The sequence below is a fragment of the Arthrobacter globiformis genome, from assembly GCF_030817195.1.
GTDB classification, from domain to species: domain Bacteria; phylum Actinomycetota; class Actinomycetes; order Actinomycetales; family Micrococcaceae; genus Arthrobacter; species Arthrobacter globiformis_D.
Map to the genome: position 1 here is coordinate 227285 of NZ_JAUSYZ010000001.1, position 57671 is coordinate 284955.

Sequence of the window (57671 nt, forward strand, 5' to 3'; positions counted from 1 at the left end):
GCCCACATGCCTCAGCTTCTGACATTCGCCCACGACGCCTCCCGCATCGGAAATGAGATGGAAGTCGCAGCGTCAGGGGCGAGCCTACAACATCATCGGAACCCCATTTCGTTAGGGACCATACTCCTCTCATCGGCAGTGCAGCGTCAGCGCAGTGCAGCAGGAACCGTGGGCGGACCATAGTACCAACGTCGCAGTACGTGGTCGCCTGGGGCCCGCATCGCAAAAGGGTAATTTCACGCCGGTCTTCAGGACACGGCCAAGCTGCAGGGGGCACTGTGCACGTGAAACATGAGGGCACCGGCCACTGCCCGGATGTCAGGGCACCCGGCGATGGTGCGATGATCTACGCCGACCCCATGAGCAGCGTCGAATTCCACAAGCCACCATTGAGGCTAGCGCACCCAGTGGGTAGCCCCAACGGCTGGGTTCCTGGCAACCGCGCCACGAAATACCACCGGCCTATCCAGCAATGTTCAGCATTGATCGAAAGGGGGCGCCACTACCTGCTTGCGGGGACTTGGATGAATGTGTACTGGGGAGCGCTGACCAGCCGGCGCGGGGCCTGAATGACTGATTCGGAGTCGTACCTTCTCGCTCAAGAAGGCATCAATGGCGAACCGCTTGGCACCGGAGTTCTTCTTCGGGCCGCTCACAAGTTCGGTCATGGACTCCAGTCGGAACCACGGAAAGACAGTCCTCGAGGCCAGTCGGGGACCGTCATGCGCCGATATGGTGAGACTCACCATGACATTATTCACAGTCTTATCCACAGCGGAATCCACAGCGTTATCCACAGCAAGCTGGGCAAGCCTGTGGGTCCGCCGGTACTCTCCGTGAGCAGTATCACAGACCGGAGCGTCATGCGACGCGGGATCGGCCAAGTTGCGTTCCCGGATTCGATGTGGCATTGGGGGATGGTGGCTCGGGTCGATCCGTGGCGGATCACTGAATAAACAACTATTTCCGGTGGGTTGCGGCGCTAAAACGCCGTCAAAAGAGCACACCACATGGGGAGCGTCGGCATTGATGCTGCGTTTCACGTGAAACATACACTACAGATGCCGGCGAGGGCCCACATTAAACAAGCCCGAGCGTACCCACCGGCATGGCCAGTAGGCGCCGGGAAGTGTGTGATATCCCCAGCCTTATCCACAGCGTTATCCACAGCCTTATCCACCGGCTTATCACCAGTGGAATAGTCCGAGAAATCTGGTCTGCGGTATGTGGTTCTGCAGTATTTGGTTCTGCAGCACAGGCACGGGACTCCCCAGTGTCACGCGCACGAGACCGCATGAAGAGCGGAGCCCGCACACTACGGATGGCACCGCGGGTGGGATCAAAAAGCGATTCTGAGGTCGTTGGGGTGCGAGCTGGTGCAGCACTTGGTCGGTTAGAGGCGAGCCCAATACGCCGGATTCTGCCACGAAGATCTACCATATCGGCGCCGGGCTGAACTTCTTTAGCGGCCCGGATGCATGCCTCGGCCTGCCGGCGAGAAGCCTGGATGCGAGAGGTCGGGCGCGCCAGCGCGCTCGGGCCACCATAGCTGGCGGGGATAGCTGATGGCTACAGCGTTGTCGTCGTGGTGCCAGCCGGCGGTCGCGTACCGGGGGATTCGGGTGAGAGCGTGGAGACGTCCCTGCGGAAGGTGCGTCGCTGCGCTTCCGTGTTGCCGGGGATACGGGTTGCCCGTTGCTGGGAACCGCTGGGGCTGAACACAGTTCCTCGCGACTGTCAGCTTAAGTGCATCGCCAGAGGTCCAGACGTTTCACGTGAAACGTGGCATTGGCCGAGCAATGCGTCAGCTGGGAATGGACGCTCATGATAGTCACCATCCCTTCGGCGGCAGTGGCCGGGGAACATGCGGGTAGTCGGTCAAAGGTAGCAACTCCCGAGATGGTTGGACACCGCCCTGCAAGGTTCGCGCAGAGATCGTTGCCGGGGGAGGCTGATGAAGACAGAACCCAGGAAATCCGCGGAGCCCGGCACTCGCCATCCTTGGAGCGCCTGTACGTTACCCAGCCAGCCCGCAGAGGCGACACGCTACCCGACCATCCCGCAGGGACGATACGCATGCCGGGATGGCCGCAAACACGGGGGAGGCGCACGAAAGCAGGACCTTGTGGAGCATCGATGGAACCCATCCTGAAGCGCCCTCGGCCACAGATACCTGCAACTACGAAAGGGGCCAGGTCCGGGAGTTGCTCACGCCTATCGCGGCTCCGTTGGTCCCTCTGGTTCATTGTCAGGCCGGACATCTCGGATGATCGAGTCCGCGTCCCTCTTCAGCCCCACGTTCGCGTCTCCTCTCATGGGGCCCTGGGAGGACGAGAGAATCTACAGGGCTGCGGACCCGTCAGTACCTGGTCCGCTCCACATGGACGTTGGCTTAGTGTCATCCTGGTCAACGCCATAACGGCATCAAGGTCAAGGTGCGGAGTTTCGACGCGGCAGCGGCAGACAGACTCAGACCCCTGTAGCGTGGAGACCACATTCGCCGCTCGGTCGCTGCCACACCGGGCAGCACGAGGTCCTCTTGTTTCACGTGAAACATGCGCCGCCCCAATGACGCATGTACATGCGGCTGGCGCCCACGGCCAGGACTCGATGTTTCACGTGAAACGGATGCCCGGAACACGTGATGCCACACTTTGGCTGTCATGGCTTGGCAGAACCTAGGTCCGCTCGTCGGTAGGCATTAACGAGCTATCGGGCTCCACCAGGCGCGGAATCAGGCCGAGTCAACTGCTCCGCATCCAGCTGGCACAGCTGCGTTTGCACCCACGAGACTTTCAACTCCTGATGTTGCGCTAACCTACGACATGAGTTGTGGCGTCGTTCATCACGACCACATGATGCACCCAAGGCTAAACGCGCACAGTAAACGAGGACGCAGCCCCAAGTATCTGGCAATCCCGCTGTAGGGTGGGACGCGCAAATTAGAAGAACCGCCCCACCCGCGTACACCAGCCCATAATCGCACCAGAAGGAGCGGCCGCTGGGCCGCAGGGATGGATCGCTCAGCGTCTGAAAAGACAGGCTAGGGCTGATAGCGCGGGCCGGAGTTTCACGTGAAACATGACCAAGCCCGTAAAGGCACCCTCGCGCCGAACCAGGCGGCCATACTGCATCACCCAGCACCGCACCGCACCGCACCGCACCGAGAATTGCTGGTTTATGGGGTCGTGACGACAGGGCACGCATGATTCCACCTCGGATTTCCGCAACGTGAGAGCCCAAGGCCGGCAAATCAGGTGGTGGATGACGCAGAAGGTCCTTTCCCATCCAGCACCAGCGCGCTGTTCACGGAACGCGTGCGGCTAGCGGTCGACGTCGGGCTGCCTGGGTACCCGCGTGATTTTGGAAGCTAGGGCGGCGCCAACGGACCCTTGGAACGGCTTTAGGAACGCGGAGTCGAGCGGACGCCGGTGACCGTCCGGCCTTGACGCGGAGGGCACACGAGACGCGCTACGGCCCCACTGTAGGAGCGACCCGCGGAATGCCTGTAAGCCGGGCTAATGGGTGCAGAAAACGATCGAGAGGCCCCACGGAGTCGCCCTGAAACCCCACGAAACCCCGGACTTCCGTCTGAATACACAAACCTGGCACGGCGAATGAGTCATCACACCATGCCTTATCCGAACGGCACCACCGGTAGGTTCCACGGACCCTTTAATGCAGCGGAGCTATCCAGTTGGGGGGAGGGCACAGGCGGCGAGCACGACGCGTACGAGTTGTAGCTGACAACATTGGCCTTTAAACACGAAAAGACACCGCTGCCACACTCCTGGAGCCAGTCTTTCTCGTCTCCACGTGAAACGACGAACGCCTTCCAAGGCAGCCCGTTGAGCGCCACTGTTCGTCCGTCAGCGGCTTCTCCAACAGCACATAAGAAATCGACCCACCAGGGCCGGTCTCCCCGACCAGCAGGTCCAGTAGCCCGCCGGCCGCCTTGCAATCCATCCTGGCTGCGCGGTGCTTCCGGCAGCTTCCAAGACAACCAAAGAGCGCCGACCATCCCCGTCAGGGTCCATGTGCGGGAATAGAAAAGGGCCCGTTCATCTGAACGGACCCCGATCTTCGCCCAATGCCTTAGTTGTCGGCTCCCGGTGCAAGGACATCCATGATGCGGTTAAGGTCTTCAACACTTGCGAACTCGATGCTCACGCGGCCTTTGCGCGCTCCGAGCGAGATCTTCACGTTGGTGTCCAGCCTGTCGGAGAGCGAGGAGGCCAGATAATCCAGCCGCTCGTGGCGTGCACCCGGGCGGGGAATGTTGTTCTTGGCCGGCGTCGCGGGTTCACGGTGCAGCGTGACCGCTTCCTCGGTGGCACGGACCGACATGCCTTCAGCCACAATTTTCTGGGCCAGGCGTTCCATGGAGGCTGCGTCCGGAAGCGAGAGGAGAGCCCGGGCATGGCCGGCAGAGAGCACATTGGCTGCCACACGACGCTGGACCAGCGGGGGGAGCTTCAACAAACGAAGAGTGTTGGAGACCTGCGGGCGGGAGCGTCCGATGCGGTCAGCCAGCTGCTCGTGCGTTGTGCCAAAGTCCTCAAGCAGCTGCTGGTACGCGGCAGCCTCTTCGAGCGGATTCAGCTGGCTGCGGTGGAGGTTCTCCAGAAGCGCGTCACGAAGCAGGTCATCATCCGTCGTGTCACGGACAATCGCAGGGATCGTGGAGAGTCCGGCGGCCTGAACTGCACGCCACCGACGTTCACCCATCACCAGCTCGTACGGTTCTCCACCCTTTTCGGTTGAAGTACGTACCACAATTGGCTGGAGGACGCCTATTTCCCGAACGGAGTGAACAAGCTCCGCCATGTCGTCCTCATCGAAAACGGTACGCGGCTGTTTGCGGTTGGGATGGATGTCAGTAACCGGGATTTCGGCGAAACGGACGCCAGGCACCTCGAGGAGATCAACACCGTTGTCCGGGACAGCAGCGAAGTTTGCCTTCTGCCCGTCCTCGGCAGCCTGGCCTGAAGCAGCATCGTCCTGAGGCCCGTCCACGGCGGACGTGTCCAGACGAACGGGCTCGGACTTCTCAGCGTCCTTGGCGGCTTTGGCCGCATCAGCATTCTTGGCGGCATCCGCGTCAGCCCCCGAAGCGGCAGCACCCGAAGAGCCACCCCGGGAAGCGGCGGGCTTCGCCGTTGAGTTGGCAGGAGAGGCCTTCACCGAATCCGAAGCATCCTTCGCATCCGCTTCTGCCGGCTCCGGAGCCTTCCGGCTGGATCGGCGTCCCGGCGCTTCGTCGAGGACAGACTGGTCCGGCTCTGCGGCGGGAACGGGTTCAGCCGTCTTGCGCGCCTCCGGGAAGAAGAGATCCACGGGGCGCGACGGAGCTGCTCCGTTACCCGAAGCGCCTGCGGAAGCGGAACTTGGAATGAGTGCGCCAAGACCGCGACCGAGCCCGCGTCGCTTATCGCTCATGGATGATTCCCTCCATCGGAAGAGCCCGGCTATGCCGGGCTCCGGCTGTTGCTGTGTTTGGAAAATTCTAACGCTCAGCGATTTCTGCTGCGGCTTCCAGGTAGGACAACGCGCCGCTGGAGGATGGATCGTAGGTCATGACAGTCTGCTGGTAACTCGGCGCTTCGGAGATCCGCACGGAGCGGGGGACAACGGCGTCGAGGACCTGGTCCGGGAAGTGCTGCCGGACTTCGGCTGCAACCTGGGCGGCCAGGTTGGTCCGCCCGTCGTACATGGTCAGCAGAATCGTGGAGACTTCCAGATCCGCATTCAGGTGCTTCTGGATCATCTCGATGTTCTTCAGCAGCTGACTCAGGCCCTCGAGTGCGTAGTACTCGCACTGGATGGGGATGAGCACTTCGCCGGCCGCGCAGAAGGCGTTGACCGTGAGCAGTCCCAGGCTGGGCGGGCAGTCAATGAAGATGTAGTCCAGCCGCTGCTCGCCCTTCTTCTGCCGTGCTTTGGCATAGACGTCGATGGCGCGGCGGAGGCGCTGTTCCCGTGCCACCAGCGAAACCAGCTCGATCTCGGCGCCGGCCAGGTGGATGGTGGCCGGCGCGCAGATGAGGTTGCTGATGTCCGGGCACTGTGCCACTACATCCTCAAGCGCCATATCGTTGATCAGCACATCGTAGATGCTGTCGACGTCGGCATGGTGCTCAATGCCCAGAGCCGTGGATGCGTTGCCCTGGGGGTCGATGTCGATGACCAGCACGTTCAGGCCGGCCGCTGCCAGCGCCGCAGCGATGTTGACAGTGGTTGTGGTTTTACCCACTCCACCCTTTTGGTTTGAAACTGTGAAGATTCGCGTCTTCTCCGGTTTCGGCAGGTTACGGCCGAGGAGCCGCTCCCGACGTCGGTTCTCGTGCGCAAGTTCCCGGGCGATGGGGCTCGAGTCATCCAGCGTGTCCAGGACGTTCCCGCGGGCCGCGGTTTCACGTGAAACCTTGGCAGCGCCCGTGCCTGCAACCGGATTGAATTGATTTGCCGTTGTAGCGACCGGCGATACGCCAAAGGCACGCGCCGACCCCAGGGACACGAACGGGGGGATCCGTTGCGTGGAGGTTTCGCTACTGGTCACTGGGACACACTCACTCTCGTTCGGCTTTCACTGCCGTTCTCTAGCCTAACCGCTACACCCCAAGGACCCGCGGCACCTTGCGGGGCTAGGCGCCCTTTTGGGTCTTCTTAACTACGATCCGCACCACCGTGGTGGGTTCCTCGAGCAGGTCCTCGCCTACGGTGACCACCGAGGTCTCCACTCCGCCAAGCTTGCGGATGGCCTTGGCTGCCTTCTCGATCTCCTCGCCGGCGCTGCGGCCCTTGATGGCCACGACTTCACCCTCACCGCCGAGCAGCGGAATGGTGAGCCCTGCAAGGTTGCTCAGTGCGGACACTGCCCGGGCGGTCACGACGTCGGCCGTCACCATTCCAACGGCAAGCTCGGCACGCGTGCGCATAACCGTGACATTGCCCAACCCCAGATCGTCAACCACTTCCTGCAGCCAGATCACCCGGCGTTCGAGCGGTTCGATGAGGGTCAGCTCGAGGTCAGGACGGGCAATGGCCAGGCAGAGGCCCGGAAGGCCGGCGCCGCTTCCGACGTCGGCCACGTGGCTGCCCTTGGGAATTTCACTTTCGACCACCGCACAGTTCAGGACATGGCGTCCCCAGAGCCTGGGGATTTCCCGCGGACCTATCAGTCCGCGCTCGGTCCCGGACGTCGCCAGGTGTTCGACATACCGTTCAGCCAGGCCCAGGCGGTCGCCGAAGATCTTCTCCGCCGCCTGGCGCTCGGCAGCCGTCATTTCAACCATCAGTACGTCAGCCAACGGTTCAGTCGGCGGAAACGACGATGTGCCGGCCGGCACCCTCGCCCTCGGACTCGCTGACGAATCCAAGGTCGGCAACGGCGTCGTGGACGATCTTCCGTTCGTAGGCGCTCATGGGCTCCAGCGCCACGGCCTCGCCGGTTTCCTTGACGCTGGCGACGGCGTCCTCGGCGATCTTCTGCAGGTGGCCAGCGCGTTCCTTGCGGTAGCCGTTGATGTCGAGCACCAGGCGTGAGCGGTTGTCCGTCGCGGAAAGAACGGAGAGCCGGGTCAGTTCCTGCAGGGCTTCCAGCACCTCGCCGTCGCGTCCCACGAGGCTTTCGAGCCCGGCGGATTCTTCCTCGGTCACGATCGAGATGTAGGTGCGTCCGTTCCGGACCTCAATGTCGATGTCACCGTCGATATCGGCAATGTCGAGCAGTTCCTCAAGGTAGTCGGCGGCCACGTCGCCCTCTTCTTCCAGGCGGCTTGCCGACGTGCCCTTGCCCGCGTTCACGGTACCGGCAACGGAGTCCTGGTCTTCGCTGGCCTCAGCGGAAAGTGCGTGTTCAGAGCTCTCAACAGACATTACTTCTTCTTCCTGTTCTTACGTTGTGGCTGAGTACGCTGCGTCCGGGCCTGCGCAACCGCAGCGGCGGAAGCTGCTTCCGCTTCGGCGTCGACCTTCTTGCCGCCCAGGATGGGGAGGGCCGGAAGGCCCTTGGCGGCACGGCGCTCGGCGAGGGCCTTGGCCGCGGGGGATCCCGGCGTCGGCATGCGGCGGATGACAAAGAACTGCTGGCCCATGGTCCACAGGTTTGTGGTGGTCCAGTAGATCAGGACACCGATGGGGAAGTTGATGCCGCCCACACCGAAAACGATGGGCAGGATGTACAGCATCATCTTCTGCTGCCGCATGAACGGGCTGGCCATGGCCTCTTCGGACATGTTCTTGGCCATGATCTGCTTCTGGGTGATGAACTGGGACGCCGTCATCGCGAGGATCATGATGATCGAGAGGATCCAAACTGCCACCACGTTGCCGCCCGGAGGCGTGCCATGAAGCAGGGTTGCGGACAGCGGAGCACCGAAGATGCTGGACTTGTCGAACTGCTGGACCTGGTTCGCGCTCATGGCACCAATGCCCTGACCGCTGGAGCTGGCATTCGAAACGCCGGAGAGCACCTGGAACAGTGCAAAGAAGAACGGCATCTGGATCAGCATCGGCAGGCAGGCCGAGAACGGGTTGGTCCCGTGCTTCTTGTACATGGCCATCTGCTCCTGCGCCATGGCTTGGCGGGAGAGCTGGTCGGTCTTGCCCTTGTACTTGTCCTGCAGCTTCTTCAGGTCCGGCTGCAGCAGCTGCATGCCACGCTGGGCCTTGATCTGCTTGACGAACACGGGGATCAGGGCGGCCCGGATCACGAGCACCAGCCCGATGATGGACAGGGTCCAGGTCCAGCCGGAGGCCGCAGGCAGCCCGATAGCAGTCAGGCCCTCGTGGAAGCCCACCATGATGATGGACACAAGCCACTTGAACGGAAACATGATTGTTTCAAAGAAGTCCATACGATATCCCTATTCGTCAGGCCGCAGCGCGGCCTTCTCCATCAGTCTGAGCAGCCAGGTACTTGTCCGGGTTATTCAGCACAACAATTCTGGGGGTCCGGTTTTCAGGCCATTCCCGGCGACCGGCGGGGACATGGTCCACGCCGCCGGCGTTCCACGGGTGGCAGCGTGCCAGGCGCCTGGCCGCCAGCCAGCTGCCTTTAACGGCGCCGTGGACTGTGACTGCTTCAAGCGCGTAGGCCGAGCAGGAGGGAAAGAAGCGACAGACCTGGCCGTACAAGGGAGAAACCACCTTGCGGTAGGCCAGAAGCAGAAGAATGAGGATATTGCGGGGCAGGTTCCAGATGAAGCTGCCCGCGGCCGCTGCTGCGGACTTGGGGGAATGGACGACGGCGGCAGTCGGGTCAAGCACGCTGTGTCCCTTCCTGTGTTGTTGCGTCCGTTGGCGTTCCAGCTGGCCGTTTTCCGGTCACCGCCGGAAGGCGGCCAGCCAGCCGCCTCATGGTGTTTTCCAAGGCGGCGTTGTAATCCGCCAGGAGTTCATCCCAGCTGGCTGTTGCGGAGGCGGGCAAAGCACGCACCACAATAGCGAATCCGGTGCCGTACTCGCGCAGCGAGACAGCGCCGGCTTCTCTAAGTCTCCTCTTAACGAGGTTCCTGGCAACAGCGTTCCCGACAGCCTTGGAAACGATGAACCCGATGCGGCTGGGCTCATCGGCTCCAATAGTTGCCGTATATAACACTACGTTCCGGCGTCCATTGCGGACGCCGGAACGTACAGTTGTTGAAAAATCGGTTGAAGTCCTCAGGCGGTTCCTGGTGGCAAGCACCGCTAATCTCGCAGAAGGAAGAAGACCGACAAGTCAGTATTTAGGCCGACAGTTCGGTGCGGCCCTTGCCACGGCGGGCGGCCAGAATGGCACGGCCGGCACGGGTGCGCATACGAAGGCGGAAGCCGTGCTTCTTGGCCCGACGGCGGTTATTCGGCTGAAAAGTCCGCTTGCTCACGTTAGTTACTCCAGTGGATCAAAGGTGCGCCCACCCGATCAGTAAGGGGAAGAACTGGCCGACGCTAAGTTTTGTATGTGTCTGCTTCCCCTGAATTTCCCGGAACACACGGAGCGTCCGGAAGTCCAAAATAGGGTCAGAAAGCAGGCACAAAGGACTCCACAACGTTAGGGCAAAACGCCGCCGGGAGTCAAACCAGCAGGCCGTCCGGCGTGTTTCCCCAGCTGTGGCTAACCGGGTGCAGAACCTGTGGATGAAGCGGCTCACAACCGCTGTTTTCGAACCACAACGGTGTAATTATCCACAAGGCACTTCCCAGCTATCTTCTAGGCTTTTCATCCCCTAGAGTGTCCCAGTAGCCGATTATCCACGGACTGTGCATAACCCTGTGGATTAAGCCGGGCCAGCACCCTGGTTCCGGGCTTGCGGCTGCATGTAATGCAGGCAGCAAGCTTTGAGGAACCAAATTTGACGACAGTAGACGAAGCCAACCACGCCAACACTGTCGGAAGTTCCTGGCGGCGCGTGGTGACCCTTCTCGAACAGGACGACCGCGTTTCGCCCCGGCAACGCGGCTTTGTCATCCTCGCGCAGGCCCAGGGCCTCATCGGTTCCACCCTTCTCGTCGCAGTCCCGAACGAACTGACCCGGGAAGTGCTCCAGACGCAGGTCAAGGACGCTCTCGATGACGCGCTCCGCAACGTCTTCTCGGACGACATCCGCTGCGCGATCGACGTCGACACCGATCTGGTGCCCATCCACGAGGAGCCGGAACCCGCCGTCGAGCTTTCCCTCGCAAACGATCCGTCCATTGAGCAGAAGCCGCAGCCCATGCTGCCGAGCACCTCGCACGAATTCGGCCGCCTCAATCCGAAGTACGTTTTCGACACTTTCGTGATCGGGTCCTCCAACCGGTTTGCCCATGCCGCCGCCGTCGCCGTGGCGGAAGCCCCGGCCAAGGCCTACAACCCGCTGTTCATCTACGGTGACTCGGGCCTGGGCAAGACGCACCTGCTGCACGCCATCGGCCACTACGCCCGCCGCCTGTACAGCGGGATCCGCGTCAGGTACGTCAACTCCGAGGAATTCACCAACGACTTCATCAACTCGATCCGTGACGATGAAGGCGCCAGCTTCAAGACGACATACCGCAACGTCGACGTCCTGCTGATCGACGACATCCAGTTCCTGGCCGGCAAGGACCGGACGCTGGAGGAGTTCTTCCACACGTTCAACTCGCTGCACAACAACAACAAGCAGGTGGTCATCACCTCGGACCAGCCGCCCAAGCTGCTGGCAGGTTTCGAGGACCGGATGAAATCCCGCTTCGAGTGGGGCCTACTGACGGACATCCAGCCGCCTGAACTGGAAACCCGCATCGCCATCCTCCGGAAGAAGGCCCTCAGCGAAGGCCTCTCCGCGCCGGACGACGCGCTGGAGTACATCGCTTCGAAGATCGCCAGCAACATCCGCGAACTCGAAGGCGCCCTCATCCGTGTGACGGCGTTCGCCAGCCTCAACCGCCAGCCGGTGGATGTGGCTCTCGCGGAGATGGTGCTCAAGGACCTCATCACCGACGACGGCGCCCAGGAAATCACGTCGGGCCAGATCCTGCAGCAGACGGCTGACTACTTCAAGCTCAGCATGGAGGAGCTCTGCAGCAAGTCCCGGACCCGGACGCTGGTGACTGCACGGCAGATCGCCATGTACCTGTGCCGCGAGCTGACCGACATGTCGCTGCCCAAGATCGGCCAGGAGCTCGGCGGCCGCGACCACACCACCGTGATCCATGCTGACCGCAAGATCCGTGAGCTCATGGCTGAGCGGCGTGTGATTTACAACCAGGTTACTGAGCTCACCAACCGGATCAAGCAGCAGCAGCGCGACTCCTGATCCGAGGTTCTTAACCTTATTAACAGGTGCGTGTGGATAACCCTGTGGACAGTTAAGGGGACAACCGCGGTTAATGGGCTTAAAACCCTTAAGCCGTCTGTGGATCACCGAAACGGGCCAAAAATGTTGTCCCCATCCACAGCCTGTTTAAAACGTGCCGAACCCACAGTCCATGAACAGGGCTTAACCGCGGATCTGCGCCGTGAAACCGGGTTATCCACAGTTTCCACAGCAGTTATTAACACTACTAATCCCAAAAAATTGAAATCCCTCAAACAACAATCTCCTGCCCCGACCTCCACGCACCGGCCAAAGCACCGGCCACTTGGCCGCCGGCAGAGCCAGCGTCACTGGCGGGGATGGGGAAATCCTTGTAGTTCCGGCTAAGCTGTCTGCAGCGCTCCCATCCCTGGGTTTGTTTGCGGTCGGCCATGCGCGGACCATGCAGGTTCCGGGGCTTGGGGGCAACGGTCTTGTGGGCTCCTTGCGAGTTCCCGTTCAGAAAATGGCAGCAGCAATGAAAGGCGGCACCCTTCCGTGAAGTTCAGAGTCGAACGGGACGTCCTGGCAGAAGCCGTCACATGGACAGCCCGGTCGTTGTCTCCGCGGCCGCCCGTACCCGTGCTCTCCGGCCTCCTCCTCAAGGCCGAATCCGGGACCGTCAGCCTGTCCAGCTTCGATTACGAGACCTCCGCAAGGCTTGAAATTCCTGCCGACATCAGGGAGGAAGGCACCATCCTTGTCTCCGGCCGCCTCCTGGCGGACATCTGCCGCAGCCTGCCCTCGGCACCGGTGGACATCGAAACTGACGGCAACAAGGTGACACTCACCTGCCGCCGAAGCAGCTTCCATCTGGCAACCATGCCCGAGGCCGAATACCCGCCGCTGCCTGCCCTGCCCACCATCACCGGAACCGTCGCCGGCGACGCGTTCGCCCAGGCTGTCTCCCAGGTGATCATCGCCGCGAGCAAGGACGACACCCTTCCCATCCTGACGGGCGTGCGGATGGAGATCGAGGACGACCTCATCACGCTCCTGGCCACGGACCGTTACCGGCTCGCCATGCGGGAAGTTCCCTGGAAGCCCGTCACTCCGGGCATCTCCACGAGTGCCCTCGTCAAGGCCAAGACCCTGAACGAGGTTGCCAAGACTTTGGGCGGCAGCGGTGACATCAACCTGGCCATCGCCGACGACGACAGCCGGCTCATCGGCTTTGAGAGCGGCGGCCGCACCACCACATCGCTGCTGGTCGACGGCGATTACCCCAAGATCCGCTCGCTGTTCCCGGATTCCACGCCGATTCACGCCACCGTGCAGACCCAGGAGCTGGTGGAGGCCGTCCGGCGCGTCTCGCTCGTGGCGGAACGCAACACCCCGGTCCGGCTCGCGTTCACCCAGGGCCAGCTGCACCTGGACGCCGGCACCGGCGAGGACGCCCAGGCCTCCGAAGAGCTTGAAGCACAGCTGTCCGGCGATGACATCACCGTTGCCTTCAACCCGCACTACCTGGTTGAAGGCCTCAGCGTGATTGAAACCAGGTTTGTGCGCTTCTCCTTCACCACGGCACCGAAGCCCGCCATGATCACAGCGCAGAACGACGTCGAGGGCGAAGACCAGGACGACTACCGCTACCTCGTGATGCCGGTGCGCCTGCCCAACTAACCCAGACCCAACTAGGTAGCAGCTGAGGGGCTTCCCAGCCTTCAGAACGCCCTGAGCTGCTACCTAGTTGGGTGGACCGCCCATCCCTAACCATCCGCGCAGAAAAGAGTTCACACGGTGCATATCGGACTGATCGGCCTTGGAAAAATGGGTTTCAACATGCGCGAACGGCTGCGCAAGGGCGGGATCGAGGTCACTGGCTTCGACCGCAATCCCGAGGTCACCGATGTCGCCACGACGGACGAACTCATCGCCGCCCTTCCTGCGCCGCGCCTCATCTGGGTCATGGTTCCGTCCGGTGAAATCACCGACGCTGTCATCACCGAGCTCGGTGCCAAGCTGCAGCCCGGCGACATGGTGATCGACGGCGGCAACTCCCGCTTCACCGAGGACCAGAAGCACGCCGCGGCCTTGGCCGAAAAGGGAATCCGCTTCGCTGACTGCGGCGTCTCCGGCGGAGTCTGGGGCCTTCAGAACGGTTACGGGCTCATGGCCGGCGGCGAGGCCGAGGACATCGAGCGCGCCCTTCCCGTCTTTGATGCGCTCCGACCCGAAGGCGACCGGGCAGACAGTTTCGTGCATGTGGGCGGCGTCGGCGCGGGCCACTACGCCAAGATGGTGCACAACGGGATCGAGTACGGCCTGATGCAGGCTTATGCGGAAGGCTACGAACTCCTCGCCGCCAAGGAAATCGTCACGGACCTCCCGGGAACCTTCCGCGCCTGGCAGAAGGGAACCGTTGTCCGGTCCTGGCTGCTGGACCTCATGGTGAAGGCCCTGGACGAAGATCCCGGACTGGCCTCGATCGACGACTACGTCGAGGACTCCGGCGAAGGCCGCTGGACGGTGGAAGAGGCGATCGCCAATGCGGTGCCGGCCCCCGCCATTACCGCAGCACTTTTTGCCCGTTTCGCCTCCCGCGAGGACAACTCGCCGGCCATGAAGATGGTGTCCGCGCTGCGTCACCAGTTCGGCGGACATGCCACCCGTCCGGCCAAGTAAGTCCGTGTCCGGGTTCCGGCCGTCTTCCGGACCGGCGGTTCCCGAGAATTTGAAGATCGCGTGTACCTAGAACACCTGTCCCTGACCGACTTCCGCAGTTACGCCCAGGTTGATCTCCGGTTTGAGCCGGGCGTCACGGTTCTGGTCGGCTCCAACGGAATCGGCAAGACCAACCTGATGGAAGCTATCGGCTACCTGGCAACCCTCAGTTCACACCGGGTCAGTGCCGACGGCCCGTTGCTCCGTTTCGGAACCGACCGCGCCCTGATCCGGGCAAAGCTGGTCCGGGGCGAACAGTCCACCATCCTGGAGCTGGAGATCAACGGCGGCCGGGCCAACCGGGGACGCATCAACCGCAGCAACCCCGTCCGTGCCCGCGACCTGCTGGGCATCTGCCACACGGTCCTGTTCGCTCCGGAGGACCTGGCGCTGGTCAAAGGCGATCCGTCGAACCGCCGCCGCTTCCTGGACGAGCTCCTGGTGAGCCTGGTTCCCCGGCACGCCGCCACCCGCAGCGACTATGACCGCGTGCTTAAACAGCGCAACGCACTGCTGAAGTCGGCAAGGGCCGGAAAGTTCACCGCCGGCCACGAAGCCACCCTGGATGTCTGGGACCAGCACATGGCACGCGCCGGCGCGGAGCTGATCCATGCCAGGCTGGAACTCGTCGAGCGCCTGCGGCCGCACCTCAACAGTGCCTATGCCCAACTCACCGATGGCTCCAAGGCCGCGGATGCGGTCTACCGCTCAACTCTGCAGAACATGATGGACGACGACGGCGAGCCGGCCGGCGCTTCGACGGCACAGTCCGAGCCGGGAAACCCGGTGGAGGATCTCCGCCTGCTGTCCGTGGATGACCTTGCCGAACGCTACGTGCAGGCCTTCGCGGCATCCCGCCGCAAAGAACTCGAACGTGGCATCTCGCTGGTGGGTCCGCACCGGGACGAATTGGAACTGGTGCTGGGGCAGGCCCCGGCCAAGGGCTACGCCTCGCACGGTGAAACGTGGTCCATGTGCCTGTCCCTGCGGCTGGCCTCCTACTACGTCATGCTCGACGACGCCCGCACCGGAGGCTCGGCGCCGATCCTCATCCTGGACGACGTTTTCGCCGAACTTGATGTCCAGCGGCGGCGTAAACTGGCCGCAATAGTCGCCGGCGCCGAGCAGGTGCTGGTGACCGCCGCCGTCGACGCCGATATTCCGGACGAGCTTGCGGGCCGGCGGGTGAAGGTAATCCCGGGAGGAATCGATGAACAGGGATAAGGACGGCGGCCTGCAGCCAGGCCGCGATCCCGATGAAATCGATGCCGCCCAGGCGGCGCTGAACAGGATGCGTGAGGCAGCGGCCGCCCGTGGAGAGGTCCGCCGGAAAGTGCCGCGGGCAGGCGCCAGCCAAAAACCGCGCACTGCAGCCCAGGGAACGCGGGGCTTCAGCCAGTTCCACTCCACCGGACGCGACCCCTTGGGACTGGGGAAAGTCGTGGGCCGGCTGGTCGCCGAGCGCGGCTGGACCTCCCCGGTGGCCGTCGGCTCGGTCATGGCCGAGTGGCCGGCGCTTGTGGGGCCTGAAATCGCCGCCCACTGCACCCCGGAAAGCTTCACCGACACCACCCTTCATGTCCGGTGCGACTCCACGGCCTGGGCGACGCAGCTGCGGTTGCTCAGCATAAGCCTGCTCGAGAAATTCCGCACCGAACTCGGTGACGGCGTGGTCACCAGCATCCAGGTGCTGGGCCCGGCGGCACCCAACTGGCGCAAGGGCGGACGCACCGTCAACGGACGCGGGCCCAGGGACACCTACGGGTAAAGGCCACAACTAGGGACCGCCGGGACTGAATCCGTCGGGTGCGGCTCCTTCCGATTGTGCCTTCCGGGAACAAAGCCCAAACGGCGTGCAGGGCGCTCAAACCGCCGTCGGCCGTATAGGAGTCCAAAAAGGGGACTGCTGGAGCCTTGCAGGCGGGGCCAATGGCCAGCGAGAGGCACATTGAGCCGCGTCAGGGCCCCGCCAATGCGGGGATCGACCATGTTTCACGGTAGAATTCCTCTAGATAACTGGGCGCCGGTGAAACGTTGACTGAGTCCGTTTTCCCGCGCTTTTTCCGTGCGGGAACGGTTCTGCGTGTCAACCGAGCAGCTGGCGCTGGCAGTGACGTGCCTTTTGGCGGACGCCCTTTCCCCGGCGGACGGCGGAGGCCGGCCATCATCGAACATAGAGGAGTCGAAAGCGCCTGTGGCTAACGACAATGCAGATATCGAGGCAGTGGAGCCTGTAACGGAGGAAGCCCGGACGTCCGGCGCGCCGGCTGAGGCTGCCACACCGCGGGAGTACGGCGCCAGCGACATCACTGTTCTTGAGGGACTCGAGGCCGTACGGAAACGGCCCGGTATGTACATCGGCTCCACAGGTCTGCGCGGCCTGCACCACCTGGTGTACGAAGTGGTGGACAACTCCGTGGATGAGGCCCTCGCAGGTTACTGTACGCACATCGAAGTTGTTCTGCAGGCAGACGGCGGCGTCAAGGTATCCGACGACGGCCGCGGCATCCCGGTGGACATCCACCCCACGGAGGGCAAGCCCACGGTCGAGGTGGTCATGACCATCTTGCACGCCGGCGGCAAGTTCGGCGGCGGCGGCTACGCCGTGTCCGGTGGCCTTCACGGCGTGGGCATTTCCGTGGTCAACGCCCTCTCCACCCGCGTGAACACGGAAGTCCGCAGGCAGGGCCACCTCTGGCGCATGTCCTTTGCCGACGGGGGCAAGCCGCAGGGTGCCCTGGTCCAGGGCGAGGAAACGGCCGAGACCGGAACAACCCAGACCTTCTACCCGGATCCGAGCATCTTCGAATCCACCGAGTTCGACTTTGAGACGCTCCGCGCGCGTTTCCAGCAGATGGCCTTCCTCAACAAGGGGCTGAAAATCACCCTGACGGACGAGCGGCAAACGGCGGCCGGCACGGACGACGCCGGCGACCTGGACCTGGACGGCGTGCTGACCGAGGGCGAGGTTCTCGCCGAGCACCGCACCGTGGTGTACCAGTACAACGACGGCCTCCTCGACTACGTCAAGCACCTGAACTCCAGCAAGAAGGTGGATGTTGTCCACGAGGACGTCATCGCCTTCGAGACCGAGGACACCGAGCGGCATATCGCCGTCGAAATGGCGATGCAGTGGACCACGGCTTACTCCGAAAGCGTCCACACCTACGCCAATACCATCAACACACACGAGGGCGGCACCCACGAAGAGGGCTTCCGCGCCGCGATGACGTCGCTTATCAACCGCTATGCGCGCGAGAAGGCCATCATCAAGGAAAAGGATGAGAACCTTACCGGCGACGACATCCGCGAGGGCCTGACGGCCGTCATCTCCGTGAAGCTATCCGAGCCGCAGTTCGAGGGCCAGACCAAAACCAAGCTGGGCAACTCCGAGGTCAAGGGCTTTGTACAGCGCGTGGTCACTGACCAGCTCGGTGACTGGCTGGAGCGCAACCCCGGCCCCGCCAAGGACGTCATCCGCAAGGCCATTTCAGCGGCCCAGGCCCGCATGGCCGCGCGCAAGGCCCGTGACAACGCGCGTCGGAAGAGCCCGCTGGAGTCCTTCGGCATGCCGGGCAAGCTCTCCGACTGCTCCTCGAAGGATCCCTCCAAGTGCGAGGTCTACCTGGTGGAGGGTGACTCGGCAGGCGGTTCGGCCAAGCGCGGGCGCAACCCCGAAACGCAGGCCATCCTTCCGCTCCGCGGCAAGATCCTAAATGTGGAGCGGGCCCGCCTGGACAAGGCGCTTGGCAACAACGAGGTCCAGTCCATGATCACCGCATTCGGCACCGGCATTGGCGAGGACTTCGACCTCAGCAAGCTGCGCTACCACAAGATCGTGCTGATGGCCGATGCCGACGTCGACGGCCAGCACATCACCACGCTGCTGATGACGCTGCTGTTCCGCTACATGCGCCCCCTGATCGAGAACGGCTACGTCTACCTCGCGCAGCCGCCGCTGTACCGGATCAAGTGGTCCAACGCACCGCACGACTACGTCTTTAGCGACCGTGAGCGCGACGCCGTCCTGGTCTCCGGCCAGGCAGCAGGCCGCCGCATTCCGAAGGAAAACGGCATCCAGCGCTACAAGGGTCTGGGCGAGATGGACTACACCGAACTCTGGGACACCACCATGGACCCGGACCGGCGCACCCTCCTGCAGGTGACCATGGAGGACGCAGCCGCCGCCGACCAGATTTTCGCCGTGCTGATGGGCGAGGACGTCGAGTCACGCCGAAACTTCATTCAGCAGAACGCCAAGGACGTCAGGTTCCTTGATATCTAGCGGTTTTCCGCTTGACATTCCAGAACCGACATATACCTGAAACGGAAAATAGAGACTATGAGTGACGAAACACCCGAGGTCCCGGCCGAGTCTCCGGACGGCACGGAACCGGTGCTGGAGGGCGACGTGCTGGTCGACCGCGTGGAGCAGGTGGACCTGCAGACGGAGATGCAGCGCTCCTACCTCGACTACGCGATGGCCGTTATCGTCGGCCGTGCACTGCCGGATGTACGCGACGGGCTGAAGCCCGTCCACCGCCGCGTGCTGTATGCGATGTTCGACGGCGGCTACCGCCCGGACCGCGCCTTCAACAAGTGTGCCCGTGTGGTGGGCGAGGTCATGGGCCAGTACCACCCGCACGGCGACACGGCGATCTACGATGCGCTGGTGCGCCTGATCCAGGACTGGACCATGCGGTACCCGCTGGCGCTGGGCCAGGGCAACTTCGGCTCACCCGGCAACGACGGCGCTGCGGCCCCGCGGTACACGGAAACCAAGATGGCACCGCTGGCCATGGAAATGGTCCGGGACATCGACGAGGAGACCGTCGACTTCCAGGACAACTACGACGGCAAGAACCAGGAACCCACGATTCTCCCGGCGCGGTTCCCCAACCTGCTGGTCAACGGGTCCTCAGGCATCGCCGTCGGCATGGCCACCAACATCCCGCCGCACAACCTCCGTGAAGTGGCCGACGGCGTCCAGTGGTACCTGGCCAACCCGACCGCCAGCCGCGAGCAGCTCCTCGAGGAACTGCTGAAGCGCATCAAGGGACCCGATTTCCCCACTGGCGCCACCATCCTGGGACACAAGGGCATCGAGGACGCCTACCGCACCGGCCGCGGCTCCATCACGATGCGCGCCGTGGTGAATGTCGAGGAGCTGCAGGGACGGACCTGCCTCGTCGTCACCGAGCTGCCCTACCAGGCGAACCCGGACAACCTGGCCATCAAAATCGCCGAACTGGTCAAGGACGGCAAGGTCCAGGGCATCGCCGACCTCCGCGACGAGACGTCCGGCCGCACCGGCCAGCGACTGGTCATCGTCCTTAAGCGCGACGCTGTCGCCAAGGTGGTGCTGAACAACCTCTACAAGCACACCCAGCTGCAGGAGAACTTCGGCGCGAACATGCTGGCGATCGTGGACGGAGTGCCGCGCACTCTCAGCCTCGACGCCTTCATCCGGCACTGGGTCACTCACCAGTTGGATGTCATCGCCCGACGCACCCGCTACCGCCTGCGGAAGGCCGAGGAAGAAGCGCACATCCTGCGTGCGCTCCTCAAGGCCCTGGACATGCTGGACGAGGTCATCGCCCTGATCCGGGCCTCGAGCACCACTGAGGCAGCCCGGGATGGCCTCATGCAGTTGCTGGACATCGACGAGATCCAGGCCCGCGCCATCCTCGACATGCAGCTGCGCCGGCTCGCTGCCCTGGAACGCCAGAAGATCCAGGACCGCCACGCCGAACTCGAAGCGATGATCGCCGAATACAACGCGATCCTGGCCTCGGAGGAACGCCAGCGCTCGATCATCAGCGAGGAACTCGCCGAGATCGTGGCCAAGCACGGGGACGACCGCCGCACCCAGATCCTGATGGGCTACGACGGCGACATGTCCATGGAAGACCTCATTCCCGAAGAGGAAGTGGTGGTCACCATCACCCGCGGCGGCTACGTCAAGCGCACGCGGAGCGACAACTACCGTTCGCAGCAGCGCGGCGGCAAGGGCATCAAGGGTGCCCAGCTGCGCGGCGATGACGTGGTGGAGCATTTCTTTGTGACCACCACCCACCACTGGCTGCTGTTCTTCACCAACTTCGGGCGCGTGTACCGGGCCAAGGCCTACGAACTTGCCGAGGGCGGCCGCGACACCAAGGGCCAGCATGTGGCAAACCTGCTGGCCTTCCAGCCGGACGAGCACATCGCCCAGGTGCTGGACCTGAAGGACTACCAGCACGCGCCCTACCTGGTGCTGGCCACGAAGCGCGGCCTGGTCAAGAAGACCCGGCTGGAGGACTACGACACCAACCGGTCCGCCGGCGTCATCGCCATCAACCTCCGGGACGAGGATGAACTGGTCTCCGCGCAGCTGGTTTCCGAGACGGATGACCTCATGCTGGTGTCCCGCAAGGGCCAGTCGATCCGGTTCACGGCCACCGACGACGCGCTGCGCCCCATGGGCCGCGCCACGTCTGGCGTAACAGGCATGAAGTTCCGTGAGGACGACGAACTGCTCGCCATGAACGTGGTGGCCGAGGGCTCCTACGTGTTCGTCGTGACGGAAGGCGGCTACGCCAAGCGCACCGCCGTCGAGGAATACCGGCTGCAGGGCCGCGGCGGCCTGGGCATCAAGGTTGCCAAGCTCGCCGAGGAACGCGGGGATCTTGTGGGTGCCCTGGTGGTCCAGGAGGAAGACGAGGTCCTGGTGGTCATGGGCGGCGGCAAGGTGGTCCGGTCATCCGTGGCCGGCGTCCCGGCCAAGGGCCGGGACACCATGGGCGTCATCTTCGCGAAGCCGGACAAGAACGACCGCATCATCGAGGTTGCCCGCAACACCGAACGCGGCCTCGAAGAGGAAGTTGAAGCCAGCGCCGAGCGGGAGTCGGAGGCCGACCACACCGATGAACCCAGTGCGTCAGAAATCTTGGCTATCGCCGCTGATGACGTAACGTTGGCTGAAGATGCCGGACCAGACGAGGAATCCGCCGAGGAGGCTTCAGGACTGGCCGATGAAGCAGAAGGAACGTCCGGCGATGCTGAGGCGAACGAAGACAACACCGGAGGTAACGAGTGAGCAATTCCGACTCATTTCCCAAGCCGAGCAGTAATGGTCCCGGCGGGATGCGTCAGCCGGCATCCGCTCCCCGGGTGAATGCCCCCGTGCGCCCCCAGCAGAGCCCGGCCACGCCGCCGGGCCTTCCGGGACAGCGCCCGGCGCCCGCCGGACAGCGCCCGCAGGGCCAGAGGCCGGCCGCGCCGGCACAGCGCCCCGCAGCCCCCGGACAGCGGCCGCCGGCCGCGCAGGGTGCGCCCGGACTGGTCAAGCCGGCTCCCAAGGCCAAGGCGCGCCGCGCCCGGCTCCTGGTCAGCAAGGTTGACCCCTGGTCCGTCCTGAAAATGGCGTTCCTGCTGTCCGTCGCGCTCGGCATCGTCACGGTGGTGGCCGCCATTGTGCTGTGGACTGTGCTGGACCTGACCGGCATCTTCGACCAGGTGGACAGCCTGCTGGGAACGCTCGCTGGTTCCGAGGGCGGCGGCTTCGAACTGAAGAAGGTCGCGTCGCTCGGCCAGGTGGCGTCGTTCGCTACGATCATCGCCGTCGTGAATGTGGTGCTGCTGACCGCACTGTCCATGCTGTCCGCCGTGCTGTACAACATTTCGGCGACCCTTGTTGGCGGCATCGGCGTGACCCTGACGGACGACTAAAACCCTGTCTTTCCGCGGAAAAGCCCGCTGGAATGCCTCGATTTGAGATCGGGCCGGGATGTGCTGTAGAGTCTTGTCTCGGCCCGATGAGGCATCGGGGCGTATAGCTCAGGCGGTTAGAGCGCTTCGCTGATAACGAAGAGGTCCCAGGTTCAAGTCCTGGTACGCCCACGGAACCTGCACAGGTTCAAGTAGAGGTTTAGGCGGGATTCCATTGGAATCAAGCCGGAACGGGGTGCGTGTGAAGAAGTTGCTGGTTATCGCAGCTGCGGTCGCAGGCGTCCTGTTCTACAAGAAAAAGGTGCAGGAATCCGAAGCCCGGAAAACAGTCTGGAGCGAATCAACCGACAAGGTTGAATAGCCCGGATCCCGGTACGGAGGCTGGTCAGCCAGCATCCGTAACTAGGGTATGATGGACGGGTTGCTTCTTATGGGGGCATGGCGCAATTGGTAGCGCACCTGCTTTGCAAGCAGGGGGTTCGGGGTTCGAGTCCCCGTGCCTCCACCATAAGAAAGGTCCCGGTCGGAAACGGCCGGGACCTTTTGCTTTGCTCCCACGCTGGCCGGCGACCCTGGTTTCGACAGGCTCAACCCGCGGGTCTGCACATTACTGTGGGAGCGTGAATCTCTTCCTTGCAACTCTGGGCGTTCTGGGCGTGGCTTCGTCAGGACCGCTCATCGCCGCCACGCTCGGCGCCACCACTGTCACGGCCCTCGCCATCGCCTTCTGGCGCAATGCCATCGCGGCAGCCGTCATGGCCACCCCCACCCTGATCCGGGAGCCGCGCCTGTTCGGCCGCATCGGGCGTTATGAGTTCCGCTGGTCGCTCGTTGCGGCCGTAGCCCTGGCCCTGCACTTCGCCTGCTTCATCACGTCCCTGCAGCTGACCTCAGTGGCTGCCGCCACGGCCCTCGTCTGCCTGCAGTCCGCCTGGATCGCCATCATTCAACTGTCCCGCGGTGTGCGACACCGCTGGCAGGTCCTGGTGGGCCTGGGGGTCTCCTTCGGTGGCGTAGTGGCCATCACAGGTTTCGACATGGGCACGTCGCCCGACGCCCTGCTGGGTGACCTCCTGGCCATGGCCGGCGGACTCCTTGCGGGAATCTACACTCTGGCCGGAGGCCGGGCCCGCCAGAGCATGACCACCGGAACCTACACGGCCCTCTGCTACAGCATGTGTGCTGTCCTGGTAGCCGTACTGGCAGCCTTCACCCGCCAGCCCCTGACCGGGTTCGACGCCGGCGGCTGGCTGGGGGTTCTGGCCATCACCGTGTGCGCCCAGCTCGTGGGACATACGGCATTCAACCACCTGCTGGCCACCATGAGCCCGCTGCTGGTGTCCATGATCATCCTGCTTGAAATACCGGGTGCGGCCCTGCTGGCCGCCGTGTTCCTGAACGAGACACTGCCGGCAGGCACCTACGCCGGACTGGCGCTCATCCTCGGGGGCCTCGCCGTCGTGGTGGCCGGACAGCGGAACGGCATGGGCGGGCGGGACAAACCGCCCGGGGAACGCCCGGTGGCAGAGCTGGGGGCTGACTGACGACGGCGGCCGCCCGGCGAGGTTACTGTCCGCCGCGGCGGACAGGCTGGCTGGTGTTGACGGTGTGGATGGCGCGCAGCAGCTTGGCTGGGAAATACACCGAGAAGAACACCACCATGGGTGCCTTAAGGGCCATCTTCTTCACGTTGTGGGCCTTGTAGGTACGGTCGAAGCGCGTCACGTAATACCGGTAGTCACGGGGAGAGTCCTCGAGCCGGCGGGCGGACATCCCGGAGACCATCTGCGGCCAGTACTGGACCTTGAGGTCGTGGTCGGCGAGATGCAGGGACAGGTCGATGTCCTCGTGCATCTCGTCCCTTTCGTCCCGGCAGGTTTCGCTGCGGATGGTCTCCCATGCGGAGCGGCGTAGGGCCATGTTGGAGCCGAACAGGAAGTGGTATTGGTGCTTGGCCAGCTTGAGCATCAGCTGGCGCATCTTGTCATCTGCCTTGAGGCCGAAGCGCCGCATCGGCATGTCGTAGTAGACCACCGGTCCGGTAGCGGCCGACGTGGACAGGTCCTCGAAAGCCTTCTGCACCTGCTCCACCCAGTCAGGTTCAAGCACGGAGTCGGCGTCGATCCGGCCCAGGATATCCCCTGTGGCGTTGTCCAGGCCGAAATTGCGGGTAGGGATCAGTCCCTGTTCCCTGTCCTGGCGGAGCAGGATGATGGGGCTCTCCGGATACTCCTGCTGCATCTGCATGACGATCGACGCCGTGCGGTCCTTGGACATGTTGTCCACCACGATGATCTCGTGCGCCGGAACCGACTGGTACACCGCCGCGATCAGGCACTGCCGGATGACACTTTCCTCGTTGTAGGCCGGAATAACAATCGATACGCGCGGCTCAGTGTCAGTCAAGGCATCCTCGTCGGATCTATCGGGTGACATCACCCTCAAACTTAGCATCGATGCTTTCCAACCCGGCGGCACCGTGCCTGTCAGGCGGAGAGGTTGCTGATATTCCCGCAGAGACGGCAGGAGGGGCTCCGCCGAAGCGGAACCCCTCCTGCAGCCAGCCCTGACGGGGGCCCTACTTACGCCTTCTTGTCGGCACCGTTCTCGATGTTGGACGCGATGTCCTTCACCGCGGTCTTTGCATCGGCGGCCACTTCACCGGCGTCGGAATCCGCGTCCTCGGCAACGTGCTTCGCCTTGTCGGAGCCTTCGGCGTTGTCCTCTTCCAGGGAAGCCAGCTCCTCCAGGGAAGTCGACGTGGTTGCCGCCGGAACCGGAGCCGGCGTCGCGGCGGCCGATCCAACACCGGTGGCGGAGGCTGCCGGGGTGGTTTCAGCCGGCGTAGACGGTGCGGGCGTCACGGGTGCGGGGGTCTTCCAAGGATCCTCGACCGGCTTTGAAGCCTTCCACGCGGCAACGCCGGCGGCCACGGCCGCGGCGATCACACCGACGATGAGGAGCCCGCGCTTCTTCGGCTTCTGGGGCTCCACCACCAGCGCCTTGCCCGTCACTGCCCGGCTGGCCTCGTTGGCGGCAGACTTCAGGTGGCCGCCGGCCACATGAGCCTGTTCCTGGATGGCGTGGACGATGCCGACGTCGCCGAGCTTCTGGGCCACGGCGTCAACGCGGGCCGGGGTGCTCTCGAGCGTCCTGTGGACAGCATCGGAAGCAGTTCCGATCTGGTCCGAGAGTCGGGGCAGGTACTCAACCACTACGCGGTCGCGGGCCTGGGCAATAACGGGTGTGGCCCGGTCCAGCGCGTCGTGCAGCCGCGGCGGGGCGCCCTCCACGACGTCGTGGATTTTGGGGGCAAGCTGGGCCAAGCCGTCCTGGAGGCGCGGCGTGACCGTGGCGACGCCGTCGGCAAGGTTGTGGGCCGCCACCTTGAGCCCCTCCTGGATCTTGGGGGAAGCGGTATCAATGCCGTGCTGCAGGCGGGGAACTGCCCAGTCCACTGCTGCTTCCACGCGGTCTTTTGCGTTCTCGACTGCTGAACTGACCGACAACTCCAGTTCGCGGGCAATACGATCCGATTTCTTCACAACTACCTCCCGATTAATGTGACGGTTCTGTTGTTAGCCTACGTGCACGAAGAGCCGGGCTGCTATCGTTCCGGCGGATTCACGGTGGATTTCACCGAGCGCGGAACTGTCTTTTCCGCCCGGGTTCGCGTTGACCCGCCGTGAAAGAATGACCCTATGACTGCCTCAGCAACTGCAAAAGCAACCATCCACACCAGCCTCGGCGACATCGTTGTGAACCTCTTCGGCAACCACGCGCCCAAGACTGTTAAGAACTTCATCGGACTGGCCACGGGCGAACAGGCCTGGACCCACCCGGAGACCGGCGAGGACAAGACCGGCACGCCGCTGTACAACGGCACCATCTTCCACCGCATCATCAAAGACTTCATGATCCAGGCCGGCGACCCGCTGGGACGCGGCACCGGCGGACCGGGCTACCGCTTCGACGACGAGATCCACCCCGAACTGAGCTTCAGCGCTCCGTACAAGCTGGCCATGGCCAACGCCGGCATCCAGATGGGGAAGGGAACCAACGGTTCACAGTTCTTCATCACCACCATCCCCACCGACTGGCTGCAGGGCAAGCACAGCATCTTCGGCGAGGTTGCCGACGAGGAGTCCAAGAAGGTTGTGGACGCCATTGAAGGTGTCCGCACCGGCATGGGCGACCGCCCGGTTGAAGATGTGACCATCAACAGCATCGATATCGAGCAGCTCTAGCCACATGAGCTACGGAACTCCGGCGGCAGAGCCGTCAGCGCGGGTACCGGTGTGCCCCCGGCACCCGAACCGGCCCTCGTATGTCAGCTGCCAGCGTTGCGGGCGGCCGGCATGCCCCGAGTGCCAGCGCGCGGCCGCCGTCGGGTTCCAGTGCGTTGACTGCGTCAACGAAGCAAGACGTACGACGCCGACAGCACGGACCGTTTACGGCGGTGCCGTTGCGTCCGGCAAGCCTGTGGTGACGTACGCAATCATCGCCGCGTGCGCCCTGCTGTTTGTTCTGCAGTGGGTGCTTCCCGGGAAACGCGGTGTTCCGGACCCTCGCCTATGCGTCGGTTTACGCAACGCCCGAGTACGGGGTGTTCCAGCCGTGGCGCATGCTCACCTCGGCTTTTCTGCACTCCCAGGGCTTCCTGCTCCACATTGTCCTGAACATGTACACGCTGTGGATTTTTGGCCAGGCGCTCGAACCGCTGCTGGGCCGGATACGTTTCCTTGCCGTGTACCTGCTGTCCGCCATCGGCGGGTCGGTGGGATACCTGTTGTTGACACCGATCCTGCCCGAGGGCGGCCCCGTGGGCCTGGTCGGTGCTTCCGGCGCGATTTTCGGGCTGTTCGGCGCCATGCTCGTGGTGCAGCGCCACCGTGGCGGTGAGACGAGGCAGCTTTGGGTACTTATCGCAATCAACGGCGTGATCGGCTTCATGGTGCCGCAGATTGCCTGGCAGGCCCATCTGGGCGGTTTCATCACGGGCGCCCTGTGCGCGGCCGCCATTGCCTACGTCCCCCGTGGCCCGCGGCGCACCACCCTGCAGGCCGGAGGGCTGGTGCTCGTTCTGGCCCTGCTGGCGGTTGCTTCCTGGTACCGGGTGCTCGTAGCCGCCTGACGCCGGGACGGGCAACTCGCCGGCACCGGCCCCTCCCCCATAGCCCTCGCCCCCGCTTTCCGAAGCGGGGGCATTTTTGTACGCCCGCGAAGTCCCCCACGAGGCGACGGGGGTCGTTCACAGCCTGCTGAGTTTTCCACAGGGGTTATCCACACTGTTAATAACTTACACAGCTGTAAGTCACAGGTCGCGCCCCGAGTTGGCGGGCCGCTGGGCCACTCCCGATCAATATGCACGCTTTCGTCCACACCTGTGGATAACTTTTGTGCCTGCCGCTGTGGTTAAGTGGACAACTTCACTCAGATTTCACCCTGACGGGGTGTTTCGGGCATAAACAGGTACTTGGGAGTGCGTGAAGGCGTTTTGAGGGCGCCGTTTCAACAGGGTTGTTCACACTGTTAATAACGCACAGAGGTGTCATTCCCACGTTCACATGCCCCACAACGCCTAGATCCTGCCGTTCAGGCCGGCAATGCCCACAAGTTTTCCCCACCTGTGGATAAGTTGTGGGTAGTCGCCTGTTGCTAAGTGGATAACCCTCCACCTGTCCACAGCGTGCCCGTGTAGTCTCTGACTGAAGCCGCGAGGTGAGCCCCGTCCAACCCCCAAGGAGCAATGCCGTGAGTACCCACAGCCACATCTTCCTCGACAAGCACCACCCAGCAGCCTGGCGGGCGCTGAATGGGCTGGGGCTAAAGGCCAAGGAAGCGATGATTGAGGCCGGCCTGGACGAGAAGCTCATCGAACTGCTCAACGTCCGGATATCGCAGATCAACGGCTGCGCCTACTGCCTCGACATGCACGTCGCGGATGCAGTCAAGGCTGGTGAATCCACACAGCGGCTGGCGGTCCTGCCAGCCTGGCGGGACACTGCGGTGTTCGAGGACCACGAGCGGGCCGCGCTGGCCCTGTCCGAGAGCGTCACGGTTCTCCCAGAGGCCCGTACGCGCGATCTGGAAGACGCCTACGCGCGGGAGCACCTCACGGACGAGCAGTACTCAGCGGTGAGCTGGCTGGCCATCGCGATGAACGCGTTCAACCGCGTTTCCATCACCAGCCAGCATCCCGTCCGGCCTGAACAGGGCTGAACACGCTTGACAGGGGCTGAATATGGCTGAACACCGGGGGTTATCCACAGTCATTTCCACAACTGTTAATAACTTCGAAAATGCAAGTTTCAGGCCTCCAAGGGCGCCAGCCGGGCATGCAGGGCCTTTTCCCCGGCCCGCAACCAGCAAAGTTATCAACGCTGTGGATATCTTTACCAACACGTGTGGACCGGTGCGTGCGGGACGGCAGAGTGCCCGGCAGCGGTCAGGACCAGACGCCCGAGGTTCCCCGGCGGTGGCTGTCCACAAGATGTGTGTCCACCATGCCGATGGCTTCCATCAGGGCGAACATGGTGGTCGGCCCCACGAAGGCGAAGCCCTTCTTCCGCAGCGCCTTGGAAAGAGCGATGGACTCGGGGGACGTCGTGGGCACGTCCGCGTAAGTGGTGGGGGCAGGTGTGGAGGTTGGCTGGAACTTCCAGACAAAGTCAACGAGCCCGCCCTCGTCCCGTAGCGCGATGGTGGCGGTGGCATTGGTGATTGCGGCCCGGATCTTGAGGCGGTTGCGCACGATGCCGGGGTCCTGAAGGAGTCGCTCGACGTCGGCCTCGGTAAACGCGGCCACGGTTTCGGGGTGGAAGTTGTGGAAGGCCGCACGGAAGGCGGGGCGTTTGCGCAGGATCGTTGCCCACGACAGCCCCGCCTGGAACGCCTCGAGGCTGATCCGTTCGTAAAGGCCCTGCTCGTCCCTGACGGGCAGGCCCCACTCAGTGTCGTAATACTCGCGCAGAAGGGGATCCGAGGAAGCCCACAGCGGACGGGCCAGGCCATCCTCGCCGATGATGATGCCTTCTGCGGTCATGGGCGTCGGCTCAGGAGCGCCAGCGCGTGGTCATCAGGAAGCCGACGATCGCAATGCCAAACCCGGCCAGGATGTTCCAGGACTCCCACGCCTGAACAGGCAGCTGGCCCTCGCTGATGTAGAACGTAATGATCCAGAGCAGGCCGATGATCATCAGGCCGAACATGACGGGCTTGAACCAGACGGGGTTCGGCTTGTAGGCCTGGGTGGAAACGGGCTCGGCCGGGCGGGCAGGCTTCTTACGTGGCTTTGACTCGGGCACATGTCCTCCTTGGCGGCTGAATCAAGAGGAGGGACCGGGGCTTGATATCCTGCTGTGAGGGGATTGCCGGCGGTCTGCACACTCTTGGTCAGGTCTGAAGTCTTACTAGCAGCCAATTCTAGCTGTAGTTCAGTCCGCGCCGGTGCCCCCCAACCGCCCTGGAGGAGATCGCGTGGTAGTGCAGGAGAAGGTGACGGCCACCGCCAAGCCGGCGACCGGCGTCGTAATCCTGCGCAAAGCCGTCCAGGTGTTCGGCGAGCTGCTCATCACCGCCGGCATAGTGCTGCTCCTGTTTGTCGCGTGGCAGCTCTGGTGGACCAACGTGGAATCCGATGCGAAGCAAAGCGCCGCGGTCAAGGACTTTGCCCGGGATCTGGGCGGACCCGTGACCCCCGGGCCCACGCCCACTGCGACAGGCGGCGGGGCCGTTGCCGGCCCTAAGGATTATGGAGGGCCCGTTGTTGGAGAGGCTCCCGGGCACGGCGGCACCATCGGGATCATGTACATCCCCCGGTTCGGTGAAAACTACACCCGGCCCATCGTCGAAGGCACCAGCGGGGATGTCCTGGACACCTTGGGACTCGGCCACTACGGCAACACCTCCATGCCCGGGGCCGTGGGCAACTTCGCCGTGGCGGGCCACCGGCAGACGCACGGCGCCGTGCTGGACAATATCCACACGCTGGTCCCCGGGGACAAGATCTACGTCCAGACGCGGGACGGCTACTACGTCTACGTCTTCCGCAACAACCGCATCGTTCTGCCGACCGAAGCCGATGTCCTCCTGCCGGTGCCCAACCAGCCCGGAGTGCGTCCCACCGAAAGACTTCTCACCATGACCAGCTGCAATCCCCGCTTCGGCTCCGAGGAACGGATTATCGCGTACTCGGTGCTGGACCACTGGCAGCCGGCCTCGGCGGGGCCACCCGATGAGATCGCGGCCCAGGTGGCACGCGCACGAGGGGAAGGCTAGGCATGTACGGCTGGATATTCCGCCATCTCCCCGGTCCGCTCTGGCTGCGCGTCCTCATGTCGCTGGTGCTGGTTGCCGGTGCCTTGTTCCTGATGGTCGAGTTCCTTTTCCCCTGGATGTCCCAGTTCACCCAATTCACCGACTCAACGATTGGTGCGCCAAAAAACCCATGAGCACAGCAAAGATTCTCGTCGTGGACAACTACGACAGCTTCGTCTACACCCTGGTGGGCTACCTCCAGGAGTTGGGCGCCGAGACAACAGTGGTCCGCAACGATGATGTGACCCTCGCCGAAGCGATCGAAATGGCGGAAACGCGCGACGGCATACTCATCTCGCCCGGCCCGGGCTCGCCGTCCGAAGCGGGGGTCTGCATTGAGCTGATCCGCTGGTGCGGCGAGAAGACGAAGCCGATGTTCGGCGTCTGCCTTGGGCACCAGGCCCTGGCTGAGGCGTACGGCGGAACGGTGACCCACGCCCCGGAGCTCATGCACGGCAAGACCTCCCTGGTCCAGCATGACGGGACCAGCGTTTTTGCCGGCCTGCCCTCCCCCGTGACGGCCACGCGCTACCACTCCCTGGCCGCTGTCCGCGACACGATTCCGGAAATCCTCGAGGTGACGGCGGAAACCGCCAGCGGCGTCATCATGGGGCTGCAGCACCGCACCGCGCCGCTGTGCGGCGTGCAGTTCCACCCCGAGTCCGTGCTGACCGAAGGCGGCTACCAGATGCTGGGCAACTGGCTTGAGTCGCTGGGCATGAAGGGTGCGGCCGAACGGGCAGCCAAGCTCAGCCCCCTGATCCAGCACTAGCCGGGGCCAGCACTAGCCGGGGGGCAGCGGGCTCTATTTGCCCTTGGTGGGGCTCGGCGTCGGCGTCGGGGTGGGTGTGGGCGCCGGAGGAGGGGCCGGGGCCGTGGCCACCGTCACGGTGATGGTCTTGCCCTGTTCCACCAGCGAGTTCAGCGGATCGCTCTGGCCGGTCACCTTTCCGGGCTGGACCTGGGAGTTCTCGACCTCGTGGATGACGGCAACCAGGCCGAGTTCCTTGAGCGCAGCCTCGGCCTCGGCACGGGTCATGCCACGAAGCTCCGGCATGGACACCTTGCCCGTGGACACCAGGATCTCGACGGTGCTGCCCACCGCCACCTGCTGGCCGGGCGCCGGCTTGGTGGTGATCACCAGGCCCGCCGGAACAGTGGCGCTGTTGGCCATGGTGGTGGACGGCGCGCCCACCAGGCCCGCCTGCCGCAGGATGTCGCGGGCTGCCGCCTCCGTCCGTCCCGGCAGCGTCTCCGGGATCTTGACGGCACTGGGGCCCGACGAGATGTTCAGGACCACTTCCGAGTTCGGTTCCAGCGAGGATCCCGCGGGCGGCGCGGTGCCAATGGCGGTGCCCTTGGCGATCGAGTCGTGCTGCACCCGCTTGATCTGTGGCCGCAGCTTGGCGTCGTAGAGCGTCTGCAGCGCCTCGGATTCGGAAAGCTTCTCCACCGAGGGAATGGCGACGCGCGCCGGTTCGGCCGGCGGCTGGTTGAGGAAGTTGTAGAACCACAGGCCGCCGCCGGCCAGCACCAGGAGGGTAAAGATCACAAAGGTCGTGATCCAGGCCCGACGGCGGGACTTCTGTAAGCCAGACCGCTCCCGTTCGCGGGGAAGCCCCAGCGGAAGTTCATCGTGCTCGGCCGTCACGTAGACCGCAGCGGCTTCGGCCGGCAGCACGGATTCATCATCGTCAGTGCCCCACGTGCGGCGTAGGCGGCCAGCGGGAGCGTCGTCGAGGAAGCTGGCCCCGGTCATGGAAAACGCTTCCGTGGGTGGCATGCGGTGCGGCTCAGGAATGTCATTCGGGTCCGTCGGCGCTTCGCTGGGCGACAACGCCGGAACAGCGATCCCGTTCTTCGCCGCCCGCAGCGCACGGCGGAAAGCCGCGGCGTCCTGGAAACGGTCGGCACGGTTCTTCTGCAGCGCCTTTTCCAGCACGCTGTCCAGCGCCTCGGAGATGTCCGGATTGAAACTGCTGGGCGGTTCGGGCTTCTCGCGGACATGCTGGTACGCCACAGATACGGGGCTTTCACCCACGAATGGCGGGCGGCCGGTCAGCGTTTCGTACAGCAGGCAGCCTGCCGAGTACAGGTCGCTGCGGGCATCCACGGCCTCGCCGCGAGCCTGCTCCGGCGAGAGGTACTGGGCGGTGCCCACCACGGCCTGCGTCTGGGTCATCGTCGCGGAGGAATCGGCAACCGCGCGGGCAATGCCGAAGTCCATGACCTTGACCATGTCCGAGTTCTCGCAGTACATCACGTTCGCCGGCTTGATGTCCCGGTGCACGATTCCGGCCTTGTGGCTGTATTCCAGTGCAGACAGGACACCCAACGTGTACTCCACCGCCTGGTCGATGGTGATGTCACTGGCCCTGATCAGGTCCCGGAGGGTCTTGCCGGCCACGAACTCCATGACGATGTAGGGAACACGGACCTGGTCGTGCGCGTCGCCCGGTACTGCGTGCTCGCCCGTGTCGTAGATGGCTACGATCGACGGATGGTTCAGGGCTGCGACAGCCTGGGCCTCGCGCTTGAACCTGGCCTGCAACTGGGGGTCCCGGGCCAGGTCGGGGCGGAGCAGCTTGATCGCGACCGTCCGGCCCAGGCGGGTATCCAGGCCACGGTGGACGTCGGCCATGCCCCCGCGGCCGATGACTTCGCCAAGTTCGTAGCGTCCGCTGAGGACGCGCTGACTTGTCACCGGGATGTTGTCTTCCCGGTGGGACGGAGTTCGTGGCGTGGTCACGGCTTATGGTCCGGTCGGCGAGCCGCTTGGCGTTGGCGTGGCTGACGGCGTGACCGATGGCGTGGGAATCAGCGCCTGGGACAGGTGATAGGTCACGACCGACCCGGCGGCGACCTCTTGGCCGCTTTCGGGCTCGGAGCGGACAAACGTTCCGGCGTCCTGACCGGGTTCGCCGGCCTCGTCGGCGCCCTTTTGCCAGCGCAGACCGGCCTTCTCGATTGCTGACTGGACTTCGGCCTCGCTGCTGCCCGTGCTGATGTCCGGGACTCTGATCTGTTTCGGTCCCTTGGAATAGGTGACCGTGATGGTGCGACCCGCCTGCACCGGGCCTGTCGGGTTCAGGTCCGTAACCGTGCCGGGAGTGGCAGGGTCGAACACTTCCTTGCCGTCCACCTGGAGGCCAAGCGCGATCAGCTCGGCGCGGACCTCGCTGTACTGCTTGCCGAGGTATGCGTCCGGAATCAGGTTGATGGCCTCGGCCGTGGTAGGAGTCGGTGTGGGGGTCGGGGTCGGCGTCGCAGAGGTCGGGGTCGGCGTGGGCGTGGAACTGGTGCTCACGCTGCGGCTCGGTGTGCTTGACGTGGTCGCGGCAGGGCCCTGGCCCGGGAACAGGAAGCCCGCCTGGCTCAGGAGGATACCGGCGACGGCGAACAGCACCAGCAGGATCAGGGCGATCAGCGGCCACGTCCACGGGCTGCGTTTCCGCCGCTCGGGCTCATCCTCGGGTTCGTCGTCGTACTGATCCGGTTCCTGGTCCCAAGTGCGCTCGGCCGCCAGGGCATCGGCACGCGACAGCGTGCTCCCCGCCCGCGTGGGGGCGGCATCCGGGTCTCCGGCGGCGGCTGCTGCCGCCCCGCCGGCAGCAGCACCCGCAGCCGCTGCGCCCAGCACAGGCAAGGCGGAGGTTGCCGTCGTCGAGCTCGTCTCCGAACCGATCACGCCGGTTGGTGCCGTGGCGATATTCACCGGGGCCGTCATGGCGCCGGTGCCGCCTTCGTACAGGAGCATGCCCGGGACGGCGGCGTGGGCTGCGGAGATGTCACCGTTGCGGATCGCCTCCGCGGCCTCGGACAGCTTGATGGCGTTGGCCGGGCGGTTCTTCGGATCCTTGGCCAGCATGGACATCAGGAGCGCACGGACCGGCTTGGGCAGCGACTCCGGCAGGGGCGGCGGCGCGTCGTTGACCTGGGCCAGGGCGATGGCGATCTGGGATTCGCCGGAGAACGGACGGTGCCCGGTGAGGCACTCGTAGCCGATCACGCCGAGCGAGTAGATGTCCGAGGCACCGGTGGCGGTCTGGCCGGTGGCCTGTTCGGGGGCGAGGTACTGGGCGGTGCCCATGACCTGGCCGGTCTGGGTCAGCGGCACCTGGTCCGCCAGGCGCGCGATGCCGAAGTCGGTGACCTTGACCCGCCCGTCAGGCATGATCAGCAGGTTTCCGGGCTTGATGTCACGGTGCACCAGTCCCTGTGCGTGGGCCACGGACAGGGCCCGCGCCGTTTGGGCCATGATGGACAGCGTGCGGTCCGGTGAGAGAACCTGCTCGTGCTCGATAATGCTGCTCAGCGGCTGGCCGGGGACCAGCTCCATCACCAGGTAGGCGGAACCTTCCTCCTCGCCGTAGTCGAAGACGTTGGCGATGCCGACGTGGTTGAGGAGGGCGGTGTGGCGGGCTTCGGCGCGGAACCGCTGGAGGAAGCCGGGGTCGCCCGTGTACTCCTCTTTGAGTACCTTGATGGCCACGATCCGGCCCAGGATTTGGTCCTTGGCCTTCCAGACTTCACCCATGCCGCCGATCGCAATACGCGTGGTCAACTGGAATCTGCCGCCGAGGGTGATTCCCGATGTAGGCCTCACTTATTCAACACCGCCTCAAAAATCTTCTTTGCGTTCGGACTGGTTAGCTGTGCTCCGGTGGTGATGTCCACGCCCTGCATGACAACGGTGACGGACACTTGCGGATCGTTGGCCGGGGCGAACCCCGTAAACCAAGAGTTGTTCAGGCCGTCCCCGAGCTCGGCGGTGCCGGTCTTGCCGGCGACCTGGACACCGGGAACGGCAGCGCCCGAGCCGATGCCCTCGCTGACCACACTGGTCATCCAATCGGTGATCTGTCCGGCGATTTCCGGCGTCGTCGAGGTCCGCAAAGCCACCGGCTTCGGTTCATCGATAACCCTCAGGTCCGGGGAACGGACTGCCTTGATGAGGTTCGGAGCCATCTGCACTCCGCCGTTGGCAATGGCCGAGGTCATCAGTGCGATCTGGAGCGGCGTCGCACGGACGTCGCGCTGGCCGATGGCGGATTGCGCCAGTCCGGCCGCGTCGAGATCCGACGGGAAAACGCTCTTGGCGTAGTCCAGCTTGAGCTGGTCGCCCAGCTCCTGGCCGAAGCCGAACTTGCTGGCCTGCTGGGCTATCGCATTTTCCCCGAGGTCGCGGGCAATACTGGCGAAGGGCGTGTTGCAGGACTGCTGCAGGGCGAACGCGAAGCTGGCCGTGTTCCGGGTGTAGCAGTTGCCGCCGGCGTAGTTGGGCAGCTGGTACTGGATCCCCGGGAAGCTCATCTGGGCCGGGTTGGGCAGCACGCTGTCGGCGTTGTACTTGCCGGAGTTCAGGGCTGCTGCCGTGTCCACCAGCTTGAACACCGAGCCCGGCGCCAACAGGGCGCCCGTGGGGCCGCTGACCGAGGGATTCAGGTTGACGCCCGGGATCTTGATGGCCTCGTTGTACGCAGCCTGTTCCTTGGCGACGTCCTGCGTGGCGATGGAGTTGGGATCATAGGACGGCTTGCTGACCATGGCCAGGATGTTGCCCGTCTTGGGATCGGTCACCACGATCGACCCCCGCTGGCCGTCCGGGATGAGGTCGTACGCCAGTTTCTGGATCGTGGGGTCAATGGTCAGCTCGACGGACGCACCCTTGGGCTGGTTGCCCAGGAAAAGCTGCCCGATCCGGTCAAAGAACAGCTGGTCCGAACTTCCGGCCAGCTGGGCATCCATGGCGCCTTCGAGGCCGGTAACCCCGTAGCTCCGCGAGAAGTATCCGGTCAGCCCGGCATACAGCTCGGGCTGGTTGTACTTGCGCTGGAACTTGCAGGATTCATTGCCCGGCACGGATTCGGCGATGGCAGAGCCGCCCACGAGGATCGCACCGCGGTCATTGCAGTAGTTCTGCAGGATGGCCCGCCTGTTCCACGCGTTGGCCTTGAGCTCGTCCGCGCCCACCACCTGGACGTAGCTGATCGCACCGAAAATCAGGGCGAACATGGCGATCGCGGCGATCCATGAATGTCGAATGGCCTGGTTCACAGGTGTTTCACCGCCTCGGTGGGAGCGTCTGGGAGGGTCTGGGTGGCGTTCCGGTCCTGCCGGCCTGCTGCCGCGGGCGCCGGCTTCTGGGCCTCCGGCGTCCGGCCGGGCTGCATCGGTGACGTGTCCACCGGGCCGCGGGCCGTGTGCGAGATCATCAGCAGCAGGCCCACGATGATCCAGTTGGCCAGCAGGGAGGAGCCACCCGCGGCCAGGAACGGCGTGGTGAGGCCGGTCAGCGGGATCAGCCGCGTGACGCCGCCGATCACCACGAAGCACTGCAGCGCCACCGCGAAGGACAGGCCGCAGGCCAGGAGTTTGCCGAAGGCGTCGCGGGTGCCGAGGGCCGCACGGAAACCGCGGGTGAAGAGCAGCAGGTACATCATCACGATGGCGAAGAGGCCGATCAGGCCCAGCTCCTCGCCGAAGGAGGCGATGATCATGTCGCTGTTGGCGAACGGGACCAGGTTGGGCCGGCCCTGTCCGAGGCCGGTGCCCACGAGTCCGCCGCTGGCCATGCCGAAGAGGCCTTCCACGATCTGGCCGCTGCCGCCGGGTGAACGCCCGAAGACTTCCTCTGTGAAGGCATTGAGCCAGCTGTCGATGCGCAGCGCAACGTGCGAGAAGACCTTGGACGCCACGAAGCCGCCGCCGAGGATCAGGGTGAGGCCGATGACCACCCAGCTGATGCGGCTGGTGGCCACGTAGATCATCACGATGAACAGGCCGAAGAACAGCACGGACGATCCGAGGTCGCGCTGGAAGATGAGCACGCCGATGCTCACGAGCCAGGCGGTGATCATGGGTCCCATGTCCTTGAAGCGCGGGAACTGCATGGGGCCGATCTTGCGGCCAGCCAGCATGATCAGGTCGCGGTTCGAGGACAGATACCCGGCAAAGAATATGGCGAGGGTAATTTTGGCGACCTCGCCCGGCTGGAACGTCATCGGACCGAGCCGGATCCAGACCCGGGCGCCGAGGATTTCGCCGGCGGAGATGCCGGGGACCAGCGGAAGGATCAGGAGCAGGGCGCTGACGGCAAGGGAAATGTACGTGAAGCGGCGCAGGACGCGGTGGTCCTTGAGGAACCAGATCACGGCGATGGCCACGGCCATGGCGATGACCGTCCAGCGGAGCTGATTGTTGCCGGTGTCGTCGCCCGGGGCATCGAGGCGGTGGATCATCGCCAGGCCGAGGCCATTGAGGGCCACTACCAGCGGAAGCATTACCGGATCGGCATATTTGGCGCGGAGCCGGAGAACCACGTGGAACACGAGGGATGCCACGGCGAGCAGGCTGGACTGGAACCAGAAGTCCGTGTCCAGTGACGTCTGTTCATCGATGCTGATCAGTGCGTTGGCGCCGATGCTGACCGACAGGGCGAGCACGAGCAACAGCAGTTCCACGTTGCGGCGGGGTTTGGGCATGGTGTCGGCGTGGCTCATTGGCCCCCCTCACAGGTTGCGGTTGGGGTGGGTACGGCCGAGGCTCCGGATGTTGCGGTCGGTGATGCCGTCGGTTTGACGGTTGAGGTCGCCTTCGGAGACGCCGTGGCCGTTGGCTTCGGGGTGGCAGAGGCCTTGGCCGTGGCTGTCGCCTTGGCCTTGGCCGAAGCTGATGCCGTCGGCGATGGAGTCAGGCACTCATCCGAAGGCGCCGTGCTTCCGGTGCGCTCAAGGTTCTTGACGATCCGCTGGGCATCGTAGAGATCCCGTGCAGGGACTGTCTGGCGGACCCGCTGCTGCGAGAACTGGGGCAGCGAGTTCATCTTGATGTCGGTGACCGCTTCCAGCGTGGACAGTTGGATGGGACCGAGGCGCTGGGATACCCCATTGAAGATTGCCACCCGCTGGTCGAACTCGCCGATGTAGTAGCGCGTCTGGGTCCAGGCGTAACCGAGCCAGAGACCGACGGCGAGGACCAGGAGTGCCGCACCCGCGATTCCCAGGGTGAGCCAGCGTCGCGGACGCCCCGCCGTCGTGAATTCCTCTGCTTCCTCGCGGGCCTGGTCCGACTTGTGGGTCAGGACCGTGGCCGCGCGGCGCGCGACTGTGCGGCCGGCAATGGTGGGGATGGAACCGGTTTCGGCCGCAGCAACGGCTGCGCCGACGAGGATGTGCGGCCGGGAGGAAAGTTCCTCGCGCAGCACTTCCGCGGAAAGATGTTCGCCCAGATGGGGATCGGTGCTGGTCGCCGGCTCGTTGGCCGGCTTGCCGGCACCTTCTCCTGCCGCCTCGGTCCCGGCTGTCCGGTCGGGCGGGGAGCCGGCGGACGCGGGTGCCGCGGCCGGCGGGGTGGGAGGAGACGTGGAGCCCGGCGCCGATTCTGCCGGTCCCGAAGCTGTTGGCGCGGCACCCGGCACAGCACCCGGTGCCCCGGCGGCGGGCTCGCCGGCAGGAGCGTCGGGAGCGACAGCCGAGGCAGCAGCCTTCGTTCCGGTAATCGCTTCCGGTTGTCCGGCGTCAGGGACGATGTCGACGGCGGCGGTACTGACGTCGTCGGGCGTTTCCTCCACGATTTCCACCATGACAATGGTGACGTTGTCCGGCGCGCCTGCCTCCAGGGTGAGGTCAACGAGTGTTTCGACGCATTCGCGGAGATCCGGCGTTTCCCGAACGGTGCGCTCTACGACGTGGCCGGCCACGTAGTTCAGACCGTCGGAGCAGAGCAGCCAGCGCTCTCCGGGCTGCACATCGATGGTGGCGAGGTCCAGTTCGGGGCTGGCATCGACGTCACCGAGGACGCGCATCAAGACGTTCTTGTGGGGATGGGTTTCCGCTTCTTCGGGGCGCAGCCGGCCCTCGTCGATGAGGCGCTGAACGAACGTGTGGTCAATGCTGATCTGTTCGAACTCGCCGTCGCGCAGGCGGTAGGCGCGGGAATCGCCAATGTGGGCGAAATGCAGCTTGCCCCCGGCCAGCAGCAGGGCGGTCACAGTGGTGCCCATGCCCGCCAGCTTGGGATTGATGTGGACGAGCTCCGAAAGCAGCGAGTTTGCGGTCTGGATTTCATCGGCCAGCACTGTGCCGGCGTCGTCGTCGTCGTAGTCGTCGGTGTCCAGGTGGATCATGTCCAGGACGGTGGCGGCGGAAGCAACATCGCCGCCGGCATGGCCACCCATGCCGTCCGCTACGATGGCCAGGTGCCGGCCAACGTAGGCGGAGTCGTCGTTTTTCGCGCGGATGCGGCCAACGTCAGAGCGTGCCGCGTAGCGCAGGATGAGGGGCCGAGGCGAGGCTGGCACCTCGCCCGCGGGCATGTCTGGAGCGGCCATGGCTACGGCCTCAATTCAATGACCGTCTTGCCGATTCTCACGGGTACACCAAGGTCCACGGGCAGGGCCCTGGTGAGCTGCTGGTCGGCCAGATAGGTGCCGTTGGTGGAGCCGAGGTCCTCGATGAACCAGCGGCTGCCCTGTGGAAAGAGCCGGGCGTGCCTGCCGGAAGCATAGTCATCTTCGAGTACCAGCGTGGCCTCCTGTGCGCGCCCCAGCAGGATGGGACTGGCAGCCAGGGGGACCGTGCGGCCCTTGAGCGGGCCTTCGGTGACCACCAGTTGGCGGGCCTGCTGCTTGGCTGGCGCGGGAGCCGGTTCGGCGAGTTCGGGATTCTTCCGCACCTGCCGTGCCGTGGGTGCCCCCGTGGCGGCCTTGCGGCCGATCATGAGGTCACGCCGCATGGCCGAGACGATGCTGAAGATGAGGACCCAGAGAAGAAGCAGGAAACCGAAGCGCAGGGCCGTGATGGTCAGTTCGCTCATGGGCGGCCGCCATTGTTGGCGGGCAGGAGGCGGAAGATGATTTTGGTCCGTCCCATCGTGATGGTGGAGCCGTCGGTGAGCTCCGTGCTGCCGGCCACTTTGTGTCCGTTGACGTAGCTGCCGTTGGTGGAACCCAGGTCGACGGCGGTGGTGGTTCCGCCGTGGGTCTGGATTTCCAGATGCCGGCGGGAGACTCCGGTGTCGTCCACCAGGATGTCAGCCTCTGATGAACGGCCCAGGACGACTGAGGGCGCATTGAGTGAATACCGCTGTCCGTCGATGTCCAGGACAGGCTGCAGCCGGACTGGCTGGCGGCTGGGCGCTGCCGGCACGTTTGCCCGCGGGGCGGCCGGCGCCGGACCGGAGGACTTTTCGGTCTTTGAGGTGATCTCGAAGTCGCCGGCCCGGTGGGATTCGTCCCGGCGGAATGAAATGCGGACTGGTCCCTGGAGGATGTACCCCTGGCTGCGGACGTGGTTGATCACGACGTCGCAGAGTTCCTCGGCAAGCGGCGTTCCCCATTCCTGGGCGCGCTGGAAATCCTCGTCGCTCAGGAGGACATCGAAGACGTTGGGTACCAGGGTGCGGCCGGCAGCGATCGTGATGGCCTTATGGTCCACTTCGCGGCGGAGGCGGCTCGCGATTTCCACGGGCTCAACCTGGGCTTTGGAGCCGGTGGAGAAGACGCCGCGGACGGCCTTTTCAATGCCGCGCTCGACCTTGTCCAGCAAACCCATGGTCTTCTCCTTTCCTTGCTGCTGAGGGACAGCACGTCCCGTGGAAGTCATTCTGGCAACGCAGTCACAACAAAACACCGTGCCCGCCGGAAGCGGGCCCCTATGTATCCGATACTACTTGCCACGTCTGCGAAAGACCTTAATCCACAACGCGCCGGGAAGCCGATTCGTTCACCTTCCCCCGGCTAATGTGGGCGCAGTCACAGGCCGGAACCGCCCCTCGGCCGCGGCCTCGGGGATCCTGTCATCCGTGTCCGCGCCCGGAAAACCGCGCCGCAAAGTAGCCGCGACGCCCCGATTAGGAATTTGCGGCGAGTGTCCGTTATGCTTGATCTCGCTGCTTTCACAAGGTCGCAAACCGGTTCCGGTAGGGCCAAGTGGAAGAAGTTGCGCGCGAGTGGCGGAACGGCAGACGCGCTGGCTTCAGGTGCCAGTGTCCGAAAGGGCGTGGGGGTTCAAATCCCCCCTCGCGCACGCATCAGAACCCCGGGAAATCAATGATTTCCCGGGGTTCTTTCTTGTTTTCGGGGTTTTTCTTGTTTTAGTGCCTGTTACCCGGCGGCCAGCGCGGCGTTGACGAGCTTGGCGAGTTCCGGCGCCGCACTTGCGGTGACGGCCCCGGCGGCTCCGGTTTTCACCACGGTGACCGCCAGTGTGCCCTTAACACCCGTAACGGTGAGGACGGCTTGCTGCTTGCCGGTGGGGAGGGTCTGGGTTTGCAGGGCGCTCACCGACTTGTCAGCCTCGACCGCGACGTCGACCGGCTTCATTGCACTCCTGATTTTCTGCCCCTTCAATTCGAACGTATACGTCGAGCAGTCACGGACGGCTGCCTCGCTCTTGTCGAACTGGGTTGTCATGACGGCGGGGTCCTTGACCGCGAAAACCGTCACGATCGTTGCCGTCTTCGCTGCCGCCGCCAGGCTTGCTCCCGCGGCGTAGGTGCTGCCTTCGGGAACCTGGGTGTTGTTGTCTGCGAGCACCCCACAGGCCTTCGGCGTGATGACGGCGTTCTTGAGCAGTTCCCGGGCGACGATGAGCCCCTGGTCCACCTGGGCGGCGGGAACCACAGTCAGGGCCCGTCCCTGCGCGTCCTTGAGTCCTGTGACGATCGCGGTGAGGTCCTCGTTCGTGTAGGTCTTCGCCGCTGCCGTCGGTGCGGCGGACGCGGAGGATGGTTCCGGCGTCGAACTTGTTTCAGGCGCAGCGCTGGAGGGCACTGGGTCGCTCGATGCGGACGTGCTGCCCGACGGCTCTGCCGTGCTTGAGGGGGCGGGTCCGCTGCAGCCCGCGAGGAAAATGGCCGCTGCCGCGGCGAGGGAGATTGGCGCGATGCTTCGTTGCATGAGTGGATCCCCGTTCCCTGTGCCGGCTGACCCGCGGGTTTTCGCGGGCCTGTCCCGGAAGCCGCCAGCCAGGGGACCGAAGACGGGAAAATTAGCCGTGCCGGTTCCCCCGGCCGCACGGTTGCTCCGAGCGTACGACGGCAGGCGGGCCAACACCAGAGCCCAGCAGCAACGTCAGAGACTTGCAGCAACGCCGCGGGGCGGGTGCCGGCATTTCCGACACCCGCCCCGCTCTGTCCGAATAATCCCGTCCCAATCGGGCGGGACGATCAAATCGCTGTCGATGGCCTACTTCGCCGTTGACGGCTCCAGCCGTGTTGTGCCGGCGGCTGGTGCCTGCTCCGCAACGTCGGAGGCCGGCTTACGCTCCTTGAGGAAGTACACGAGGATGGCTGCCACGGTGGACGCCGCAGCCAGGGCGAACAGGCCCGGCACCACGCTTCCGGTCTGCTCCTTGATGATGCCGAACCCGAACGGGGCCACGAAGCCGCCGAGGTTGCCCAGGGAGTTGATGATCGCGATGGCGGGAGCGAGGACCAGAGGGTGCAGGGCCGACTGGGGGATGGTCCAGAACAGCGGTGACGCGCTCTTGAAGCCCATGGCCGCGACGGCCAGGAACACCAGGGCAAGGACCGGGGTAGCGACAGCCGCCGCGAGGGTGCCGACGGCGGCCACGAGGAGTGCGGCGACCAGCAGCGGGCGCTTGGACTTAGCCTTGTCCTGCCATTTGGCCGCGAAGTACATGGTGACGACGGCGCACACCCAAGGGATGGAGGAGAGGAAGCCAACGCTCAGGTCCGTGGTGCCGGGGATCTGCTTGACGATGCTCGGCAGCCAGAACGTGTTCGCGTAGATGGAGAGCTGCACCGAGAAGTAGATGCCGCACAGCAGGAGAATCTGCGGGTTCAGGAGCATCTTCCAGCGGTTGGCCTTGCCGCCGTCGGCCTTGGTGTGCTGGGCGTCTTCCTGATCGATGGTTGCGGTGAGTGCCGCCTTCTCGCCGGCCGTGAGCCACTTGGCGTCCTGGATCTTTGCGTCGAGGAAGAAGAACACGGTGATACCGACGACGACGGAGAGCACGCCTTCGAACCCGAACAGCCACTGCCAGCCACGCAGGCCCAGGACGTCGTGCAGGCTCAGGAGCAGGCCGGCGATGGGGCCGGACAGGGCAGCCGCCACCGAGGATCCGGCAATGAAGACAGCGGTCGCCTTGCCGCGCTGCCCGGCGGGCACCCAGCGGGCGAAGTAGAAGATGACGGCCGGGAAGAAGCCGGCTTCCGCAGCACCCAGCAGGAAGCGCAGAACATAGAACATCATCTCGTTCTGAACGAACGCCATCAGGAAGGACACGATGCCCCAGCTGACCATGATCCGGGTCAGCCAGATCTTGGCGCCGTACTTTTCCATCATGACGTTGCTCGGAAGCTCGAAAATGGCGTAGGCGATGAAGAACAGCCCGGCGCCGAAGCCGTACGCCGCGGCGCCGATGCCGACGTCAGCCTGCAGATGGTCCTGGGCGTAGCCAATGTTGGACCGGTTCAGCTGGTTGCACACGAGCATGACCAGCATGACGGGCAGCACGCGCCGGAAAAACTTCTTCACGGCCGAAGCCAGATCCGTGACAGCGGTGTCTACAGACTGCATGGGGGGAATCCTCTTTGATAGAGCAGCAAGATCACGCTGCGGGGACTACGGGCCAGGCCGTTGTGGTCCTCGCCACAGCACGTATTAACTGTAAGCAGTGTCATTCATGCCCGTCCAACACGCATGTTGCATGGCGTGATACCCGCAGGGAACTACTCTCGCATCCTCGCTGCTCACCCTCCTGGTTCGGCCGGCGCACCGCCCGCTTAGCGGGCCCCGACGTCGGCCTTTACCGCTGTCAGGACAGAACCGGTGGTGACGTAGGAGCGCAGGTTGGCAAGGGTCAGTTCGGCCATAGCGGCCCTGGTCTCGTGGGTCCCGCTTCCGAGATGGGGCAAAAGGACCACGTTGTCGAGGCTGAGGAGGTCCTCCGGGACCTTCGGCTCCTCCACAAAAACGTCCAATCCAGCGCCTGCTAGACGCCCGGCCAGCAGGGCAGCCACGAGGGCTTCCTCATCCACAACGGTGCCCCTGGCGATGTTGATCAGATATCCGTCGGGTCCGAGTGCCTGGATGACGTCGGCGCCTACCAGTCCGGCTGAGCCGGGCCCGCCGGCGGCGGCCACAATCAGGACATCGCAGCCGGCGGCGAGTTCGACGGGGGAGGCGGCATAACGATATTCGACGTCGGCTACCGGATTGCGGCTGTGGTAGCTGATGTCGCAGTCGAAACCTTCCAGCCTTCGCGCGATGACCCGTCCGATCCGGCCGAGCCCAAGGATGCCCACCTTCTTGCCGCTGGCCTTGGTGGCCAGCGGGAAGTTGCCCTTGCTGAGCCATTCCCCCCGGCGGACATAGCGGTCCGCCGCGCTGGTTTTGCGCAGCACGTCCAGGTACAGGGCGATAGCGGTATCCGCCACGCACTCGTTGAGGACGTCGGGCGTGTTGCTGACGGTAATGCCCCGCTGGGCAGCCTGGGTAACGTCAGTGGTGTCGTAGCCGACGCCGAAGTTGATGACGGCGCGCAGGTTGGGCAAGGCGCGCATGAGGTCGGTGCCCACGCCGAACCGCCCCGACGTGACGGCGACTGCAAAGGACGGGCCATGCGTCCGCAGGAACTCCTCCTGCTCGACGGCGCCATCCGGGAGCCGCACGGCGCCGTAGTCCTTCCTGATGGATTCTTGGACGGTGGGCATGAGTGGTCCGACCTGCAGGACAGCGATGTTCTTCATAGCTGCACCCTAAGGATTCCGATCCATACGGGTCCAACATGTAAATGGCATCAATCGATGCTCGGACTGTATCGGTATCCCGCATCCCGCGGAACCACGCGGATTTCCAGGGGAGGTGGTGGCCTTCACAGGGTCCCGGTACCGGCCTAGCCGTCCTTGCGGCACCGGCGGCGCCCCGCAAAATCCTTGTGGACCCCCTGGACCTCAAATAGCTTGAGTCCAGCGCGGCCCCAAGCACCTGATCCTGTTGCCTTCTTCCACTCGTGCAGGAGCAGGCGCTGCCGCAATCACCCGATCCGGAGGAAATACAATGACGTCTTCTTCAAAGCTCCCCTTTCCCGCCGCCGTGCTGAAGTGGCCCGCCCTGGCATCGGTCGCTGTGCTGGGTCTGAGCGGCTGCTCAGTGGCCAATTCCGACGCCGCGGCCCCCTCCTCGAACACTGTCCGCGTGGTCCTGGGGCAGGAACCCCCCACCTTGGAAGCCTGTGAGTCGAACCTGACCTCCACCGGGGTGGTGGTCCGCTCGAACGTCACCGAGCCGCTGATTGAACGGAACCCCAAGACGGGCGAACTCGAACCGAAGCTCGCCACAGAATGGAAGGCCACCAGCGATACGGAATGGACGCTGAAGCTGCGTGAAGGCGTGAAGTTCCAGGACGGCACGCCCTTCAACGCCGAAGCGGCCGCCTTCACCATCGACAGGGCGGTCAACTCCAAGCTCGGCTGCAACGTGGAAGGCTACGTCTTTGGCGACGCCGACCTCAAAGTCAAGGCCGTGGATGCCAGCACACTGACGGTCACGACTCCCGAACCCGATCCCATCCTTCCGCTGCGCCTTTCATTCCTTGAGGTGGTTCCGACGTCGACCAGCACCACTGCGAAGGTCCGTGAGCCGATCGGCACGGGCCCCTACAAGATCGAGCAGTGGGACGCCGGCCAGAAGATCACGCTCTCCACCTGGGACGGCTACTGGGGGGACAAGCCCGCCTACGCCAAGGCCGAGTACCAGTGGCGTTCCGAAAGCTCCGTGCGGGCGGCCATGGTCACCAGCGGTGAGGCCGACGTCGCCATGGGCTTGAGCCCGGACGACAACATCGGCGACCTCGGCGTTGACTACCCCAACAATGAAACAGTTGCCCTGCGTCTCGACGCCAACGCCGCGCCGCTCAATGACATCCGCGTCCGCCAGGCCATCAACTACGCGATCGACAAGGAGGGAATCGTCAACTCCCTCTACCAGGGCAAGCACAAGGTGGCCGCGCAGCTGGTTCCCGAGGGCGTCGTGGGCCACAACTCCGCACTGACGGGATGGCCGTTCGACCTCGACAAAGCCAAGTCCCTTGTTGCCGAAGCAAAGGCCGACGGCGTGGACACGTCCAAGCAGATCTCGCTGGTGGTCCGCAGCGCCCAGTTCCCCAAGATCACCGAGCTGGGCCAGGTCCTCCAGGAGCAGCTCGGCCAGGCCGGCCTGAACGTCAAGCTGAAGATGCTCGAAACCAGCCAGCACCTGACCTACCAGGTCCGTCCGTTCCCGAAGGACGAGGGTGCCGTGGCCCTGATGACCCAGCACGGCAACCAGGCGGGCGATGCAGCCTTCACCGTGGACCAGTACATGCTGTCCACCGGGGCGCAGAGCTACTTCGGCACCCCCGAGTTTGACGCCATGATCAAGAAGGCCGACGCCGCGTCCGGCGACGAGCGGAAGAAGGACTTCGAGGAGATCTTCGCCTACCAGAACGACAAGGTTGTGCAGTTCGCCCACATCTCGCACCAGACCGGCATCATCGGCAAGGCCAAGTCCGTGAACTACACGCCCAACTCGTCCAGCGGGGATGAGCTGCGTGTCTCGGAAATGGCCCCGGCAAGCTAGCCCGGACTTCCGGGAGAGAAGGACAGCCATGCTGATCTACTTGAGGAAGCGGATTGTCTCCAGCGCTTTGCCGCTGGTGGTGGTGATCGTCGGGGTGTTTGCCCTGGCCAGGATGACGGGAAATCCGGCCAGCCTGTACCTGCCCCTGAACGCCACCCAGCAGATGCGTGACGATTTCACGGCACGCAACGGCCTGGACCAGCCGTTGCTGGTGCAGATGGCCGACTACTTCGGCGGGGTGTTCCGGCTCGATTTCGGACAGTCCCTGCGCACCGGGCAGGATGCGGCAGCCATGGCGCTGCGTGCATTCCCCGCCACCCTGCAGCTCGCGGCCACCACCATGGTGCTGGCCGTGCTGCTGGCACTCGTGGTGGGGTGCTGGGCCGCGCTGAAGCCGAACGGCATTGCGGACCGGATCTCAAGTTTCGTCTCCATGGCTGCGGCTTCAATCCCGGATTTCTGGCTGGCAATCGTGGGCATCTGGGTATTCGCCATCACCCTGGGCTGGCTGCCGACATCAGGTGTGTCGGGAGCCAGCGCCTGGGTGCTGCCCATCGCCACCCTGCTGCTGCGGCCGTTCGGGGTGCTGGTCCAGATTGTCCGCGGTTCCATGGTGTCGGCGCTCTCGGAGCCCTACATCAAGCTGGCCCGCAGCCGCGGTGCCGGCGAGCTCCGGGTGGTCACGCACCACGCGCTGCGCAACGCCGCGGCCCCGGCCCTGACAGTGGCAGGCGACCTGACCGTGGGACTGGTCAACGGCGCAGTCGTGGTGGAGACCATCTTCGGCTGGCCCGGCATTGGCAAGCTCATGATCGACTCGATTCTGCAACGGGACTTTGCCGTCCTGCAGGCAGCCGTCCTGCTGACCGCCGTCGCGATCTTCGCCCTGAACATCCTCATCGACATGGGGTACGCGCTGCTGGATGCGCGCGTCCGTCCCGTCACGGTTAAGGCCTAGGAGTAGCCATGCAGAGTTCACTCACCGAGGGGCCGGCAGCGGAGCAGCTGCCGCCGGACACCCAGCCCCAGGAGCACACCAAGGAAAGCAAACAGGACGGAAAGCTGGGCCTGTTCGGCCTCCTGCTCAAGGACCGTTTCGCCACTGTGTCGGCGCTGATCCTGGTCTTCGTCGGCCTGACGGCCCTCATCGGACCCGCCCTGATGGGGGACCTGGCCACCAAACAGAACCTGCTGTTCGCCAACAAGGCACCGTTCACGTTGGCGCACGGCTGGGAGTACTTCCTGGGCAGTGATTCGCTGGGCCGGAGCGTGCTGGCCCGGCTGGTGGTGGCCAGCCGGACCACCCTGTCTGTCGCCGTGCCTGCCGTCGCGGTTGCCCTGGTCATCGGTTCGCTGTGGGGCGTCTGGGCAGGCTACCACCGCGGCTGGCGGGAGAACGTGTCCATGCGCATCGCCGACGTCATCATGAGCTTCCCCTCCCTGCTGCTCGCCGTCGTCGTGCTTTACGTCTTCAGCCCCAGCGCAGCCAACATCGTCCTGATCCTGGCCCTGACCCGCATTCCCATCTACCTGCGCACCGCCCGCGCCGAATCGGCGGAGCTCCAGAGCCGGACGTTCGTGGATGCTGCCCGCACGTTCGGGGCCAAGCCCAGTGCAATCATCGTCCGGCACGTCATCCCCGTGGTGCTGCCGACCCTGCTCACGCTGGCCACCCTCGAGTTCTGCTACGTGATGCTCGCCGAGTCCTCGCTGAGCTTCCTGGGCATCGGCATCCAGCCGCCGGACGTCAGCTGGGGCCTCATGGTTTCCCAAGGCCGGCAGTACCTGCAGACCGCGTGGTGGCTGTCCATCTTCCCCGGCGTCGCGATCGTGGTCACCACCATCGCCGCTAACGTCCTCGCCGCGTGGCTGCGGATCGCCACCGATCCGGCCCAACGCTGGCGCCTGGCACTTCCCCGCAAGCGGCTGATCGCCCGCATTCCAGTGAAGGAGACCCAGCCGTGAAAACAGCTGCCGAACAGGCTCCCGTGAAACGCTCCCGTGCCGCAGAAACAACTGCTGCCCCCGTCACTAGCGGGGCAAAAGCGCACGACGTCGTCCTGCAGGTCCGCGACCTCGCCGTTGACATCCGTACCCACCGCGGCACCGTGCGCGCGGTGAACAGTGTGGGATTCGAAGCCCGCGCCGGGGAAACCCTGGCGCTGCTCGGCGAATCCGGCTGCGGCAAGTCCATGACCGCGAAGGCCCTGGCCGGCATCATGGATCCGGTTTGCGACCTGGCCGACGGCGAGATCCTCCTCAACGGGACCGATCTAGCCGCCCTCAGCCCCAAGGAACGGCTCAAGTTCGCCGGCCCCGGCCTGGGCATCGTCTTCCAGGACGCCCTGACCGCGCTGAACCCGGTATATACAGTAGGAACCCAGCTCGGCGAGGCGTTCCGCATCCACCGCGGCCTGAATGCCAGGCAGGCGCGCATTGAAGCGATAGACCTGATGAAGCGTGTGGGCATTCCCGAGCCGGAATCACGGGTCAACTCCTACCCGCACCAGTTCTCCGGCGGCATGCGCCAGCGCATCCTCATCGCGATGGCCGTGGCCCTCAATCCCCGCCTGCTGATTGCCGATGAACCCACCACCGCCCTGGACGTCACCGTCCAGGCCCAGATCATGCAGCTGCTACGGACCCTCCGCGAAGAGGGCCAGATGGCCGTCATCCTCATCACCCACGACCTCGCAGTCGTCGCGGAGGAAGCCGACTCCGTGGCCGTGATGTACGCCGGGAACGTCGTGGAAAGCGGACCCGTATCCGAGGTTTTCGCCCATCCCCGGCATCCCTATACCAAGGGGCTACTGGAGTCGGTGCCCGTCCACCTGGAGCGCGGCGCCCAGCTGAAGTCCATTCCGGGCAGCCCGCCGGAGCTCCACGACATCCCTGCCGGCTGCGTCTACCAGTCGCGCTGCCCGCTGGTACAGGACATCTGCCGGGCAGAACGGCCCGCCCTCCGGCCGGTCAGCAGCCAGGTCAACAGTCCGGTCAACGACGCCGACGGCGGCTCGCCGCGACCGCCCCGCACCGCCGCCTGCCACTTCAGCGAGGAGATCAACAATGCCTGAGCCGCTTCTGGCCATTGACAGCCTGACCAAGACGTTCCATGTGGCCAAGAGCGCCAGCGGAAACACCCGGCTCAAGGCCCTGGACGGCATCAGCCTGACAGTCGGCCGCGGGGAAACCCTCGGCCTGGTCGGCGAGTCCGGCTGCGGCAAGTCAACCCTGGCGCGGACCCTGATGATGCTGGAAACGCCGGACGAAGGATCGGTGAGCTTTGAGGGGACCAACCCGTTCGGGCTCCGCGGCAAGGAGTTGCTGAACTGGCGCCGGCGGGTGCAGATGGTGTTCCAGGACCCGTTCGCCTCCCTGAATGCCCGCATGAACGCCGGCGACATCATTGCCGAACCGTGGGCTACGCACCGGAGCCTGTATCCGACGTCGAAGGAACGCGAGGCCCGGGTCCGCGAACTGCTCCAGATGGTGGGGCTGCGCCCTTCCGATGCCCGCAAGTCGCCACAGGAGTTCTCCGGCGGACAGCGCCAGCGCATCGGCATCGCCCGAGCGTTGGCACTGAACCCGGACGTCATCATCCTCGACGAGCCCGTGTCCGCCCTGGACCTGTCCGTCCAGGCACAGGTCCTGAACCTGCTCAACGAGCTGCAGAAGGAACTCGGAGTTTCGTACATCTTTATCTCGCACGATTTGACGGTGGTCCGGCATGTGGCGGACCGGGTGGCCGTGATGTACCTCGGGCGCATCATCGAAACGGGCGCCACCGATGAGGTCTTTGACCACCCCAGGCACCCGTACACGGCGGCCCTGATGTCGGCGTCCCCGAAACTGGATGTCAGCGGAACGCAGCGGGACAGGATCGTTCTTCGGGGCGAGCTTCCGTCGCCGCTGGATCCGCCGTCGGGCTGCCGCTTCCGGACGAGGTGCTGGAAGGCGCAGGACATCTGTGCCGAAGTGTCACCGGAACCGCAGGTGCTGGCGGCCCCTGACGGCACGCGTCACCTCGCGGAGTGCCATTTCCCGCTCGATTCCATCAAGTTATAGTGCAGCTCGTTTTGACTGCTATTTAGCCGGAACGGGACGTGCCACCAGGTTCACCAGGCCCTCGCCGCGGGCGAGCCGGCCGATATTGGCGGCAATGTCGGCCGCCCGGCGTTCAAACGTGATGCGCGCATGGCCGGAATGGTGCGGTGTGAGCACTGTGTTTTCCAGTTCCGCGAAGGGCCGCTCCGACGGCGGGACCACGCCGTCCGCCGGCTGCCCCCACCACACGTCGATCCCCGCTCCGGCGATGCGCCGGTCCTTCAGCGCCGCATACAGCGCCGCCTGGTCAACCACCGGGCCGCGGGCCACGTTGATGAGGAAAGCCGACGGTTTCATGGCGGACAGTTGAGCCGCCCCGATCATCCCCTTCGTGCCGGCATCCAGCGGTACCGTGACCACGACGACGTCGGACGCGGCCAGCAGCTCAGGGAGCTGTTCGTTCCCGCCCACCCAGTCGAGCCGGACGCCGTCGGGAAGAGGGGCGGACGGGTTCCGCCGGACAGCCCGGACCGTCATTCCCAGCGATCCGGCAAGACGGGCCACCTCGGCACCGATGGACCCCAGGCCCACCAGTCCCAGGGTCAGGTCGGCAAGGACGGGATGGAAGGGCACGCCGGCGTCGGTGGCGATGGTCCGCCATTCCCCCCGGCGGAGCGCGCGTTCGGCAGCGGCAACATTGCGCGACAGCATCAGGGTGACCATGAGGACATGCTCCGCGATGGGCCGCGCGTGGTGGAAGGTGTTGGCCACCAGCGCCGGCGGCTGCAGCTGCGGGAACGAGATCTTGTCGTAGCCAGCGCCAGTGACGTGGACCAGGCGCACCGCGGAGGCCGTCTCGGCCTCCGCGGGGCTGAGGGAGGAACAGACGACGACGTCGGCCCCCGCCAGTGCGTCAAGCCGGCGTTCCGCGGTCCAAGCCGCCGCCATGTCCCAGTGGTGAGTGCCGCCGTCGGACTTTAACTGGTCGGCAAACCGGCTGATGATGGGGTCGGTGACCACGATCTTCAGGGATTCCAGTCCGTCCGGCTGGCCCGGCCCGGCCTTCACCACCGGGGGCTCTGAAGCTCGTAGGACGGGCGGAGCCGCTTCATGTAGCCGGTGTCATCCCGGCTCCTGAGTCCGCAGTCCAGATACTGGCGGTGCAGGCGTCCCAGGGCGTCCCGGTCGACTTCCACTCCGAGGCCCGGACCGGTGGGAACCTGCACGGCGCCGTCCGTGAACGCGAACACGCCACCGGCGATGACGTCCTCGGACGGGTCCTTCCACGGCCAGTGGGTGTCGCACGCGTAGTCGAGGTTGGGGGTGGCCGCCGCAAGGTGGACCATGGCGGCAAGGCTGATGCCCAGGTGGGAATTGGAGTGCATGGACAGTCCCAGGCCGAACGTCTCGGTGATGCCGGCCAGGAACTGGCTCCGGCGCAGGCCGCCCCAGAAGTGGTGGTCCGAGAGGATGACGTCCACGGCACCGGCCGCCACGGCGGGGGCCACATCGGCGAAGCTGACCACGCACATGTTCGTTGCCAGCGGCATGCCCACCTCCCGGCGGACGGCGGCCATGCCGTCAATCCCGGGAGTGGGGTCCTCAAGGTATTCCAGGACCCCGTGCAGTTCCTTGCCCACCCGGATGGAGGTTTCCACGTTCCAGGCGCCGTTGGGGTCGATGCGGAGCGGCAAGTCGGGGAATTCAGCCCGGAGTGCCTGGATGGCCGCGATCTCCTCCTCGGGCGGGAAGACGCCGGCCTTCAGCTTCAGCGCGCTGAGGCCGTAGGTGTCCACCATGGTCCGGGCCTGCCTGACGATGCCCTCGGGCTCCAGGGCGGCGCCCCAACTGTCCTCTGCCTGGCCCGGGTGGCCTGCCCACTTGTAGAACAGGTAGCCGCTGAACTGGACTGATTCGCGGACGGCGCCGCCGAGGAGGTCGCTCACGGGCCTGCCCAGCAGCTTGCCCTGGATATCCAGCGCAGCGACGTCGAACGGGGACAGCACGCGGTCTGCGGTGCTCGAACCCGTGACCATGCCGCTCATGCCGTGGCCGCCCTCGATCGTGTCCTGCTGCAGCGCCTGGGCGATCCGGCTGCGCAGCTCGTTGATGTTGAACACGTCCGTCCCGGGCAGTGCAGAGGCCGCCAGCTGGAGCCGTGCGAGGTGGCCGGCGTCGCCGTACGTTTCACCGAAGCCCGAAACGCCGGCGTCCGTGTGGACCTCGACGATGGCCCGCAGGGCAAACGGCTCATGGACACCCACGGCGTTGAGGAGAGGCGGGTCCTTGAAGGCCACCGGCGTAATGGAGACGCCGGTGATCCGGGCCTGGTTGAGGTGCTGGGCGGGGTCGTATGCCTGGTTCACTGCGCTGTGCTCCTTGGATTGCCTGTGCATTTTGGCCCTTTTGGGGTTGATAAAAGCTGCTTTGTTCACGACCATAAGGTGAGTTATCAATTCAAGTCCAAACTAATTTCTGCACTCGACAATTCAGTAAGGGTATGGATGTTTTCGCTGCCTCAGTTAGAAGCGTTTGTGGCCGTTGCTGAAGAACTGCACTTTGGTGCTGCGGCGGAGCGGCTCAACATGACGCAGCCGCCGCTGAGCCGCCAGATCCAGATGCTCGAAAAGAAACTGGGCGCGCAGCTTTTCGGCCGGACCAGCCGGAAGGTGGAGCTCACCGCAGCGGGTGCAACGCTGCTGCCGCGGGCACGGCAGATCCTGGACATGTGCATCAAGACGGATTTGGACGTCCGGCGGGTCTCGTCAGGGCAGGCAGGCACCATCACCGTCGGGTACACGGCGATAGCGGGCCACAGTGCGCTGCCGCTGATGCTGCGCCGCGCAGCAGAGAATATCCCGCGGGTGTCCTTCGTGCTCCGGGAGCTGGTTTCCACGGACCAGATGGACGGGCTGGTGAAGGGGAGCGTGGACATCGGCCTGCTGCGACCCATCGTGGCCCGGCCGGGGGTGGTGTCCCGGCCACTGATGCAGGACCGCCTGGTGGTGGCGCTGCCCGAAGGCAGTTCGTTGTTGGGCACGATGGCACCGCGCAACGGCGAGCCGTTGCCGCTTGGATCTTTGGACAGGCTTCCGCTGCCTCATGTACTCCACCAAGGAGGCCCGCTACTTCCACGACCTGGTGCTGCGGCTGTTCGCCAGCGCCGGCGCACATGCCAACATCACCCAGTACGCCAGCCAGGTGCCGGCGCTGTTGGCGTTCGTCCAGGCAGGGCTGGGAGTGACTCTGGTTCCCGCCTCGGCCATGGCGTTCGCCCCCGCGGGCGTGGAATTCCACGAGATCGACGGGCGGAATGGCGTGCAGGAGCTGAACCGGGTGGAACTCGAGCTTGCGTGGAACGAGGAGACGGCCAACCCTGCGGTTCTGAGGCTTCTGGAGCTGATCGAGTCGCCTGCAGGTGATGGGGTCGCTGCGGACTGAGCGGCCGGCGGGGCGTGATTCGAGGAGCCTATTCGCGGCCGGCCCGGAGCCTGCGCCGCGAGTTGGCCAGGTGGTTGCGCATGGCTGCGGACGCTGCGGCTCCGTCACCGTCCGCGATGGCGGCGAAAATGGACCCGTGTTCGTGGACCACCTGTTCGAAGTGGTCCCGGGCGTAATGCTCGACGCCGGTCATCAGTCGGGTGCGCGGCATCGCGATCATCGTCTGGCCCAGCGCCGCTAGGCAGTCAGTGTAGAAGGGGTTTCCCGAGGCTGCCGCGACGGCTTTGTGGAACTCAAAGTCGGCCTTCATGGCGTGTGCAGGATGTTCGCCGCTGCCCGTGAATTCCGCCAGCGCCTGCCGCATGGCGTTCAGTTGCCGCTCTGTCCGGTTTCCGGCGGCAAGCGCTGCCGCTTCGGTTTCGACGCCGATCCGGAATTCCAGCAGGTGCAGCCGGTCCTCGGCGGTGACCACAGCCCTGGTGGGCTGGCCCGACGTCGGACTTCCCGGGGGCGGGGTCAGCGCAAAGCTGCCCCTCCCGCGTTCGGTTTCCACGAGTCCTTCGGCCTGGAGCCGCGTGAGCGCGGACCGGACCACAGTCCGGCTGACGCCGAACTCGCCGATGAGGGTGTTTTCACTCGGAAGCTTCTCACCGGGCTGGATGACGCCGTCGACGATGCGGGTGCGAAGATCGGCGGCGAGGTCCGCGGTCAGGTTCCGGCTCATGGATTCAAGGTTACGCGCCGAATTCCGCCGTCTCGGTGGTCCACGCGCGGGCCTGGTCGCTGAGGCTGACGCCGAGGCCCGGGCGGTCCGGAACGATCATGCGGCCGTCCTTGGTTTCGAGGCGTTCGTTGAACAGCGGGTCCAGCCAGTCGAAGTGCTCCACCCACGGTTCGCGCGGGTAGGCGGCGGCCAGGTGCAGGTGGATTTCCATCGCGAAGTGCGGGGCCAGGCCCAGGCCGCGTTCGTCGGCGAGGGCTGCCAGCCGGAGGAACTGGGTGATGCCGCCGACGCGCGGGGCGTCGGGCTGGATGATGTCGCAGCCGTTGGCGGCGATGAGGCCCTTGTGCTCGGCCACGGAGGCGAGCATTTCGCCGGTGGCGATGGGGGTGTCCAGGACCTGGGCGAGGTGGGCGTGGCCCTCGAAGTCGTAGGCGTCCAGCGGCTCTTCGATCCAGATGAGGTTGAATTCTTCGAGTTGGCGGCCCATGCGCAGGGCGGTGGCGCGGTCCCACTGCTGGTTGGCGTCCACCATGAGCGGCACATCCCAGCCGATGTGCTCGCGGATGCCGGCCACGCGGCGCAGGTCCTCTTTGGAGTCAGGGAGTCCCACCTTGATCTTGATGCCGCCGATGCCCTCTTCGACGGACTGCGTGGCGCGGGCCTTCACCTCCTCCATGGTGGCGTTCAGGAAGCCGCCGGAGGTGTTGTAGGTCTGGACGGAGTCGCGGTAGGAGCCCAGGAGCTTGGCCAGGGGGAGCCCGGCGCGCTTGGCCTTGAGGTCGTACAGGGCGATGTCGATGGCGGCAAGGGCCTGGGTGGCGACGCCGGAGCGGCCCACGGAGGCGCCGGCCCAGAGCAGCTTGGTGTAGAGCTTGCCGATGTCGTTGGGGTCCTCGCCGATGATTTCTTCGGCGATTTCCTTGGCGTGGGCGTACTGGGCGGGGCCGCCTGCACGCTTGGAGTAGCTGAAGCCAAGACCGGTGTGGCCCTGCTCGGTGGTGATCTCGGCGAAGAGGAAAACGACCTCCGTCATGGGCTTCTGGCGGCCGGTGAATACCTTGGCGTCGCTGATCGGGACAGCCAGCGGAAGGCGGGCGGTGGAAAGTTTGACGTGCCGGATGAGGTCGACGGTACTCATGGGTTCTCCTTGGGGATCAGGGGCAACATCGCCCGCTCACCTAGGATACAAGTTAATTACTTGTATTACAAGTAGTCTCGCGGTCCGCCTCCTCGAGTGTCAGCTTTGGCTCTTAGACATCGACCGGTGGGCGGCAGGAAATTGGAATTCGGACCCTATCCTGACGCTTTTCGTGCTTTGTCCTGACGTCAGGTTGGGGTGTACCTCAACCAAATGAAGATGGTCGGTGCGCCGGGTCCGCGGACCTGCACGAGGCCGGCCACGCAAGAGGCCGTGTTCGACCTCACCTCATTGGCAGGTCCCGAGTTGGCATGCCCCTGTACGGAAAGATTCACCGTTCGTGTACGTGCCATGATGGTGGCAGCTCATTGACGAGAGTCCAACATGTGCGTGCACCGGCCAAGGAGGGCATGATTTCCCCCTCCTGCACGTACCGCAACGATTGCAAGTCTTCGTCGGGTCGCCACCATCCACTGATTGATGCGTGTTCACCAGTAGCTGCCATTTTGGTGGCCCTTTGGACGGGAGGAGCTGTCTGAATCACGAAATGGCCTTTTCCTTAGTAATCAAAGAGTTCCAGCCTGCTAAAGCTCAACCGCTGCTTAGAGTTGAAACCCGCAGGTATGGATAAGAACATGCGAATCGTCACCTGTTGTGTGTGCCAGCCTTTGGCGTCAACAGGTTCTGGCCAACACCAAGAAGAATTGGCAACTAACATTAGTCCGTCCATGCGCTGCAGAAGCCTGGTGGAGGGCGGCCTACTTCGTCGAATACCACGGGGAAAGAGGTCGGCAGGGACGTGAAATCCCGCTCAAAGGTTTGGAGCCGAAAATCCGCATCTGGTGGCGGCCCTCTTCGGTAATACGGTCCGGCCCCCAGTATGGTATTCCAACCCAGTTCAAGCGCCATGCACCACATATGCCCTGCAGTGCCGTTGCGACTTGTTCCTCGATGATCGTGCAAAAGGGACACGTCGCAGCCGCGGAAGGCAGCATCATGCTAATGATTACCGCGCAATCCGTCCCTAGCTCCAGTTTATAGAGGAGACCAAGGTCAACGACGTTGGCACCGAGGTCCGGGTCAAAGACGTCCTTTAGGGCTTGTTCTACCTGCCACAGTGGCTTGGTCCCAGGGACCATTGCCCGAGTTTCCGTTTCAGACATCTGTCCCTCTCTACCTTGCTGCGCTTTCGGCAAGAATGAACGGAGTGGTTGGGATCTTGGGGCAATTCTGTAGGGCTAACGTCGC

General features: G+C 64.5%; 47 protein-coding genes, 3 tRNA genes and 3 pseudogenes. 26 read left to right on the forward strand and 27 right to left on the reverse strand.

The window, feature by feature from the left end; all coding sequences use genetic code 11:
* Window positions 1-4095 precede the first annotated feature (4095 nt).
* The 8 genes from QF036_RS01085 to rpmH all read right to left on the reverse strand — a co-directional run bounded on the left by QF036_RS01085 (window position 4096) and on the right by rpmH (window position 9866).
* Window positions 4096-5439 (reverse strand): ParB/RepB/Spo0J family partition protein, encoded by a 1344-nt coding sequence (locus QF036_RS01085; RefSeq protein ID WP_307098433.1) that lies wholly within the window; start codon window positions 5437-5439, stop codon window positions 4096-4098.
* Between the two features lie 67 nt (window positions 5440-5506).
* The gene (locus QF036_RS01090) at window positions 5507-6559 is read right to left on the reverse strand and encodes a ParA family protein (RefSeq protein ID WP_307098435.1); all 1053 of its coding nucleotides are present in this window, start codon (window positions 6557-6559) and stop codon (window positions 5507-5509) included.
* A gap of 85 nt (window positions 6560-6644) precedes the next feature.
* Complete coding sequence (gene rsmG, locus QF036_RS01095; RefSeq protein WP_307105718.1) at window positions 6645-7295, reverse strand: 16S rRNA (guanine(527)-N(7))-methyltransferase RsmG; 651 nt, start codon at window positions 7293-7295, stop codon at window positions 6645-6647.
* 19 nt (window positions 7296-7314) lie between these two features.
* Window positions 7315-7878 carry a Jag family protein gene (locus tag QF036_RS01100; protein ID WP_307098437.1) on the reverse strand — a complete coding sequence of 188 codons (564 nt, stop codon included), beginning with the start codon at window positions 7876-7878 and terminating at the stop codon, window positions 7315-7317.
* Window positions 7878-8858 (reverse strand): membrane protein insertase YidC, encoded by a 981-nt coding sequence (gene yidC, locus QF036_RS01105; RefSeq protein WP_307098440.1) that lies wholly within the window; start codon window positions 8856-8858, stop codon window positions 7878-7880. Before yidC ends, QF036_RS01100 begins: the two co-directional genes overlap by 1 nt.
* A gap of 16 nt (window positions 8859-8874) precedes the next feature.
* On the reverse strand, window positions 8875-9270 hold the full coding sequence (gene yidD / locus QF036_RS01110; protein WP_307098442.1) for a membrane protein insertion efficiency factor YidD: 396 nt from the start codon (window positions 9268-9270) through the stop codon (window positions 8875-8877).
* On the reverse strand, window positions 9263-9688 hold the full coding sequence (rnpA, locus tag QF036_RS01115; protein ID WP_307098444.1) for a ribonuclease P protein component: 426 nt from the start codon (window positions 9686-9688) through the stop codon (window positions 9263-9265). The genes yidD and rnpA overlap by 8 nt, the downstream gene beginning before the upstream one ends.
* A gap of 40 nt (window positions 9689-9728) precedes the next feature.
* Window positions 9729-9866 carry a 50S ribosomal protein L34 gene (gene rpmH, locus QF036_RS01120; RefSeq protein ID WP_003800212.1) on the reverse strand — a complete coding sequence of 46 codons (138 nt, stop codon included), beginning with the start codon at window positions 9864-9866 and terminating at the stop codon, window positions 9729-9731.
* 438 nt (window positions 9867-10304) lie between these two features.
* On the opposite strand from rpmH, the gene dnaA reads away from it, so the two are divergent.
* The 12 genes and pseudogenes from dnaA (at window position 10305) to QF036_RS01180 (ending at window position 23716) form a co-directional block, all read left to right on the forward strand.
* The gene (gene dnaA, locus QF036_RS01125; protein ID WP_307098446.1) at window positions 10305-11759 is read left to right on the forward strand and encodes a chromosomal replication initiator protein DnaA; all 1455 of its coding nucleotides are present in this window, start codon (window positions 10305-10307) and stop codon (window positions 11757-11759) included.
* A gap of 537 nt (window positions 11760-12296) precedes the next feature.
* Window positions 12297-13421 (forward strand): DNA polymerase III subunit beta, encoded by a 1125-nt coding sequence (gene dnaN, locus QF036_RS01130; protein ID WP_307098448.1) that lies wholly within the window; start codon window positions 12297-12299, stop codon window positions 13419-13421.
* Between the two features lie 90 nt (window positions 13422-13511).
* Window positions 13512-14423 (forward strand): annotated as a pseudogene (gene gnd / locus QF036_RS01135) (phosphogluconate dehydrogenase (NAD(+)-dependent, decarboxylating)); the annotation flags it as partial.
* Between the two features lie 60 nt (window positions 14424-14483).
* Window positions 14484-15686 carry a DNA replication/repair protein RecF gene (gene recF / locus QF036_RS01140; RefSeq protein WP_307098450.1) on the forward strand — a complete coding sequence of 401 codons (1203 nt, stop codon included), beginning with the start codon at window positions 14484-14486 and terminating at the stop codon, window positions 15684-15686.
* On the forward strand, window positions 15673-16230 hold the full coding sequence (locus QF036_RS01145) for a DUF721 domain-containing protein (RefSeq protein ID WP_307098453.1): 558 nt from the start codon (window positions 15673-15675) through the stop codon (window positions 16228-16230). Before recF ends, QF036_RS01145 begins: the two co-directional genes overlap by 14 nt.
* A gap of 426 nt (window positions 16231-16656) precedes the next feature.
* Window positions 16657-18747 (forward strand): DNA topoisomerase (ATP-hydrolyzing) subunit B, encoded by a 2091-nt coding sequence (gene gyrB, locus QF036_RS01150; RefSeq protein ID WP_307098455.1) that lies wholly within the window; start codon window positions 16657-16659, stop codon window positions 18745-18747.
* Between the two features lie 57 nt (window positions 18748-18804).
* Window positions 18805-21540: a DNA gyrase subunit A gene (gene gyrA / locus QF036_RS01155; protein WP_003800228.1), complete on the forward strand. Its 2736-nt coding sequence runs from the start codon at window positions 18805-18807 to the stop codon at window positions 21538-21540.
* Window positions 21537-22172 carry a DUF3566 domain-containing protein gene (locus tag QF036_RS01160; protein ID WP_307098458.1) on the forward strand — a complete coding sequence of 212 codons (636 nt, stop codon included), beginning with the start codon at window positions 21537-21539 and terminating at the stop codon, window positions 22170-22172. The genes gyrA and QF036_RS01160 overlap by 4 nt, the downstream gene beginning before the upstream one ends.
* A gap of 97 nt (window positions 22173-22269) precedes the next feature.
* Window positions 22270-22343, forward strand: a tRNA-Ile gene (locus QF036_RS01165).
* A gap of 70 nt (window positions 22344-22413) precedes the next feature.
* On the forward strand, window positions 22414-22533 hold the full coding sequence (locus tag QF036_RS01170; protein WP_217491532.1) for a DLW-39 family protein: 120 nt from the start codon (window positions 22414-22416) through the stop codon (window positions 22531-22533).
* A 71-nt stretch (window positions 22534-22604) separates the two neighbouring features.
* Window positions 22605-22680, forward strand: a tRNA-Ala gene (locus QF036_RS01175).
* Window positions 22681-22792: 112 nt separating this feature from the next.
* Window positions 22793-23716: a DMT family transporter gene (locus tag QF036_RS01180; protein ID WP_307098462.1), complete on the forward strand. Its 924-nt coding sequence runs from the start codon at window positions 22793-22795 to the stop codon at window positions 23714-23716.
* 22 nt (window positions 23717-23738) lie between these two features.
* On the opposite strand, the gene QF036_RS01185 is transcribed toward QF036_RS01180, so the two are convergent.
* Together QF036_RS01185 and QF036_RS01190 are read right to left on the reverse strand one after the other, a co-directional pair.
* Window positions 23739-24608, reverse strand: coding sequence for a glycosyltransferase (locus tag QF036_RS01185; RefSeq protein WP_307098464.1), 870 nt, complete (start codon window positions 24606-24608; stop codon window positions 23739-23741).
* Between the two features lie 146 nt (window positions 24609-24754).
* Window positions 24755-25717 carry a hypothetical protein gene (locus QF036_RS01190; RefSeq protein ID WP_307098466.1) on the reverse strand — a complete coding sequence of 321 codons (963 nt, stop codon included), beginning with the start codon at window positions 25715-25717 and terminating at the stop codon, window positions 24755-24757.
* A gap of 156 nt (window positions 25718-25873) precedes the next feature.
* Here QF036_RS01190 and QF036_RS01195 point away from each other — a divergent pair, with 156 nt between their 5' ends.
* From QF036_RS01195 to QF036_RS01205, 3 genes and pseudogenes are all read left to right on the forward strand, one after another.
* Window positions 25874-26419 (forward strand): peptidylprolyl isomerase, encoded by a 546-nt coding sequence (locus tag QF036_RS01195; protein WP_307098468.1) that lies wholly within the window; start codon window positions 25874-25876, stop codon window positions 26417-26419.
* Between the two features lie 4 nt (window positions 26420-26423).
* Window positions 26424-27306, forward strand: a pseudogene (locus QF036_RS01200) (rhomboid family intramembrane serine protease).
* Between the two features lie 620 nt (window positions 27307-27926).
* A complete protein-coding gene (locus QF036_RS01205; RefSeq protein ID WP_307098470.1) occupies window positions 27927-28394 on the forward strand; it encodes a carboxymuconolactone decarboxylase family protein in 468 nt (155 codons plus the stop codon).
* A 226-nt stretch (window positions 28395-28620) separates the two neighbouring features.
* Here the strand turns inward: QF036_RS01205 and QF036_RS01210 are convergent, their stop codons facing one another.
* The gene (locus QF036_RS01210; RefSeq protein WP_307098472.1) at window positions 28621-29217 is read right to left on the reverse strand and encodes a DNA-3-methyladenine glycosylase I; all 597 of its coding nucleotides are present in this window, start codon (window positions 29215-29217) and stop codon (window positions 28621-28623) included.
* Window positions 29218-29227: 10 nt separating this feature from the next.
* Entirely contained in the window at window positions 29228-29479 is a 252-nt protein-coding gene (locus QF036_RS01215; protein ID WP_003800246.1) for a cell division protein CrgA, read from the reverse strand.
* Between the two features lie 172 nt (window positions 29480-29651).
* On the opposite strand from QF036_RS01215, the gene QF036_RS01220 reads away from it, so the two are divergent.
* The 3 genes from QF036_RS01220 to QF036_RS01230 are packed head-to-tail and all read left to right on the forward strand — an operon-like array spanning window position 29652 to window position 31263.
* A complete protein-coding gene (locus tag QF036_RS01220) occupies window positions 29652-30452 on the forward strand; it encodes a class E sortase (protein ID WP_307098475.1) in 801 nt (266 codons plus the stop codon).
* A 2-nt stretch (window positions 30453-30454) separates the two neighbouring features.
* Window positions 30455-30625, forward strand: a complete 171-nt coding sequence (locus QF036_RS01225; protein WP_307098477.1) for a hypothetical protein — start codon at window positions 30455-30457, stop codon at window positions 30623-30625.
* Window positions 30622-31263 (forward strand): aminodeoxychorismate/anthranilate synthase component II, encoded by a 642-nt coding sequence (locus tag QF036_RS01230; RefSeq protein ID WP_307098480.1) that lies wholly within the window; start codon window positions 30622-30624, stop codon window positions 31261-31263. Before QF036_RS01225 ends, QF036_RS01230 begins: the two co-directional genes overlap by 4 nt.
* Window positions 31264-31296: 33 nt before the next feature.
* Here the strand turns inward: QF036_RS01230 and pknB are convergent, their stop codons facing one another.
* From pknB to QF036_RS01265, 7 genes are read right to left on the reverse strand one after another with little or no spacing between them, the layout of a single operon-like run.
* Window positions 31297-33240 carry a Stk1 family PASTA domain-containing Ser/Thr kinase gene (pknB, locus tag QF036_RS01235; RefSeq protein WP_307098482.1) on the reverse strand — a complete coding sequence of 648 codons (1944 nt, stop codon included), beginning with the start codon at window positions 33238-33240 and terminating at the stop codon, window positions 31297-31299.
* Window positions 33241-33243: 3 nt separating this feature from the next.
* Complete coding sequence (locus QF036_RS01240) at window positions 33244-35097, reverse strand: protein kinase domain-containing protein (protein ID WP_307098484.1); 1854 nt, start codon at window positions 35095-35097, stop codon at window positions 33244-33246.
* Window positions 35094-36548, reverse strand: coding sequence for a peptidoglycan D,D-transpeptidase FtsI family protein (locus QF036_RS01245; protein ID WP_307098486.1), 1455 nt, complete (start codon window positions 36546-36548; stop codon window positions 35094-35096). Before QF036_RS01245 ends, QF036_RS01240 begins: the two co-directional genes overlap by 4 nt.
* A complete protein-coding gene (locus QF036_RS01250; RefSeq protein ID WP_307098488.1) occupies window positions 36545-37993 on the reverse strand; it encodes an FtsW/RodA/SpoVE family cell cycle protein in 1449 nt (482 codons plus the stop codon). Before QF036_RS01250 ends, QF036_RS01245 begins: the two co-directional genes overlap by 4 nt.
* Window positions 37990-39822 (reverse strand): PP2C family protein-serine/threonine phosphatase, encoded by a 1833-nt coding sequence (locus QF036_RS01255; RefSeq protein ID WP_307098490.1) that lies wholly within the window; start codon window positions 39820-39822, stop codon window positions 37990-37992. Before QF036_RS01255 ends, QF036_RS01250 begins: the two co-directional genes overlap by 4 nt.
* Before the next feature lie 2 nt (window positions 39823-39824).
* Window positions 39825-40307: an FHA domain-containing protein FhaB/FipA gene (locus QF036_RS01260; protein ID WP_003800263.1), complete on the reverse strand. Its 483-nt coding sequence runs from the start codon at window positions 40305-40307 to the stop codon at window positions 39825-39827.
* Window positions 40304-41044, reverse strand: coding sequence for an FhaA domain-containing protein (locus QF036_RS01265; protein WP_307098492.1), 741 nt, complete (start codon window positions 41042-41044; stop codon window positions 40304-40306). Before QF036_RS01265 ends, QF036_RS01260 begins: the two co-directional genes overlap by 4 nt.
* Before the next feature lie 391 nt (window positions 41045-41435).
* On the opposite strand from QF036_RS01265, the gene QF036_RS01270 reads away from it, so the two are divergent.
* Window positions 41436-41518, forward strand: a tRNA-Leu gene (locus QF036_RS01270).
* Between the two features lie 77 nt (window positions 41519-41595).
* Here QF036_RS01270 and QF036_RS01275 read toward each other — a convergent pair.
* The 3 genes from QF036_RS01275 to QF036_RS01285 form a co-directional block, all read right to left on the reverse strand.
* The gene (locus QF036_RS01275) at window positions 41596-42390 is read right to left on the reverse strand and encodes a hypothetical protein (protein WP_307098494.1); all 795 of its coding nucleotides are present in this window, start codon (window positions 42388-42390) and stop codon (window positions 41596-41598) included.
* 288 nt (window positions 42391-42678) lie between these two features.
* Complete coding sequence (locus QF036_RS01280) at window positions 42679-44034, reverse strand: MFS transporter (protein WP_307098495.1); 1356 nt, start codon at window positions 44032-44034, stop codon at window positions 42679-42681.
* 206 nt (window positions 44035-44240) lie between these two features.
* Window positions 44241-45206 carry a 2-hydroxyacid dehydrogenase gene (locus tag QF036_RS01285; protein ID WP_307098497.1) on the reverse strand — a complete coding sequence of 322 codons (966 nt, stop codon included), beginning with the start codon at window positions 45204-45206 and terminating at the stop codon, window positions 44241-44243.
* Window positions 45207-45516: 310 nt separating this feature from the next.
* Between QF036_RS01285 and QF036_RS01290 the strand changes: the two genes are divergently transcribed.
* From QF036_RS01290 to QF036_RS01310, 5 genes are read left to right on the forward strand one after another with little or no spacing between them, the layout of a single operon-like run.
* Window positions 45517-47076 carry an ABC transporter substrate-binding protein gene (locus QF036_RS01290; protein WP_307098499.1) on the forward strand — a complete coding sequence of 520 codons (1560 nt, stop codon included), beginning with the start codon at window positions 45517-45519 and terminating at the stop codon, window positions 47074-47076.
* A 28-nt stretch (window positions 47077-47104) separates the two neighbouring features.
* A complete protein-coding gene (locus tag QF036_RS01295) occupies window positions 47105-48034 on the forward strand; it encodes an ABC transporter permease (protein ID WP_003800279.1) in 930 nt (309 codons plus the stop codon).
* An 8-nt stretch (window positions 48035-48042) separates the two neighbouring features.
* On the forward strand, window positions 48043-49041 hold the full coding sequence (locus QF036_RS01300) for an ABC transporter permease (protein WP_307098503.1): 999 nt from the start codon (window positions 48043-48045) through the stop codon (window positions 49039-49041).
* On the forward strand, window positions 49038-50150 hold the full coding sequence (locus tag QF036_RS01305) for an ABC transporter ATP-binding protein (RefSeq protein ID WP_307098505.1): 1113 nt from the start codon (window positions 49038-49040) through the stop codon (window positions 50148-50150). The genes QF036_RS01300 and QF036_RS01305 overlap by 4 nt, the downstream gene beginning before the upstream one ends.
* The gene (locus QF036_RS01310) at window positions 50143-51141 is read left to right on the forward strand and encodes an ABC transporter ATP-binding protein (protein ID WP_307098507.1); all 999 of its coding nucleotides are present in this window, start codon (window positions 50143-50145) and stop codon (window positions 51139-51141) included. The genes QF036_RS01305 and QF036_RS01310 overlap by 8 nt, the downstream gene beginning before the upstream one ends.
* Window positions 51142-51159: 18 nt before the next feature.
* Here QF036_RS01310 and QF036_RS01315 read toward each other — a convergent pair whose 3' ends face one another.
* Entirely contained in the window at window positions 51160-52188 is a 1029-nt protein-coding gene (locus QF036_RS01315; protein ID WP_307098509.1) for a 2-hydroxyacid dehydrogenase, read from the reverse strand.
* Window positions 52185-53486 (reverse strand): glucarate dehydratase family protein, encoded by a 1302-nt coding sequence (locus tag QF036_RS01320; RefSeq protein ID WP_307098510.1) that lies wholly within the window; start codon window positions 53484-53486, stop codon window positions 52185-52187. Before QF036_RS01320 ends, QF036_RS01315 begins: the two co-directional genes overlap by 4 nt.
* Before the next feature lie 138 nt (window positions 53487-53624).
* Here QF036_RS01320 and QF036_RS01325 point away from each other — a divergent pair.
* Together QF036_RS01325 and QF036_RS01330 are read left to right on the forward strand one after the other, a co-directional pair.
* Window positions 53625-54122: pseudogene (locus tag QF036_RS01325) on the forward strand (LysR family transcriptional regulator); the annotation flags it as partial.
* 100 nt (window positions 54123-54222) lie between these two features.
* Window positions 54223-54561 carry a LysR substrate-binding domain-containing protein gene (locus QF036_RS01330; protein ID WP_307098512.1) on the forward strand — a complete coding sequence of 113 codons (339 nt, stop codon included), beginning with the start codon at window positions 54223-54225 and terminating at the stop codon, window positions 54559-54561.
* Window positions 54562-54589: 28 nt separating this feature from the next.
* On the opposite strand, the gene QF036_RS01335 is transcribed toward QF036_RS01330, so the two are convergent.
* The 3 genes from QF036_RS01335 to QF036_RS01345 all read right to left on the reverse strand — a co-directional run bounded on the left by QF036_RS01335 (window position 54590) and on the right by QF036_RS01345 (window position 57586).
* Window positions 54590-55285: a FadR/GntR family transcriptional regulator gene (locus QF036_RS01335; protein WP_307098513.1), complete on the reverse strand. Its 696-nt coding sequence runs from the start codon at window positions 55283-55285 to the stop codon at window positions 54590-54592.
* 10 nt (window positions 55286-55295) lie between these two features.
* A complete protein-coding gene (locus QF036_RS01340; RefSeq protein ID WP_307098515.1) occupies window positions 55296-56423 on the reverse strand; it encodes an L-talarate/galactarate dehydratase in 1128 nt (375 codons plus the stop codon).
* Between the two features lie 758 nt (window positions 56424-57181).
* The gene (locus tag QF036_RS01345) at window positions 57182-57586 is read right to left on the reverse strand and encodes a metal-sulfur cluster assembly factor (RefSeq protein ID WP_373460048.1); all 405 of its coding nucleotides are present in this window, start codon (window positions 57584-57586) and stop codon (window positions 57182-57184) included.
* Window positions 57587-57671: the final 85 nt, after the last annotated feature.

Excerpts from the sequence above, each read along its gene's own strand:
- QF036_RS01295 (WP_003800279.1), top strand. The coding sequence starts at position 47,105 with ATGCTGATCTACTTGAGGAAGCGGATTGTCTCCAGCGCTTTGCCGCTG.
- QF036_RS01250 (WP_307098488.1), bottom strand. The coding sequence starts at position 37,993 with ATGAGCCACGCCGACACCATGCCCAAACCCCGCCGCAACGTGGAACTG.
- QF036_RS01230 (WP_307098480.1), top strand. The coding sequence starts at position 30,622 with ATGAGCACAGCAAAGATTCTCGTCGTGGACAACTACGACAGCTTCGTC.
- dnaA (WP_307098446.1), top strand. The coding sequence starts at position 10,305 with ATGCAGGCAGCAAGCTTTGAGGAACCAAATTTGACGACAGTAGACGAA.
- QF036_RS01265 (WP_307098492.1), bottom strand. The coding sequence starts at position 41,044 with ATGGGTTTGCTGGACAAGGTCGAGCGCGGCATTGAAAAGGCCGTCCGC.
- gyrA (WP_003800228.1), top strand. The coding sequence starts at position 18,805 with ATGAGTGACGAAACACCCGAGGTCCCGGCCGAGTCTCCGGACGGCACG.
- QF036_RS01185 (WP_307098464.1), bottom strand. The coding sequence starts at position 24,608 with ATGTCACCCGATAGATCCGACGAGGATGCCTTGACTGACACTGAGCCG.
- QF036_RS01330 (WP_307098512.1), top strand. The coding sequence starts at position 54,223 with ATGTACTCCACCAAGGAGGCCCGCTACTTCCACGACCTGGTGCTGCGG.
- QF036_RS01335 (WP_307098513.1), bottom strand. The coding sequence starts at position 55,285 with ATGAGCCGGAACCTGACCGCGGACCTCGCCGCCGATCTTCGCACCCGC.
- rsmG (WP_307105718.1), bottom strand. The coding sequence starts at position 7,295 with ATGGTTGAAATGACGGCTGCCGAGCGCCAGGCGGCGGAGAAGATCTTC.
- QF036_RS01285 (WP_307098497.1), bottom strand. The coding sequence starts at position 45,206 with ATGAAGAACATCGCTGTCCTGCAGGTCGGACCACTCATGCCCACCGTC.
- QF036_RS01145 (WP_307098453.1), top strand. The coding sequence starts at position 15,673 with ATGAACAGGGATAAGGACGGCGGCCTGCAGCCAGGCCGCGATCCCGAT.
- QF036_RS01225 (WP_307098477.1), top strand. The coding sequence starts at position 30,455 with ATGTACGGCTGGATATTCCGCCATCTCCCCGGTCCGCTCTGGCTGCGC.
- QF036_RS01100 (WP_307098437.1), bottom strand. The coding sequence starts at position 7,878 with ATGTCTGTTGAGAGCTCTGAACACGCACTTTCCGCTGAGGCCAGCGAA.
- QF036_RS01310 (WP_307098507.1), top strand. The coding sequence starts at position 50,143 with ATGCCTGAGCCGCTTCTGGCCATTGACAGCCTGACCAAGACGTTCCAT.
- QF036_RS01195 (WP_307098468.1), top strand. The coding sequence starts at position 25,874 with ATGACTGCCTCAGCAACTGCAAAAGCAACCATCCACACCAGCCTCGGC.
- QF036_RS01255 (WP_307098490.1), bottom strand. The coding sequence starts at position 39,822 with ATGGCCGCTCCAGACATGCCCGCGGGCGAGGTGCCAGCCTCGCCTCGG.
- QF036_RS01280 (WP_307098495.1), bottom strand. The coding sequence starts at position 44,034 with ATGCAGTCTGTAGACACCGCTGTCACGGATCTGGCTTCGGCCGTGAAG.
- QF036_RS01340 (WP_307098515.1), bottom strand. The coding sequence starts at position 56,423 with ATGAGTACCGTCGACCTCATCCGGCACGTCAAACTTTCCACCGCCCGC.
- QF036_RS01345 (WP_373460048.1), bottom strand. The coding sequence starts at position 57,586 with ATGTCTGAAACGGAAACTCGGGCAATGGTCCCTGGGACCAAGCCACTG.
- QF036_RS01085 (WP_307098433.1), bottom strand. The coding sequence starts at position 5,439 with ATGAGCGATAAGCGACGCGGGCTCGGTCGCGGTCTTGGCGCACTCATT.
- QF036_RS01260 (WP_003800263.1), bottom strand. The coding sequence starts at position 40,307 with ATGAGCGAACTGACCATCACGGCCCTGCGCTTCGGTTTCCTGCTTCTT.
- QF036_RS01290 (WP_307098499.1), top strand. The coding sequence starts at position 45,517 with ATGACGTCTTCTTCAAAGCTCCCCTTTCCCGCCGCCGTGCTGAAGTGG.
- yidC (WP_307098440.1), bottom strand. The coding sequence starts at position 8,858 with ATGGACTTCTTTGAAACAATCATGTTTCCGTTCAAGTGGCTTGTGTCC.
- QF036_RS01275 (WP_307098494.1), bottom strand. The coding sequence starts at position 42,390 with ATGCAACGAAGCATCGCGCCAATCTCCCTCGCCGCGGCAGCGGCCATT.
- QF036_RS01210 (WP_307098472.1), bottom strand. The coding sequence starts at position 29,217 with ATGACCGCAGAAGGCATCATCATCGGCGAGGATGGCCTGGCCCGTCCG.
- QF036_RS01300 (WP_307098503.1), top strand. The coding sequence starts at position 48,043 with ATGCAGAGTTCACTCACCGAGGGGCCGGCAGCGGAGCAGCTGCCGCCG.